General features: G+C 61.7%; 47 protein-coding genes and 1 other annotated feature. Of the genes, 24 read left to right on the top strand and 23 right to left on the bottom strand.

Features of this window, described 5'->3' with window-relative positions; translation table 11 throughout:
- Positions 1 to 67 precede the first annotated feature (67 nt).
- The 3 genes from ABJO61_RS16860 to ABJO61_RS16850 all read left to right on the top strand — a co-directional run bounded on the left by ABJO61_RS16860 (position 68) and on the right by ABJO61_RS16850 (position 2,936).
- The gene (locus tag ABJO61_RS16860; protein WP_348324582.1) at positions 68 to 1,123 is read left to right on the top strand and encodes a GGDEF domain-containing protein; all 1,056 of its coding nucleotides are present in this window, start codon (positions 68 to 70) and stop codon (positions 1,121 to 1,123) included.
- A gap of 187 nt (positions 1,124 to 1,310) precedes the next feature.
- Entirely contained in the window at positions 1,311 to 2,102 is a 792-nt protein-coding gene (locus tag ABJO61_RS16855; RefSeq protein WP_348324490.1) for an enoyl-CoA hydratase-related protein, read from the top strand.
- A 42-nt stretch (positions 2,103 to 2,144) separates the two neighbouring features.
- The gene (locus ABJO61_RS16850) at positions 2,145 to 2,936 is read left to right on the top strand and encodes an enoyl-CoA hydratase/isomerase (RefSeq protein WP_348324488.1); all 792 of its coding nucleotides are present in this window, start codon (positions 2,145 to 2,147) and stop codon (positions 2,934 to 2,936) included.
- Between the two features lie 490 nt (positions 2,937 to 3,426).
- Here ABJO61_RS16850 and ABJO61_RS16845 read toward each other — a convergent pair whose 3' ends face one another.
- The 8 genes from ABJO61_RS16845 to ABJO61_RS16810 are packed head-to-tail and all read right to left on the bottom strand — an operon-like array spanning position 3,427 to position 10,741.
- Positions 3,427 to 3,786, bottom strand: coding sequence for an iron-sulfur cluster assembly accessory protein (locus ABJO61_RS16845; RefSeq protein WP_348324486.1), 360 nt, complete (start codon positions 3,784 to 3,786; stop codon positions 3,427 to 3,429).
- A gap of 11 nt (positions 3,787 to 3,797) precedes the next feature.
- A complete protein-coding gene (locus tag ABJO61_RS16840) occupies positions 3,798 to 4,193 on the bottom strand; it encodes an SUF system Fe-S cluster assembly protein (protein WP_348324484.1) in 396 nt (131 codons plus the stop codon).
- A gap of 10 nt (positions 4,194 to 4,203) precedes the next feature.
- Positions 4,204 to 5,448 carry a cysteine desulfurase gene (locus ABJO61_RS16835; protein ID WP_348324482.1) on the bottom strand — a complete coding sequence of 415 codons (1,245 nt, stop codon included), beginning with the start codon at positions 5,446 to 5,448 and terminating at the stop codon, positions 4,204 to 4,206.
- A complete protein-coding gene (gene sufD / locus ABJO61_RS16830; RefSeq protein ID WP_348324480.1) occupies positions 5,445 to 6,767 on the bottom strand; it encodes a Fe-S cluster assembly protein SufD in 1,323 nt (440 codons plus the stop codon). The genes ABJO61_RS16835 and sufD overlap by 4 nt, the downstream gene beginning before the upstream one ends.
- Positions 6,764 to 7,513: a Fe-S cluster assembly ATPase SufC gene (gene sufC / locus ABJO61_RS16825; RefSeq protein WP_348324478.1), complete on the bottom strand. Its 750-nt coding sequence runs from the start codon at positions 7,511 to 7,513 to the stop codon at positions 6,764 to 6,766. The genes sufD and sufC overlap by 4 nt, the downstream gene beginning before the upstream one ends.
- 23 nt (positions 7,514 to 7,536) lie before the next feature.
- On the bottom strand, positions 7,537 to 8,985 hold the full coding sequence (gene sufB, locus ABJO61_RS16820) for a Fe-S cluster assembly protein SufB (RefSeq protein WP_348324476.1): 1,449 nt from the start codon (positions 8,983 to 8,985) through the stop codon (positions 7,537 to 7,539).
- A 1-nt stretch (position 8,986) separates the two neighbouring features.
- Entirely contained in the window at positions 8,987 to 10,180 is a 1,194-nt protein-coding gene (locus tag ABJO61_RS16815; RefSeq protein ID WP_348324474.1) for a cysteine desulfurase family protein, read from the bottom strand.
- 33 nt (positions 10,181 to 10,213) lie between these two features.
- Entirely contained in the window at positions 10,214 to 10,741 is a 528-nt protein-coding gene (locus ABJO61_RS16810) for an Rrf2 family transcriptional regulator (RefSeq protein ID WP_348330860.1), read from the bottom strand.
- Between the two features lie 265 nt (positions 10,742 to 11,006).
- Here ABJO61_RS16810 and ABJO61_RS16805 point away from each other — a divergent pair, with 265 nt between their 5' ends.
- On the top strand, positions 11,007 to 11,663 hold the full coding sequence (locus ABJO61_RS16805; RefSeq protein WP_348324470.1) for an alpha/beta hydrolase: 657 nt from the start codon (positions 11,007 to 11,009) through the stop codon (positions 11,661 to 11,663).
- 11 nt (positions 11,664 to 11,674) lie between these two features.
- On the opposite strand, the gene ABJO61_RS16800 is transcribed toward ABJO61_RS16805, so the two are convergent.
- Positions 11,675 to 12,784, bottom strand: a complete 1,110-nt coding sequence (locus ABJO61_RS16800) for an anhydro-N-acetylmuramic acid kinase (RefSeq protein WP_348324468.1) — start codon at positions 12,782 to 12,784, stop codon at positions 11,675 to 11,677.
- 82 nt (positions 12,785 to 12,866) lie between these two features.
- On the opposite strand from ABJO61_RS16800, the gene tyrS reads away from it, so the two are divergent.
- Positions 12,867 to 14,123 (top strand): tyrosine--tRNA ligase, encoded by a 1,257-nt coding sequence (gene tyrS, locus ABJO61_RS16795; protein WP_348324466.1) that lies wholly within the window; start codon positions 12,867 to 12,869, stop codon positions 14,121 to 14,123.
- Between the two features lie 248 nt (positions 14,124 to 14,371).
- Here tyrS and ABJO61_RS16790 read toward each other — a convergent pair whose 3' ends face one another.
- Positions 14,372 to 17,935 carry an AsmA-like C-terminal domain-containing protein gene (locus tag ABJO61_RS16790; RefSeq protein ID WP_348324464.1) on the bottom strand — a complete coding sequence of 1,188 codons (3,564 nt, stop codon included), beginning with the start codon at positions 17,933 to 17,935 and terminating at the stop codon, positions 14,372 to 14,374.
- 229 nt (positions 17,936 to 18,164) lie between these two features.
- On the opposite strand from ABJO61_RS16790, the gene bcp reads away from it, so the two are divergent.
- The 4 genes from bcp to ABJO61_RS16770 all read left to right on the top strand — a co-directional run bounded on the left by bcp (position 18,165) and on the right by ABJO61_RS16770 (position 21,642).
- On the top strand, positions 18,165 to 18,746 hold the full coding sequence (gene bcp, locus ABJO61_RS16785; protein ID WP_348324462.1) for a thioredoxin-dependent thiol peroxidase: 582 nt from the start codon (positions 18,165 to 18,167) through the stop codon (positions 18,744 to 18,746).
- A 6-nt stretch (positions 18,747 to 18,752) separates the two neighbouring features.
- Positions 18,753 to 19,553, top strand: a complete 801-nt coding sequence (locus ABJO61_RS16780) for a ferritin-like domain-containing protein (RefSeq protein WP_348324461.1) — start codon at positions 18,753 to 18,755, stop codon at positions 19,551 to 19,553.
- A 150-nt stretch (positions 19,554 to 19,703) separates the two neighbouring features.
- Entirely contained in the window at positions 19,704 to 21,074 is a 1,371-nt protein-coding gene (locus ABJO61_RS16775; RefSeq protein ID WP_348324459.1) for a peptidoglycan DD-metalloendopeptidase family protein, read from the top strand.
- Between the two features lie 73 nt (positions 21,075 to 21,147).
- Complete coding sequence (locus ABJO61_RS16770; protein WP_348324457.1) at positions 21,148 to 21,642, top strand: polymer-forming cytoskeletal protein; 495 nt, start codon at positions 21,148 to 21,150, stop codon at positions 21,640 to 21,642.
- A gap of 428 nt (positions 21,643 to 22,070) precedes the next feature.
- On the opposite strand, the gene prfB is transcribed toward ABJO61_RS16770, so the two are convergent.
- Positions 22,071 to 23,199, bottom strand: a protein-coding gene (gene prfB, locus ABJO61_RS16765) for a peptide chain release factor 2 (RefSeq protein ID WP_348324455.1) whose coding sequence is annotated in 2 segments (ribosomal slippage) — positions 22,071 to 23,129 and positions 23,131 to 23,199 — 1,128 coding nt in all. Because the reading frame shifts where the segments join, the coding sequence is not laid out codon by codon here.
- Between the two features lie 261 nt (positions 23,200 to 23,460).
- Here prfB and ABJO61_RS16760 point away from each other — a divergent pair.
- Complete coding sequence (locus tag ABJO61_RS16760; protein ID WP_348324453.1) at positions 23,461 to 24,252, top strand: glycine zipper domain-containing protein; 792 nt, start codon at positions 23,461 to 23,463, stop codon at positions 24,250 to 24,252.
- Positions 24,253 to 24,305: 53 nt separating this feature from the next.
- Positions 24,306 to 25,949 carry a hypothetical protein gene (locus ABJO61_RS16755; RefSeq protein ID WP_348324451.1) on the top strand — a complete coding sequence of 548 codons (1,644 nt, stop codon included), beginning with the start codon at positions 24,306 to 24,308 and terminating at the stop codon, positions 25,947 to 25,949.
- Between the two features lie 214 nt (positions 25,950 to 26,163).
- On the opposite strand, the gene ABJO61_RS16750 is transcribed toward ABJO61_RS16755, so the two are convergent.
- The 3 genes from ABJO61_RS16750 to ABJO61_RS16740 form a co-directional block, all read right to left on the bottom strand.
- Entirely contained in the window at positions 26,164 to 27,285 is a 1,122-nt protein-coding gene (locus tag ABJO61_RS16750) for an NAD(P)/FAD-dependent oxidoreductase (protein ID WP_348324580.1), read from the bottom strand.
- Between the two features lie 50 nt (positions 27,286 to 27,335).
- Positions 27,336 to 30,122 (bottom strand): penicillin-binding protein 1A, encoded by a 2,787-nt coding sequence (locus ABJO61_RS16745; RefSeq protein ID WP_348324449.1) that lies wholly within the window; start codon positions 30,120 to 30,122, stop codon positions 27,336 to 27,338.
- Positions 30,123 to 30,367: 245 nt separating this feature from the next.
- Positions 30,368 to 31,768, bottom strand: a complete 1,401-nt coding sequence (locus tag ABJO61_RS16740; RefSeq protein WP_348332163.1) for an N-acetylmuramoyl-L-alanine amidase — start codon at positions 31,766 to 31,768, stop codon at positions 30,368 to 30,370.
- An 895-nt stretch (positions 31,769 to 32,663) separates the two neighbouring features.
- Between ABJO61_RS16740 and ABJO61_RS16735 the strand changes: the two genes are divergently transcribed.
- Entirely contained in the window at positions 32,664 to 35,258 is a 2,595-nt protein-coding gene (locus ABJO61_RS16735) for an Rne/Rng family ribonuclease (RefSeq protein WP_348324445.1), read from the top strand.
- A gap of 104 nt (positions 35,259 to 35,362) precedes the next feature.
- On the opposite strand, the gene ABJO61_RS16730 is transcribed toward ABJO61_RS16735, so the two are convergent.
- The gene (locus ABJO61_RS16730; protein ID WP_348324444.1) at positions 35,363 to 36,817 is read right to left on the bottom strand and encodes a gamma-glutamyltransferase; all 1,455 of its coding nucleotides are present in this window, start codon (positions 36,815 to 36,817) and stop codon (positions 35,363 to 35,365) included.
- 333 nt (positions 36,818 to 37,150) lie between these two features.
- Between ABJO61_RS16730 and ABJO61_RS16725 the strand changes: the two genes are divergently transcribed.
- The 4 genes from ABJO61_RS16725 to ABJO61_RS16710 all read left to right on the top strand — a co-directional run bounded on the left by ABJO61_RS16725 (position 37,151) and on the right by ABJO61_RS16710 (position 41,429).
- A complete protein-coding gene (locus tag ABJO61_RS16725) occupies positions 37,151 to 38,521 on the top strand; it encodes a M48 family metalloprotease (protein ID WP_348324442.1) in 1,371 nt (456 codons plus the stop codon).
- A gap of 56 nt (positions 38,522 to 38,577) precedes the next feature.
- A complete protein-coding gene (locus ABJO61_RS16720; protein ID WP_348324440.1) occupies positions 38,578 to 39,324 on the top strand; it encodes a DsbA family protein in 747 nt (248 codons plus the stop codon).
- A 108-nt stretch (positions 39,325 to 39,432) separates the two neighbouring features.
- Positions 39,433 to 40,419, top strand: a complete 987-nt coding sequence (locus tag ABJO61_RS16715; RefSeq protein ID WP_348324438.1) for a fatty acid desaturase — start codon at positions 39,433 to 39,435, stop codon at positions 40,417 to 40,419.
- 17 nt (positions 40,420 to 40,436) lie between these two features.
- Positions 40,437 to 41,429: a zinc-dependent alcohol dehydrogenase family protein gene (locus ABJO61_RS16710; protein WP_348324436.1), complete on the top strand. Its 993-nt coding sequence runs from the start codon at positions 40,437 to 40,439 to the stop codon at positions 41,427 to 41,429.
- Positions 41,430 to 41,434: 5 nt separating this feature from the next.
- Here the strand turns inward: ABJO61_RS16710 and ABJO61_RS16705 are convergent, their stop codons facing one another.
- Entirely contained in the window at positions 41,435 to 42,730 is a 1,296-nt protein-coding gene (locus ABJO61_RS16705; protein ID WP_348324434.1) for a DUF2254 domain-containing protein, read from the bottom strand.
- Positions 42,727 to 43,206: a YetF domain-containing protein gene (locus tag ABJO61_RS16700; RefSeq protein WP_348324578.1), complete on the bottom strand. Its 480-nt coding sequence runs from the start codon at positions 43,204 to 43,206 to the stop codon at positions 42,727 to 42,729. Before ABJO61_RS16700 ends, ABJO61_RS16705 begins: the two co-directional genes overlap by 4 nt.
- A gap of 178 nt (positions 43,207 to 43,384) precedes the next feature.
- Positions 43,385 to 43,440: a sequence feature (sul1 is cis-regulatory element that is thought to sense ions involved in sulfur or methionine metabolism; They are found in Alphaproteobacteria), on the top strand.
- An 84-nt stretch (positions 43,441 to 43,524) separates the two neighbouring features.
- Here ABJO61_RS16700 and ABJO61_RS16695 point away from each other — a divergent pair.
- The gene (locus ABJO61_RS16695; protein ID WP_348324433.1) at positions 43,525 to 45,009 is read left to right on the top strand and encodes a SulP family inorganic anion transporter; all 1,485 of its coding nucleotides are present in this window, start codon (positions 43,525 to 43,527) and stop codon (positions 45,007 to 45,009) included.
- A 13-nt stretch (positions 45,010 to 45,022) separates the two neighbouring features.
- Positions 45,023 to 45,877 (top strand): universal stress protein, encoded by an 855-nt coding sequence (locus ABJO61_RS16690; RefSeq protein WP_348324431.1) that lies wholly within the window; start codon positions 45,023 to 45,025, stop codon positions 45,875 to 45,877.
- A gap of 2 nt (positions 45,878 to 45,879) precedes the next feature.
- Here ABJO61_RS16690 and ABJO61_RS16685 read toward each other — a convergent pair whose 3' ends face one another.
- Positions 45,880 to 46,671 (bottom strand): thiazole synthase, encoded by a 792-nt coding sequence (locus ABJO61_RS16685; RefSeq protein WP_348324576.1) that lies wholly within the window; start codon positions 46,669 to 46,671, stop codon positions 45,880 to 45,882.
- Between the two features lie 122 nt (positions 46,672 to 46,793).
- On the bottom strand, positions 46,794 to 46,994 hold the full coding sequence (gene thiS / locus ABJO61_RS16680) for a sulfur carrier protein ThiS (RefSeq protein ID WP_348324429.1): 201 nt from the start codon (positions 46,992 to 46,994) through the stop codon (positions 46,794 to 46,796).
- Between the two features lie 289 nt (positions 46,995 to 47,283).
- Here thiS and aroQ point away from each other — a divergent pair, with 289 nt between their 5' ends.
- The 4 genes from aroQ to aat all read left to right on the top strand — a co-directional run bounded on the left by aroQ (position 47,284) and on the right by aat (position 50,650).
- Positions 47,284 to 47,742, top strand: coding sequence for a type II 3-dehydroquinate dehydratase (aroQ, locus tag ABJO61_RS16675; protein ID WP_348324427.1), 459 nt, complete (start codon positions 47,284 to 47,286; stop codon positions 47,740 to 47,742).
- Between the two features lie 97 nt (positions 47,743 to 47,839).
- Entirely contained in the window at positions 47,840 to 48,286 is a 447-nt protein-coding gene (gene accB, locus ABJO61_RS16670; protein ID WP_348324425.1) for an acetyl-CoA carboxylase biotin carboxyl carrier protein, read from the top strand.
- Between the two features lie 17 nt (positions 48,287 to 48,303).
- Positions 48,304 to 49,650 carry an acetyl-CoA carboxylase biotin carboxylase subunit gene (accC, locus tag ABJO61_RS16665; RefSeq protein WP_348324423.1) on the top strand — a complete coding sequence of 449 codons (1,347 nt, stop codon included), beginning with the start codon at positions 48,304 to 48,306 and terminating at the stop codon, positions 49,648 to 49,650.
- A 349-nt stretch (positions 49,651 to 49,999) separates the two neighbouring features.
- Entirely contained in the window at positions 50,000 to 50,650 is a 651-nt protein-coding gene (gene aat / locus ABJO61_RS16660; protein ID WP_348324421.1) for a leucyl/phenylalanyl-tRNA--protein transferase, read from the top strand.
- Here aat and ABJO61_RS16655 read toward each other — a convergent pair.
- The 4 genes from ABJO61_RS16655 to ABJO61_RS16640 form a co-directional block, all read right to left on the bottom strand.
- Positions 50,587 to 51,021: a DUF2155 domain-containing protein gene (locus ABJO61_RS16655; protein ID WP_348324419.1), complete on the bottom strand. Its 435-nt coding sequence runs from the start codon at positions 51,019 to 51,021 to the stop codon at positions 50,587 to 50,589. The genes aat and ABJO61_RS16655 overlap by 64 nt on opposite strands.
- A gap of 19 nt (positions 51,022 to 51,040) precedes the next feature.
- The gene (gene mlaD / locus ABJO61_RS16650; RefSeq protein WP_348324417.1) at positions 51,041 to 51,499 is read right to left on the bottom strand and encodes an outer membrane lipid asymmetry maintenance protein MlaD; all 459 of its coding nucleotides are present in this window, start codon (positions 51,497 to 51,499) and stop codon (positions 51,041 to 51,043) included.
- A gap of 42 nt (positions 51,500 to 51,541) precedes the next feature.
- Positions 51,542 to 51,940 (bottom strand): NADH:ubiquinone oxidoreductase subunit NDUFA12, encoded by a 399-nt coding sequence (locus ABJO61_RS16645; RefSeq protein WP_348324415.1) that lies wholly within the window; start codon positions 51,938 to 51,940, stop codon positions 51,542 to 51,544.
- Between the two features lie 145 nt (positions 51,941 to 52,085).
- Positions 52,086 to 52,610: a response regulator gene (locus tag ABJO61_RS16640; RefSeq protein WP_348324412.1), complete on the bottom strand. Its 525-nt coding sequence runs from the start codon at positions 52,608 to 52,610 to the stop codon at positions 52,086 to 52,088.
- Positions 52,611 to 53,028: 418 nt separating this feature from the next.
- Between ABJO61_RS16640 and ABJO61_RS16635 the strand changes: the two genes are divergently transcribed.
- Positions 53,029 to 56,787 (top strand): vitamin B12-dependent ribonucleotide reductase, encoded by a 3,759-nt coding sequence (locus ABJO61_RS16635; RefSeq protein ID WP_348324410.1) that lies wholly within the window; start codon positions 53,029 to 53,031, stop codon positions 56,785 to 56,787.
- Between the two features lie 86 nt (positions 56,788 to 56,873).
- A complete protein-coding gene (locus tag ABJO61_RS16630) occupies positions 56,874 to 57,506 on the top strand; it encodes a hypothetical protein (protein ID WP_348324408.1) in 633 nt (210 codons plus the stop codon).
- The last annotated feature ends 165 nt before the right edge of the window (positions 57,507 to 57,671 follow it).

Below are 57,671 nucleotides of genomic sequence, written 5' to 3'. Positions count from 1 at the left end.
CGCCTAGGTTGATCCGCAGGAATGGCAGACGGCTCCGCAAGGGGCCCTGGCGGGGATCGTACTTGTGATGCAGGCCGAAGATATCGAATTCGCAACCGAGTGGAGCGAGCGAGCGCTCCAGCTCATGGCCGACAACGGGGTTCCCCCGGCGCCCGACAACTACTCGATCTGGTTTCGCTATGCCTCCGGCCGGTTGCCCGAACTCAATCAGGAAATTGACGGACGCATTGCAAGCGCGCTGCCGATAGACATCGACACCACGATGTCGCTTCAAAAGAAGTATTTCGCCGAAGACAAGCTCACCGACGTGACGCTCAACACCGGCACAAGACTGAATACCGAGGTCGACCAGATCCTCAAGATCATCGAAGAGTCGGTCGGCAACTCAACGGCCCTGGGAACCACCGTTCGCGAAGCCAGCGAAGGACTGACCAGCCAATCGTCTGCCAGTGACGTGCGCTATGCCGTCGAGGCGATCGTGAATGCCTCACGCAGCATGGAACAGCGTAGCACCGAGCTCGAAGAACACCTGCAAGCAACAAAGAAAGAGCTCAACGAGCTGCAGGAAAATCTCGAGAAGGCACACAGCGAAGCGCGCACGGACGGACTTACCGGGCTGAACAATCGCAAGGCCTTCGACGAGGCCCTTACTCGGGAACTCGAAAACGCGGCGCAAACGGGTGAACCACTCTGTCTCGCCATTGGCGACATCGACCACTTCAAGAAATTCAACGACACATTTGGTCATCGCACCGGCGACCAGGTGCTTCGTCTCGTCGCGAGCTGCCTCAAGTCGGGCGCACTCAACGGTCATATTGCCGCTCGCTATGGCGGCGAGGAATTTGCGGTCATCATGCCCGCAACGGAAGTAGCCTCGGCAGAGACTATCGCCAATGGCGTTCGTGAAACCGTGCAGGCACGCGAACTGGTAAAGCGTTCGACCGGAGAGTCGCTGGGCCGCGTGACCATGTCTTTGGGCATTGCCCAATTCCAGCCCGGCGACACAGCGGCCTCGATTGTCGAGCGGGCGGACGCGTGCCTCTATGAGGCAAAACGCAATGGACGCAACCGCGTCATTGTCGAAAGCCGGCCGGGGGAAATGCTCCAGGCGAAAGCCGGCTGAACGCGACGGGCGCTTGCACCGGACCCTTCCACCAAGTTTGACGCAACGTAACGCTAGGCTACCTTTGGTTTCCCGACCGGTGGCCTTTCGCATGTCCTCGCGCGCGTCTATTTTCAGGTGAATTCGGCGGCAACAAGCAAACCGATATCCTATGCTGCCGCCCAACCAGAAAACACCGGACAGGCTCATGGAAACGCTCACCCTCACCGTCGAAGACGGCATCGCTCTGCTCACGCTCAACAGGCCCGACGTTCTCAACAGCATCAACACGCAGCTGATCGCCGACATGCGGGCCTGCGTGGCGGAAGTTGCAAGTAATCCTGAAGCGCGCGTCCTCCTCATTACCGGGAGCGGCCGCGGCTTCTGCGCAGGCGCGGACCTCGCCGCGCAAGGACAACGCGAGGAAGGCATGACCGTGGGTCAGGGCGTGGCTCACGGCATGACCGTCGGCTTCAATCCGATGATGCGGGAGCTCTATGCGTTGGAGAAGCCCATCGTCGCGGCTGTGAACGGTGTCACGGCGGGCGGTGGTGTCGGCCTCGCCCTCGCCGCCGACATCGTAATAGCGGCGAAGAGCGCGACATTCGTGCAAGTCTTCGGGCCGCGTCTGGGGCTCATTCCCGATCTTGGCTGTACGTGGCACCTGCCGCGCCTTGTAGGACGCGCCAGAGCACTCGGCCTTGCTCTCCTTGGCGACAAGCTGCCAGCGGAAACGGCTGCCGAATGGGGCCTGATCTGGAAATGTGTGGAAGACGACGCATTGATGAACGAAGCACGCGCCGTCGCGATAAGAATGGCTAAAGGACCGACGAATGCCTTCGGTGAAATCCGCAAGGCAATCGACGCTGCCGGCCGCAACGATTTCCCGGGGCAACTCGACTACGAGCGCGACGTGCAAGGCATGCTCGGTGACCATCCGAATTTCACAGCAGGCGTAAAGGCGTTCCTCACCAAGAAGGATCCCGAATTCACCGCCTGACAAAAGCATTCAAACCGAAATGTGCAAACAGGGAGAAAGAAAATGGAATTCGAAAGAGCAAGGCTCGATATCGACGGCGCCGTAGGTACGCTGACGCTCAACCATCCCGAGGTGATGAATGCGGTATCACCTGAAATGCTCGGCGGCCTGATGCGGGCGATGGACGCCGTGGAAGATCCTCAAAATGGTGTGCGCTGCCTCGTCATGACGGGCGAAGGCCGCGGTTTCTGCACCGGCGCGAACCTTCAGGGGCGTGGTGATAATTCCGGCGCGAGGCCGGATGCGGGTTCTGCGCTCGAAACGATGTATCATCCGTTCTTGCGGCGTCTGCGCAACCTGCAGATGCCGTTCGTCACGGCCGTGAACGGCCCCGCGGCCGGTGTCGGGATGAGTTTTGCGCTGATGGGCGACCTCGTGCTATGCGCGCGCTCCTCCTACTTCCTTCAGGCCTTCCGTCGCATTGGCCTCGTGCCGGATGGCGGTTCCACCTGGATCCTGCCGCGCCTCGTCGGCAAGGCTCGTGCGATGGAGCTGTCGCTTCTCGGCGAGAAGCTGCCGGCAGAAACGGCACTAGAATGGGGTCTTGTTAATCGCGTCTACGACGATGAAAAGCTGATCGGCGAAGCGAAGAAACTTGCAGCCGATCTCGCTTCCGGCCCGACCAAAACACTCGGCATGATCCGCCAGCTCTACTGGGAGAGCACGGACAACACCTATGAAGAGCAACTCAACCTTGAGCGCCAGCTTCAGCGGACCGCAGGCTATGGCGAGGATTTCAAAGAGGGTGTACGCGCCTTTCTTGAGAAGCGCCCCGCAGATTTCAAAGGAAAGTGAGTTTTTCCAAGCCTGAAATCAGCCCACGAAGCAACTTGCGAGTAACGCAAGAAACATCAGGGCGATAAACATGAGAATGTAAGGCATAACCGCGCGTCTCAGGTTTCAGGGCGCGCGGTTTTCTTTTGCGCGGGCTTCTTCTTCTTCACAGGCTTCGCCGCCTTCGACGCGAGCGCCGCATCCAGCGCCTTATGCGCCCAATGCCCTGCAGGGATCGTCCTAGAGACACTCCGGCAACTCGTAGTAGGACATGGCAAAGGTCTTACCCGAAGGCGGCTCATAGAGAAAGGATCGCCTCTCCTCGGCTTCGAAGTCAGGCCGGTTACATCCATCCGCCTTGAAGTAGAGCGTTTCACCAGCGATCAAGCAAAACATGAGGTCGTCGAGCAGACACCCGCACCGCCAAACATGTTGCGGAATCGGACAATCCCAAGCGGTTCGAGCTGTTCGGCAACGAATGCTTGTATTCGTTGCTGATAGCCATTTGTGCCTAGAGGGAAGCCGGTGTGATGGTCACGCTTTCGCCACAGCCGCAAGCATCCGTCTGGTTCGGGTTGTTGAAACGAAAGCCTGACGAGAATTTCTCTGTGGTGTAATCCATCTCGGTGCCCAGCAGGAACAGGATTGCCTTCGGGTCGATAAGAATTTTTACCCCGCGGTCCTCGACCACTTCATCGAGGGGGCGCTGGTCCTCGGCATACTCCATCGTATATTCCATTCCAGCGCAGCCGCCATTTTTTACACCGATGCGCACACCGATATATTTGCCGTCGGAGGACGCCATAATCTCCTTCATCCGCTCGGCGGCAGATTCAGTCAGGGTAATTGCCTTCGGCATGGGTCTCGCCATTTCCCGCACCTTCAATACATGTTGAGCGCAACGCGCGCTTCGTCCGACATACGGCTCGGATCCCAAGGCGGGTCGAAAGTCATGTTGACGCGAACGTCACCAACACCTTCAACCGTGCGAACCGCATCTTCGACCATTATCGGCATGGTGCCTGCGACTGGACACCCGGGAGCCGTCAGCGTCATATCTATCAGGACATCGCGGTCATCCGAGATATCCACCTTGTAGATGAGGCCGAGTTCATAAATATCAACCGGAATTTCCGGGTCGTAGACAGTCTTCATCGCCGCAATGATGTCGTCCGTGAGCTGCTCCAGCTCTTCGGCCGGAATAGCGGATACCTGCTCCGCCGCTTCCGCGGCGTGCGGCTTCTCGTCCGTCCCGACAGTGTCCGCGTTTTCAGACATACCGCGATCCTTATCCAAAGAACTTCTTGCTATCGATCAACGCCTCGGCGAGCCGGTCCACTTCCTCCAGCGTATTATACATGCCGAATGAAGCCCTGGTCGTTGCGCCGACGCCAAACCGGTCCATGACGGGTTGGGCACAATGATGCCCTGCCCTTACGGCTACACCCGCCCTGTCGATCACGGTCGCGATGTCATGGGGATGTGCATTCTCCATGACAAAAGAAACAATGCTGCCCTTTGCCTTGGTGGTGCCGATGATACGGAGAGAGTTGATCTCCGAGAGGCGGCGCGTTGCGTAGTCCCTGAGCCTCATCTCATGGGCGGCAATCTTCTCACGACCTATCGTTTCGATATAGGAAAGCGCGGCACCAAGACCAATAGCCTGAACAATTGCGGGCGTTCCTGCCTCGAACCTGTGGGGAGGTGCTGCATAGGTCACATTTTCAAGCGACACTTCGCGGATCATCTCACCGCCGCCACGATAGGGGCGCATGGATTTCAAATGTTCGGCTTTACCGTAAAGAAGTCCGATACCCGTCGGGCCGTAGAGCTTGTGGCCGGAGCACACAAGAAAGTCGCAATCGAGGTCGCGCACGTCTGTCGGCATGTGGACGACGCCCTGACAGCCGTCGACGAGCACCGGCACACCCCGTTCATGCGCGAGGCGGATCATCTCCTTGATCGGCGTTATGGAGCCGAGCGCATTTGACATCTGCGTCAGCGCGACCATTTTCGTACGCGGCGTAAAAAGCTCTTCATAAGCCGTGACGTCGAGGTCGCCTTCGTCCGTAACAGGGACATATTTCAAGACGGCACCATGACGCTCGCGCAGATAATGCCAGGGCACAATGTTCGAGTGGTGTTCAAGGACGGAGAGAATTATTTCGTCGCCCGCCTCGACGCGAGGTTCCGCGAAAGACGAGGCGACCAGATTGATCGCGTCGGTCGCACCAGAGGTAAAGACAATTTCGTCTGTCGAAGCGGCATTGAGGAAGGCCCTGGCTGTCTCGCGAGACTGCTCGAACTTTTCGGTCGCTGTGTTCGAGAGATAGTGCATGCCACGGTGGACGTTCGAATACTCCTTCGCATAAGCATCGCTAATTGCATCGATGACTGCTTGCGGCTTCTGAGCCGACGCCGCATTGTCGAGATAGACCAGCGGTTTTCCATAGACCATGCTCGAAAGGATCGGGAAGTCAGCCCTGATCTTATCGACATCATATCCTGTTCGGGTAATAGCCGGGACGTTCATAATCCTGCCTCCGAAAACCAGTCCGAAACGAGCAGCTTCAGCGCATCGCGTGCGCCTTCATGCGAAGCAAGTTCCAGCGTCTCATCCAGAAAGGCGAGAACAAGCAGACGGCGCGCTTCCGCTTCGGGAATACCGCGTGAGCGCAGATAGAAGATCGCGTCTTTCGAAAGCTCTCCAACCGTGGAGCCGTGCGCGCACTGCACGTCGTCGGCGTAGATTTCAAGTTCCGGCTTTGCGTTCATCGCTGCATCGCGCGAGAGGAGCAGCGCATGCGTCATCTGGCGGCCATCGGTCTTCTGCGCCTGCGGACGCACAACGACCTTGCCTTGAAAAACACCTTCGGAGGCACCGTCGAGTACGCCCTTGAAAAGCGTGTGGCTGGTGCAGCCGGGAACAGCGTGATCGATCACACAGAAATGATCCAAATGCTGCTTGCCGTTCAATGCATAGGCACCGTCGACATTTGCCTCTGCCCCCTCGCCTGAGAACAGAACAAAGTTTTGACAGCGCGAAACACCACAGCCGAGCGTGAGTGTGAAGCTGGAAAGTTTCGATGATGCGGCAAGCCTCGCCCTCATCGTCGAAAGATGGATGGCTTCCGAAGACTCGTCCTGCAGCTTCACATGATCGAGCTTCGCGCCCTCACCAAGCGCAACATCCGTCACGATATCTGCGAAAGACGCGACTTCCCCAATATGGGTTTCGAGGATTGTGGCTTCAGCCTCATCCTCGAGCAGAATCAAATTGCGCGTATGGGACGCACCTGCATCCGCGCCGAGAAAAAGCAGATGAAGAGGCTTGTCGAGCTTCACGCCCTTTCGGATACGCAGGCAGGCACCGTCGCTCATCAGCGCGGTATTAAGATCTACGATGTTCTCCGCCTGGCGTGCCTCGTCGAAGCGTCGCTCGACAATATCCTTTGCCCATTGTTCGTGCAGCACCTCCGCCAGCGCACACAGTTCCGCCCCCTTCGGGAAATGCGCGAGCCGCGACAAACCTGGCTGATAAACTCCGTTCACGAAAACCAGAACATATTTGCCGATTGCAGAAAATGCCGTGGCCGACTGCGATTCCGGCAGCACCAACGCACCGTCATGTGCGGGCGCCGGGACGAGGTTCGCCCTATCCAGCACCTGCCGAAGATCCGTGTATTTCCACTCTTCCAGACGGCGATGGGGAAGACCGGTTTGCGTGAAGGCGTCTATCGCCGCCTCGCGGCGACGCGCCAACCAACCGTCAGCGCCAGGCAGCACGTCCTGAGCGCCCCGGTATGTCTCGATAAATTTCTGTGCTGCCTTTTCACTCATGATCTTGCTCACGCGGCATCCGCGCCATAGCCGGCATAACCTGATTTTTCGAGTTCATGCGCCAGCTCCTTTCCGCCCGTTTTCACGATCCGACCGCTCGAAAGAACGTGCACGACATCCGGGACGATGTAGTCGAGAAGACGCTGATAATGGGTGATGACGACCATCGCACGTTCGGGCGACCGCAGCGCGTTGACGCCTTCGGCAACAGTCTTGAGCGCGTCGATATCGAGGCCCGAGTCCGTTTCGTCCAGGACCGCCAGCGCCGGTTCGAGCAACGACATCTGAAGCACTTCGGCGCGCTTCTTCTCGCCACCGGAATAACCGACATTGAGTGCCCGCTTCAGCATGTCATCGGTGACGTTCAGCGGCTTCGCTTTCTCCCGCACAAGCTTCAGAAAACGCACGGCATCGAGCTCTTCTTCGCCGCGAGCCTTGCGCTGCGCATTGAGCGCGGTCTTCAGGAAGTTCATGGTCGTGACGCCCGGTATTTCGAGCGGATACTGAAAGGCGAGGAAAACGCCTGCGGCGGCCCGTTCGTCCACGCTCATATCCAGCAAATCCTTGCCCTTGAAGCGGACCGAGCCCTCGGTCACTTCATACCCGTCGCGGCCTGCAAGAACATAGGAAAGCGTCGACTTGCCGGAACCGTTAGGCCCCATGATGGCATGTACTTCACCCGCGCCGATGTCGAGATTGATCCCCTTCAGGATCTCCTTTCCATCCACTGTGACATGCAGGTTTTTGATCTCAAGCATACTCATTTCTTTCGTTCTGAACGTCAGCCGACGCTGCCTTCGAGACTGATGCCGACGAGCTTTTGCGCCTCGACGGCAAATTCCATAGGAAGTTGCTGAAGCACGTCGCGGCAAAAACCGTTGACGATGAGAGCAACCGCCTCTTCTTCGCCTATCCCTCTTTGCATGCAGTAGAAAAGCTGATCCTCGCTGATCTTCGAGGTGGTCGCCTCATGCTCCAGAACGGCGGTAGGATTCTTCGTCTCTATATAAGGAACCGTATGCGCGGAGCAGCGGTCGCCGATAAGCAGACTGTCGCACTGCGTGAAATTGCGCACGTTTTCGGCCTTGCGGTGGACGCTCACGAGACCTCGATAGGTGTTCGACGACTGCCCCGCCGAAATACCCTTGGAAATGATGCGGCTGGTGGTGTTGCGGCCGAGATGAATCATCTTCGTTCCGCTGTCCACCTGCTGATGGCCGTTCGAGATCGCAATCGAATAGAACTCCCCGCGCGAATTGTCGCCGCGAAGGATGCAGCTTGGATATTTCCATGTAATGGCCGAGCCGGTCTCGACCTGCGTCCAGGAAATCTTCGAGTTCTTGCCGCGACAATCGCCGCGCTTCGTCACGAAGTTGTAGACGCCGCCCTTCCCGTCTTCATCGCCTGGAAACCAGTTCTGCACGGTCGAATATTTGATCTCGGCGTCTTCGAGCGCGACAAGCTCGACGACCGCGGCGTGAAGCTGGTTCTCGTCGCGCTGCGGTGCGGTGCAGCCTTCGAGGTAGCTTACATAGGAGCCCTTGTCCGCGATGATGAGCGTCCGTTCGAACTGGCCGGTCTGCGCCTCATTGATGCGGAAATAGGTCGAGAGCTCCATCGGACAGCGGACGCCTTCCGGGATGTAGACGAAGGAACCTTCCGAGAAGACGGCGGAGTTCAGCGTTGCATAGAAGTTGTCCGAGGTTGGCACGACCGAACCCAGATATTTCTTCACCAGTTCCGGATGGTTCTTCACCGCTTCGGACATCGGACAAAAGATGACGCCCGCTTCGGCGAGCTTTTCCTTGAAGGTCGTAACGACGGATACGCTGTCGAACACCGCATCGACCGCCACGCCGGCCAGCATCTTCTGTTCGGTGAGCGGAATGCCCAGCTTCTCGTAGGTTTCGAGTAGCTTCGGATCGACTTCATCAAGACTTTCAAGCTTCGCCGACTGCTTGGGTGCCGAATAGTAATAGGCATCCTGAAAATCGATAGGAGGATAAGTAACCTTGGCCCAGGTGGGCTCCGTCAATGTCAGCCAGCGGCGAAAGGCATCAAGCCGCCATTCAAGCAACCATGCGGGCTCGTTTTTCTTCGCGGAAATAAAACGCACCGTATCTTCCGTCAGCCCCAGCGGGGCCTTTTCGGATTCGATATCCGTGAAGAAGCCGTACTTGTACTTCTCGGCTTCGCGAACGGTTTCGACGGTTTCCTTTACCGCAACCATGTTAACTCTCCACTGCCGCGAGAGGGGCATCGGCCCGGCCGCTCACGGTTCCACTTGCATTCAATTTCGTCGTTCTGGCGCGAATACGTTCATAGGCGCGAGACCAGCTATCCACGAAACGATCAATATCCGCCGCTTCGCTCGTCCAGCCGAGACTCACACGGATTGCACCGCGCGACAGTTCATCCGGTACGCCCATCGCATCGAGAACACGCGGGCGACCAATCTTGCCCGAAGAGCAGGCAGCCCCCGCGCTCACGGCCAGCCCGTCGAGATCGAGCGCCATCAACAGTGTCTCGGCATCGAGACCGGGTGCAGAAAAATAGCTGGTGTTGGGCAACCTGGATGCCTTTGCACCGAAGAAAGCCGCATCTGGCGCGATTTTCGCGATACGAACCTCAAGCCCGTCGCGCAGCACCGCGAGTTCTCCCAAACCATTACTCGCGGCACGCGCGGCAGCACCAAACCCGGCTACGCCGCTCACATTTTCACTTCCCGCCCGGCGTCGGCTCTCCTGTCCGCCCCCGACGCTGCGCGCTTCAAAAGGCAATCCGGTGCGAACAACGAGAGCACCGACCCCCATAGGACCGCCCAGCTTGTGCCCGCCAAGAACCATCATATCTGCTCCAAGGCTTGCGAAATCCACCGGTACCTTGCCCGCCCCCTGCACGGCATCGCAGAGCAGGAACGCACCTGCCTTATGAGTGATCGAGGCCGCCTCCGCGACGGGCTGAATGACGCCCGTCTCGTTGTTTGCATACATCAGAGCAACAAGGGCGGGGGTATCCGCGGCCTCAAGCATCGTTTTCAACGCCGCGAGATCGGTGCGGCCTTCGCCATCGACCGGTATCAGCGACACGGCAAGTCCGCTCGCCTCCGCTGCCGAGAGAACGGCATCGTGCTCCACCGCGGAAACAAGGAGCCGCCTCACGCCGAGAGCCGCCTTCGCGGCGTGGACGGCCATCGCTGCCGCTTCCGTACCACCGCTGCTGAAAACCACCTCGGCGGGTTTTGCACTCACCAGCTCGCCGACCTCGCGCCTCGCCGTTTCGACAAGCGCGCGGGAAGCCCTGCCCTCGGTATGCACCGAGGAGGGATTGCCAAGGACATCCAACGCCTCGACCGCAGCCGTCCGCGCTTCGGGGCGCAGCGGTGTGGTGGCGTTATGGTCCATATAGGCGCGTCTGTTCGTCATCGCCTCAGCAGTCTCAATGATTGTCGAAAGCCGTCAGTCGGCGGCGTTTGCGGAGATCGTCGCTTCGGGCTGCGGGCGACTGTCAAAGCCGGTACGACCGGCAATGCGTCCTTCGATCACGTCTCCGAGCGAAACCGACCCCAGATAGAGCTGAATCTGATGGCTCAAGCCTTCCCAAAGATCATGCGTGATGCAGCGCCCAGAGGAAGGCAGACACCCTTTTGGCGACCCAAGCTCACAGCGCGTGGCCTTGATGGGCTCGTCCACGGCCAGAATGACATCAGAAATGCGTATCTCATCAGCCTCACGCGACAGCAGATAACCGCCACCCGGCCCGCGCACGCTCTTCACCAGATCGCCGCGCCGGAGCTTCGCGAAAAGCTGTTCCAGGTAAGAAAGCGAAATTTCCTGGCGGTCCGCAATCTCGGCAAGCGCCACGGGGTTGCCGCATGAATGACGCGCCAGATCGGCCATCGCCATTACGGCATAGCGCCCTTTGGTGGTGAGCTTCACGATCTGCTCCTTCATGACAGGGGCAAGGGCGGTCAAAAGCTTGCACAACCGGCCATCGCCTGTGTTAAGAACGTGCGCCCTAGGATACCGGTCGCTTCCCGCCTTTTCGCCAGAGCGGGCAGCAGGAATGGAACCGATTTCCAAAGGCTCGGCGCAAGGCCATATGATCTCCGAGCGCCACAGTCAACTATTTAACACCTCATGGCAGATTTTCCAGAGGAATCGGTGCCTTTTTGCGGATAATTTCTCCCATATATCTACTGGGAAATAGGCCGCACCCCCTGACACAGCGTAGCTTGAGACAGACCCAAACATGCCCGAAGTGATTTTTAATGGTCCGGCAGGCCGTATCGAAGGCCGCTATCACCATAGCAAGAAGGCCAATTCCCCCGTTGCACTCGTCCTGCATCCTCATCCGCAGTTCGGTGGCACGATGAACAACCCGGTCACCTATGCGCTGTTTCAGGCCTTCGTGAACCGCGGCTTCTCGGTGCTGCGCTTCAATTTCCGCGGCGTCGGACGCTCTCAGGGCAGCTTCGATTCCGGTATCGGCGAGTTGTCGGATGCGGCGGCGGCGCTGGACTGGCTGCAATCCCAGAATTCGGATGCCTCACAATGCTGGATTGGCGGCTTTTCGTTTGGCGCCTGGATTGCCATGCAGGTGCTGATGCGCCGGCCGGAGATCGAAGGCTTCATCTCGGTCGCCCCGCCCGCCAACATGTATGACTTTTCTTTCCTCGCGCCCTGCCCCTCTTCCGGCATCATCGTCAATGGCGGGATCGATCAGGTCGCCCCGCAGGCCGATGTGCTGAAGCTCGTGGAAAGGCTCAAGACTCAGAAAGGCATCACCATCGAGCATGCGACGGTGGACGGCGCCAACCACTTCTTCGAGAACAAGCTGGAACCGCTTCTCGCAACCGTCGGCACCTATCTCGACAAGCGCCTCGCAGACGGCCCGGAGAAGGGCTGACCACCTTTTCGCTAGTTTTCTTTTTCGGCCCGGTGGAGCTTTCCGCCGGGCATGGGTTCGGGTACGCCCGTCGTCGCGGGCAGGCTGAGCGGAAGGCCGCGAAGCGCGCGGACCGCCAGATAGGCGAAGGCCTCCGCTTCGACATCATCGCCCTTCCAGCCGAGGTCTTCTGCAGGAAGAACACCACCCTGCAGACGCTTGCTGAGCATCGCCATCAGCACTGGATTGTGACGTCCCCCACCGCAGACAATGAACCGCGACGGCACGCCTGGAACATGCGCGAGGCCGCGCGCAATGGCTTCTACCGTGAAAGCCGTGAGCGTTGCCGCTCCATCCGCCGGCGAAAGGTGCGCCACCGCCTCCGGCGAGAAGGAGAAACGGTCAAGCGATTTTGGGGGGGGCGCATCGAAGAAGGCATGGTTCATCAGCCGTTCGAGAACATCCATATCAGCCTCACCCGCGAGCGCGAGGGCGCCGTCGCGGTCGAGCGGTTCGCCGGTATGCGCCATCGCCCAATCGTCGATCAGGGCGTTGCCGGGGCCCGTGTCGAAGGCAATCAGTGAGCCGTCCGTGCCGACATAGGTGATGTTGCCGACACCGCCGATATTGATGATCGCAATCGGCTCCTGCACTCCGGCGCTCCGCGCAAGCGCCTGATGATAGAGCGGCACAAGCGGCGCGCCCTGCCCGCCCGCTGCGACATCGGCGCTGCGGAAATCATTTACGACATCAATGCCGGTCAGCCGCGCGAGTACGTCGCCAAGGCCGATTTGTACGGTGCGGCGGCGCTCCGGCTGGTGCAGCACGGTCTGGCCGTGAAAACCGACAACGGAGATATCCGCAGGCTTCAGCCCCGCCTGCGCCAGCAGCGTACGCACCGCAATGGCATTGGCGAGAGTCAGATGCCGTTCGGCTTCTGCCACCTCTTCTGGCATGGGCTGATCCGCCCCCCATGTCTTCGCCGCCTCCAGCGCCATGCTGAGCAGGAGCCGTTCTTCCGGCTTGTAGGGTACGGAGAGCGAAGCACCCGCTCGCACAACACCCTCGCCGTCGGTTTCGACGACTGCCGCGTCGATACCGTCCAGAGAGGTGCCGCTCATCAGCCCCAGGGCTCGAATCATGGGTCTTTATCCGTTTTTCCCTCAGCCAAAGCGTGATACACCAGCCGCGCTTTCAAGCCTACCGAAACCCCGAGCATTGAAGATGTCCAGCTACAAATCCGATTTCCTGCGTGAACTGGAAGCACGCGGCTTCATCCACCAGCTTTCCGATGCGGACAGCATTGATGAGGGCGCTGCAGAAAGGATGCTGACCGGGTATATCGGCTTCGACGCGACGGCGCCGAGCCTCCATGCAGGCAGTCTCGTCCAGATCATGTTGCTTCGCTGGCTTCAGAAAGCCGGGCACAAGCCCATTACGCTGATGGGCGGCGGCACAACGCGCATCGGTGATCCGAGCTTTCGCGACGATGCGCGGCCTCTGCTCACGGACGAGAAGATCGACGAGAACCTGGCGGGCATCAAAAAGGTTTTCGCACGGTTCCTGAATTTCGGCGAGGGCAAGACCGACGCTGTCATGGTGAACAATCGAGATTGGCTCGACGATCTTCAGTACATCGACTTCCTGCGCGACTACGGGCGCCATTTTTCAGTAAACCGGATGCTTTCCTTCGAGAGCGTGAAGATCCGGCTTGAGCGCGAGCAGAACCTCTCGTTCCTCGAATTCAATTACATGATCCTCCAAGCCTATGATTTCGTGGAACTGAACCGCAAATATGGCTGCAACCTCCAAATGGGCGGCTCTGATCAGTGGGGAAATATCGTCAACGGAATTGAGCTTGGCCGCCGCGTGGACGGCTCTACTCTGTTCGGCCTGACAAGCCCGCTCCTGACGACTTCCTCGGGCGCCAAGATGGGCAAGACGGCCTCCGGCGCCGTCTGGCTCAATGCCGAGATGCTTTCGCCCTACGACTACTGGCAATACTGGCGGAACACCGAAGATGCGGATGTCGGACGCTTCATGCGCCTCTTCACCGAACTGCCGCTTGACGAGATTGCACGCCTCGAAACACTCAAAGGCTCTGAGATCAACGAAGCAAAGAAGATACTCGCGACCGAAGCGACAGCCATGCTGCATGGCCGCGAGGAAGCCGAGAAGGCGGCCAATGCTGCCCGCACCGCTTTCGAGGAAGGCGCTTTCAGCGCTGACCTGCCGACCGTCGAAATCGAAGCGGACGCACTTGATGCCGGTATCGGTCTTCTTACTGCTCTCGTTCAGGCTGGGCTCTGCTCTTCGACGAGCGATGCGCGCCGCCAGATCAAGGGCGGGGCTGTGCGGGTCAACGACGCGCAGACCGGCGACGAGAAAACCGTTCTCTCCGGGGAGAACCTCACGAGCGATGGCGTCGTTAAACTTTCGCTGGGCAAGAAGAAGCATGTGCTTCTGAAACCCGCGAGCTAAAAAGAAGTCAGCCCTCTCCGCTTCCGGAGAGGGCTCTTCCTGAACGCTCCCTTATTCTTCTCATTCTTCTTCTTGTTGTTTGGCGTTCCGCGGCTATTGCCTGCCGCTTGTTCCATATTTCATTCGGCGGCAGTCGTCGCGCTGAGGATGGAAGATATGCTTGCCCTCCATCCAGAGCCGCGCCCAACGCCAATGGGAAAATCATATCTGCGGAGTTGAACTCCGCAATCTAAATTTGACAGAGAAGTCTAATTTTGCGGTGCAACAGAGGCCGGCTCGGCTTCGCTCCGAGGCGAAGCGGGGATTTCCGCTTCTTCTTCCGATGCCGCCGGCGTATCCGGTAACGAAGGCACAACCTTCGCGGGCGCCGACTTACCGGTTGGCGAAACCGGATTCTGCGGCTCGGGCGGCATGTTTTCTCCGAACTCGAAAATGCGGCGCAGGAAGCCGGGCGCAATTGCCGATAGCGGGTTCACCACCACAGTGGGGTCGTCAGTTTGTCCCCGCACGCTATAAGTAATGGCAAAGATCCCCTCGCCTTCGCGACCGACGATTATCGGGCCTATCACGGGGACGTTTCCAAGGAAGGAATTGATCGTGTATGCGGGAACGAGCGTTCCCTCCATGTCGATCTGGTCGCTAGCGCGGTCAATCTGGCCTTCCATCGTGAGGCCAATGGCCGGGCCGGACATCCGGGCATCATTCAGGCGAACACGGCTTTCCGTCATCGAGAATGGCACCTCAAGGCGCGTGAAGAGGATGCCGTCGCCGCGCAGCGTATCGCCAATGCCGGTCAGGGAGCCGACGGTCAGAATATTCGCAAGAACCGGTGCATCCACGATCCGGAAATCCTCGATCGTCAACGTGCCGCTCAGCGGCGAACCCGGCTTGCTGTCATCATAAACACCTTTCACATCAAGAATTCCGCCGTGGATGCTTCGCGTGAAATCGAGGCCCCGAAAGATCGCGCCGGCGTTACCCGACGTCATTTCCAGGTGACGCGCGCTCTCCCCGTCCCGCCCGACCTTGAAGCTGACCGGCTTTCCCTCTTCGCCGGTCGCCGTCACATCCATCGACCAGAGCGTATTTTCGACCTCAACCATATCCAGGCGGACATTGTTGAAGCTGGTGCCGTGGTTGCCCACCGCCGTGCCGATATCGGCGCGGAAGGCCGTGCGCCGCAGCGGGTCGGCGAGGGGCACATCTTCCAGCAAGATTGCCTCGCTCGTTTCACTCGCGCTTCCGGCCTCTTCCCGCATTCCCTCACCGCCGGAAAAGAGATTGCCGAGAGCGTGCCGCGCGTCGAAGCGCTGCCCGCGTATGCTCATTTCAAGCGCAGCGTTTTCGGCCGGACCGGCCTTGAAGCTGAAATCGTTGTCGGGACCAAGCTTTACCGTTGGAAAATCGGCAGCGATCAGGCGCCCACCGGTGCCAATGGTGAAATTGCCGCTGGCACTTATCCCCTCCCCGCTCAGCACGAAGTCGGACAGCCGATAACCGCCATCTTCCTGGATGAGCACATCGAAATTCGCCATCGCCGGCACCCCCGGTTCCTTGCGCCAGGATGCATCGTCGAGTTTCGCGACAGCATTCTTCAAATCCGCCTTCACCGAAGCCCGGTCGACGTTACTGCCATCGCCCATGATCGTCGCGTCGACCAGGGCAGGCCCGGAAACGAACTGGCTGAGTTTCAGCCCCATGGCGGAAAGGGCCTCGTCATCCACTTCACCGCGCAAACGGTAGACGGAACCGGGTGTAACTTCGGGACTGAAACTTTCTTTCCATTCGAGGTTCACGCTCGCCGCACCGTTGAGAACGATGGGCCCCGTCGCGGTGAGCCCGCTCCGGTTCACCGTCATGTCGAGCGTACCGGCCGTCAGCGAGAGATTCTCGCGGATGTTCGGTATCGAAGCGTTTTCGATATGCGCCTTACCCGAGAAGTCCACCTGCTCCATCTGCACGTGCTTCACGAGAGGCAGGGAAATCTCGCCCTCGAGAGACCCGCTTCCCCCTACTTGCGCGGGATCGATCCCGAAATCGCGGATGAAGTGCAGAGGTTCATGGTCGAGTACACCGAGCACATCCGCAGTGGCGCCGGACGCCTTGAAAAGGATATGCCCGGGCGCCCCCTTCCGGCTTAGCTCGTCATTGTAGAAATGGCCGTCGCCGATCGTGACGTCGCCCTTGCTCTCCTGGCGGATGACGGCGGATGGCACCCATGCATCAAAGCGATCACCCAGGACGCGACCGCGAGCCTGAACCTCCACCATCGGCGGCAAATCACCGAGATAATGCATGGTCTGGCCGGAGGCGGTGAACTCGAACCGGATATTTTCGTCGGACAAAGGGATATGGTCGGCGGCATCGGCAATCATGCCGCCCGCAAGGTCGATGTCGAAAGAGCCGCTATCGACCGTACCGCCCAAAAGATTTTTACCAACCCATTCGCGCGCTCCTTTTGCGAGGGGGAGCGGCCATATCGCCTTCAATGACTCGAAAGGCATGGGATCAATGCCGCCCTTGATCTTCACGAGGGGCGAACGATCAGCATTGGCGATCTGGCCCGCCAGGCGGATACCGCCACCGCCCGTACCGACAAAGAGTTCCTCGATATCCGCGCTCAAGGCATCGAAATCGATATCCGCCTTCAGCGTCGCCTTTTCGAGATCGACAGGTCCGACAAAGAAACCGGGAACCTCGGTATGAAACTTGTCCGCGACGAGAGCGACCCGCGCCGAGGAAATGTCAAACCCCTTGCGAACCCGGTAATCCACGGTACCGCCCAGCGATGCCTCGTGCGGGCCCGCCTTCACCACCAGCTTTTCGAGCTTCAACCGCTGCAACAATCCGTCGATGGTGACATCGCCCTCGGCGGCCTCAAGCGGGATGGTCGTATTCCAGGGCGCGGGAAGGTCGATCTCCCCGGCCCCAGCGCGGACTGCAAGGTGGCCAGAACGAAGCGCACCGTCCCGACCGATACGCAACTCGCCATCGGCAAAGAGCGGCGCATTGAAAATTCCATAGTCCGACAGCGAGGGTGCGGTGCGCGCCAGGGCGGCAGGCACGAGATCGGCGATGCTCGCCTCGATATTCGCTTCGTCGGCTCCAGCGGACAGTTCACCGTTCATTTCGAGTGTCGCCATCGTATCCCCGATGGCGACTTTCGCATGAAGAACGCCGGCAAGGCCGCCGCCGCCCTTGTAGATGATCAGGTTCGCGTCGGGCGCATCGAATGTAAGACCGTTTACTTCATCGACGAAGCGAAGCTCGGCATTACGTATGCCGAAGCGCGACAGGTAGCCGAGCGGCGAGGACGTGTCGCCTTCCGAGATAAGGGCTTCGAGCATTGGGCCGACAACGGATGGTGTATCGGGATCGGGGGCGTCGCCGTCGGATCCGGCCAACGCCAAAGTTATCCCCGTGCCAGGACGACGGAGAACGGTGGCGCGTACGCCGAACAGTTCCACACCTTTGGGTGCCAGGGTGCCACGGAGGAGCGCGGGCATGCTTACATCGAAGGCAACCTCCGGTACGCCGGCAACCCGGTTTCCGTCGGCACCAGTGAGACGCACATCGCGAAGCCGGAGCGAGAGTTCCCTGTCTTCAGCCGACCAGATGAGAACCGTATCCCCAATGTCGAGCCTTCCGCCCTGGAGCTCGGGGGCGGTTGCGTCCTCAATCATCTGGTTGAGAAGGGAAAGGGAGACGGGACCGGATGAAAGCTGCCATGCGAGAACGGCAAAAAGCGTGGCCGTCACGGCGACGGCGACACCCACCACTTCCAATAAAATCTTGCTACTACGACGGATCAAGAAAGGCTGCTGCTCCTCTCGCTTGCCACGCTATGAAAACCGCATAATTGAGGCGAAAGCGAGTCAGGAGGTTTTATCCCCTCCCCCCGGCGAAGTCTGCATTTTTGCCAGCAGGCACCCCGCATTTCGCAAGCGAGGCTTAACGCGCTGGCCAGACGAAAGGCGAACGACCATATTGAGCCGCCGCGGAGACGCGCGAGCAGATAAACGGCAACAAGGAGGCACGGAAATGGCGAAGGCAGCGACCCCCAAAAACCCAAAGACAGCAACGAAGGCCAAGCCCGCTGCCCGGAAGCCTGCCGCGAAAAAACCGGCAGCCAAGCCAAAAGCCAAGCCCGCCGATGCCGGCCTCCCGCAGGCGGACAGCAAGGCACCCGCCTTTTCCCTTCCCGCCGACGACGGCTCCACCGTTTCGCTGAAATCTCTCGCGGGGAAGAAGGCTGTTCTCTATTTCTACCCTAAGGACGATACCCCCGGTTGCACGACAGAAGGCATCGCATTCAGCGCGCTGAAGAAAAAGTTCGATGCGGCCAATACGGTCGTGCTCGGCATCTCGAAGGACACGATCGAGAAGCACTGCAAGTTTCGCGACAAGCACAACCTCACCGTCAGGCTGCTTTCGGACGAGGACGGCAAGATGCTCGAAGCCTATGGCGTCTGGGCCGAGAAGAGCCTCTATGGCCGCAAGTTCATGGGTATCAACCGCACCACTTTCCTGATCGACGAGAAAGGCGTGATCCGGCAGGTCTGGCCGAAGGTCAAGGTGAACGGTCATGCCGAAGAAGTGCTGACGGCGGCAAAGGGTATATAAGCTGCGATGAGGGAAACGGGATCTCTTGCGCAAGCCGCGCGCGACGTCCTGCTTTGCGGCGATGCGCGCGGAAAAGCGGCACTGGCGCGCGAGGTTGCCGCGAAATGGCGGGCGGGCAGCCTCGAAGCCGACGGCGCCGCGGCAATGCCGGAACGGCCGAACCGGCCTGAAAAGCCGGAACTTCTTCTTCCCCGCGACATGCCGCGCCGCAGCTTCAAGGGCGAACGGGGCCGCATTGCCCTTCTCCATTCAATTGCACATATCGAACTCAACGCGATCGACCTCGCCTTTGACATGGCGGGCCGGTTCCAGCAACCGGACCTGCCGCGCTCGTTCTTCGACGACTGGATCGGCGTCGGCGACGACGAGGCACGTCACTTCACGATGCTCGATGAGCGGCTCGCCGCCTTTGGCGCATGCTATGGCGACCTGCCTGCCCATGACGGGCTGTGGCAGGCAGCCGAGGAGACGGCTCATGATCTGCTCGCACGCCTGGCGGTCGTGCCGATGGTGCTTGAAGCGCGGGGCCTCGATGTTACCCCCGCCATGATCGAACGGCTCACCCGGGCCGGGGACAAGGCAAGCGCGGACGTGCTCGATACGATCTACACGGAAGAACAACGCCATGTCGCTGCAGGGGCGCACTGGTTCCACCATGTCTGCACGGCCCGCGACATCGAGCCCCGGCAAACCTTTCATGCGCTTGTGAAGCAGCACTTCCGCGGCGCGCTGAAACCGCCCTTCAATGCGCAGGCACGCAGCTCAGCGGGACTCGAGCCCGACTTCTACGAGCCCTTGGCAGGATGAAGCCGATTTCGTTGGCAGAGCCTTTTTCTGCAATATGGTGAATTCAAATTAACCATTAACATCAAAACTCTACGGGCGTATGTTGTCAGCCTGTGCCAAATTGGGGTGGAATAGGCACATAACAATGGGGATCAAGGGGCATTGAGGGGCATGCACCAGCGGCAGGGTTGGGCCGATAAACTTCGCAATTTCTTGCGCCATATGTACGTGGAGCGGCAGATCTATATCCGCAGCCATGGCCATGTGCAGTTCATTTCGTTGTCGCCGCTCACGCAGACCGCGTTTGCGGCGATTGCATTCGCGTTCCTGAGCTGGATCGCCTTCGCATCGGTGAACGTGGTCTTCAAGGAACAGATCATCGCGTCCAAGGACCGGCGCTACGTCAAGATGCAGGGCGCCTATGAGGAGCGTCTGGCGCAGCTTCAGGGCGCCTATGACGAGTTGAACGGACAGCTGGTCATCACCGAAGAGCGCTTCCTGGCGACGACACATCAGCTTGAGGAAAAGCACAAGCAGCTCGCCACGCTGATGAGCCAGCGCCAGACCGCGAGCTCCCAGCTCGACACGATGCGCCGCCGCTACGCCGCCACCGTGTCCGGCGCGACCACGGCGGGAGACGAAGGCAATACGGTTCTGATGCGGGTGGACGGCGCCACGGAGGGCCCTGACATCGCCCATATCACAGCCCGTCCAGAGCGCACCGCCGACCTCGAGCCGTTTGTCATAGACAGCGGCGAAGGCATTGATTTTGCTGGCCTTGCAGGGAGCGCAGGGGCCGACAACTCGATCGTTTCCACAATCGATACACGGCTTGCCCAGCTTGACACAGCGCAGCAGAGCCTCATCAACAATGTGGAAGAGGTGACTGACAGGCGGGTGCGCGAGCTGAAATCCATCATCAGCATGACCAAGGTGGTGAACCCCGAGGAGATGCTGGAGCGGACGGCGGAGAATGGCGGCGACGCCCAGGGCGGCCCCTTCATCGACCTTGCCGATATCGACGCGCTGGCTGGCGGCGGCGACGAAAGCGCCTTCGCAAAACAGCTTTTCAGGATAAGCCAAAACCTCAAGAAAATGGCCGATCTTGAGGATTCCATTGCGAGAATGCCGTTGGCCTCACCGCTGGTGAGCTACCGCAAGACAAGCAGCTACGGCTCCCGCCGCGATCCCTTCAACGGGCGCATGGCATTCCATTCCGGCGAGGACATGGCGGCCTATTACGGAGCGACAATCTATGCGCCTGCGACAGGCGTCGTGACCTATGCGGGCTGGAAGGGCGGCTATGGCCGGATCGTCGAAATCGACCATGGCAATGGCTTCCGCACCCGTTACGGCCATCTTGGCAAGATCTCGGTCAAGGCTGGCCAGGAAATTGCATTCCGTGAAGTCCTAGGCAAAGTCGGGTCCTCTGGCCGCAGCAGCGGGCCCCATCTTCACTACGAGGTCTGGTTCGACGGTATCGTTCGCAACCCCTCCAAGTTCATCGAGGCAGGGCATTATGTTTTCGCGAAGCAAGGATAAAGACACCGACACCAAGGCGGCCGCACCCGCCCCCGCGGCCCCCGCAAGCGGGTCAGCCGGCAGGCGGCCCAATGTGCGCACCGCGCCGTCGATCATCTCGAACGACCTGGTGGTGCATGGCAATCTGACGGCCACCGGCGACATCCAGGTCGATGGCACGGTGGAAGGAGATATCCGCAGCCAGTCGCTGACAATTGGCGAAAAAGCGTCGATTTCCGGCGAAGTGGTTGCCGACGACATCGTGATCCGCGGCCGCGTGGTCGGCACGATCCGGGGACGGCGCGTTCAGCTCGCCTCGACCTGCCATGTCGAAGGCGACATTCTGCATGAGGCGCTGGCCGTGGAAACGGGCGCGTTCTTCGAAGGTGCCTGCCGCCATTCGGACGACCCGATCAGCCAGCAGTCGAGCTCGACCGCCCGCACATCGCCCACACCGCGGCCCGCAGCGCCCGCCTCCACGGCGAGCAGCAACGGCCTCGGCTCCACGCCCCGCCCCGCCGCCGGCAATGACAGCCCGGTGGTCGTGAACGATGGCGGCGTGGTGGTGAAGCGGCCCGCCGCGCAGTAAAGCCGACGAAATTCGAGGGGAAAACGAGGCCGGGGACGCATGTCTCCGGCCTCTTTCGTTGCCCGCGCGGAAAGTGGCAGAAACCTTGGGGTTTTCACGATCCGCCCGCCGACTGTCATCGAAACGTCATCAAACCGTCATATTGGGCGGACTTATCCCCGCGCCGGGGATATCCCGGCCGGCGCGCGCGACACGCCCTGCCCGTGGAAGAGACGTGTCCCGCGACGGGAGAGGTACGCTTCAGCGTATATCGAGGCGGGACCGGAAATGTGCCGGAACGGCACAGGCGATTAAGCACAAACGGGAGGCCGAAAAGGAGATGCGTCCAGAGCGCGAACGGGTGCGGAGCGATTTCGGCGGCCGGGGGAAATAAAAAAGTAATCCCCGCGTCCCCAAGCCCTGCGTCAAACCCTGCCCCAAGCCCTGACCTAGTCGATATCCTCGACGGCTTCCGTGCCGCCCTTCACGCGCGCGGCGAGCGACGCGGCCATGAACCTGTCGAGGTCGCCGCCAAGGACGCCTTCCGTGTCGGAGGTCTCGACGCCGGTGCGCAGGTCCTTCACCATCTGATAGGGCTGAAGGACATAGGAGCGGATCTGGTGGCCCCAGCCGATCTCCGTCTTGCTGGCGGCTTCGGCATTGGCCACCTCCTCGCGCTTCTGCAGCTCGGCTTCATAGAGACGCGCGCGCAACATGTCCCAGGCGGTGGCGCGGTTCTTGTGCTGCGAACGCTCGTTCTGACAGGAGACGACAATGCCGGTCGGGATGTGGGTGATGCGGACCGCGCTGTCCGTCGTGTTGACGTGCTGGCCGCCCGCACCGGAGGCCCGATAGGTATCGATGCGGCAATCGCTCTCGTTCACATCAATGTCGATCTTGTCGTCGACCACCGGATAGACCCAGACGGAGGAGAAGCTGGTGTGGCGGCGCGCGGCGCTGTCATAGGGCGAGATACGCACGAGCCGGTGAACGCCGGACTCCGTCTTCAGCCAGCCAAAGGCATTGTGGCCCTTGACGAGAATGGTGGCCGACTTGATGCCCGCCTCTTCGCCGTCATGGCGCTCCATCAGCTCGACCTTGAAGCCGCGGCGCTCCGCCCAGCGCGTATACATGCGCAACAGCATCTGCGCCCAGTCCTGGCTTTCCGTGCCGCCCGCGCCCGCATGGACTTCGACATAGGTGTCGTTGGCATCGGCCTCGCCGGAGAGCAGCGTCTCGATCTCGGCCTCGCCCGCCTCATCACGCGCGGCCTTGAGCGCGACCTCGGCTTCGGCGACGATGGCGTCGTCGCCCTCGGCCTCGCCCATTTCGATCAGTTCGAGATTGTCGTTGAGGGCGGCTTCGAGCTTGCGATAGCGGTTGATCGATTCTTCCAGCCGCGTGCGCTCGCGCATCAGGCCCTGGGCCTCTTCGGGATCGTTCCAGAAGTCGGGGTCTTCGGCTTTCGCCGTCAGCTCATCGAAACGTCTAAGGGCAGCATCCCAGTCAAAGATGCCTCCTCAGCAGCGCGAGCGACTGCTTGATTTCGTCGGCGAGGGTCTGCGTCTCGGCGCGCATGGCGTGAACTCTTCCCGGTATTTCGTGTCTCGGGCCGGATTCGGCCCGTTCGCTGGCGCGGAAAATAGGGGGGATGGGGGGAGGTGTAAAGGTGGACGCTATCAAACCTCGCTGTCGTCCTCTCCAATTCACTCACGATATGCTCGTCTGCGAAGCGCACTTCGAGCGAAAAACACCGACAAGCGGACCCGAGGCACATTCATTATTGTTTTTGATACTCATACCGCTAGCATTGATTTTCCAATTGCCGGGGGGCCACCAATGAAATTCCGAAGCTTACGAGCGCTTATTCTTTTTTTGTCACTTTTTTCTCTGACTGCCTGCGAAACTACGGGGTCCAATCAGTCACTGGGTACAGCGCTTGGCGGGCTCGCTGGCGGCGTTCTGGGAAACATCGCTTCCGATGACAACAAGGCCCTGTGGACGGTTGTCGGGGCGGCCGCCGGTGCCTTTGTCGGAAACCAGATCGGTCGATATCTCGACGACCAAGATCGCGAGAAAATGGCCCAATCAACTCAGCACGCGCTGAACAACGGAAAATCGCAAAGCTGGTCCAGTCCCGACAATGGCACCGCCGGTCGAGCAACAGTCGTCTCATCACAGACCCGCACAGAACAAGTGGCTGTACCGGTCCTGAAAGAAAAGGTGAAGAATGTCCCTCCCCTTTCGTTTGAGGAGGGCGGTGTTTTTCGCGCGAAAAAGAGCGCGAACGTCCGCGGAGGCCCCGGAACCGACTATGTACTCGTAGGGTCCGTTGAAGCCGGCGAATCCGTCAGCGTAATCGGCAAGGTAAAGCACGAGCCCTGGTTTATGATTGGCAAATCCGGTGTGGGTAGCGGATTTATATATGCACCTCTCGTCACCAAGGATACGGAAGCACCTTCGCAAGCAGCCGCAGCACAAATTGCCAAAGCCGACATCGTCACGCACGAGGCGACCGTCGAAACCCTGTGCCGGACCGTTGAACAGTCGGTGACAGCAAAGGATGGCACACAACACATCGAAACCGTGACAGCGTGCAAGGGACCGAACGGCTGGCAACCAGCAGCATAGGTATAACAATGAGCAGGCGGCATTGGCTTACGGGTATCCTCTGGGGCTCCCTCGTGAGTTCCCTTATCTCCTCCCCGGGTTTCGCGCGACCGCTCGGCGCGGACGGAGAAACGACTTTCTCTGTTCCGGACAGCTTTTCCTGCAGCGATAAAGTGGCAGTCACCGTCGATACGCCGGACAAGACGCTTTTCGACGGCGATCGCACCAGACTTCAAACGCAGATCGGTCTGATCAGGGCGGCGCTTGGATTCGAATGTCCTTCCGTGAATACGATCGAAATCAGCGGAAGAGTGCGCGACAACGAAGTCTTTCGCGGGAAAGCGGCGGCAGCCGACGGCTGGATTCTTCAAGCCACGAAGACGCGGGACGAGGCAGCACTGGAGTACGCGCAACAAGCAATCAAGGACATAGAAGCCGAAGGCTCCAGCTATAAAGACGCTGATCGCGTCTTTAAGACCGGACAGGCTTACGCTCACTATGCCGACAAGGAACGGTCCGACCTTGCCGATTCTATCATGCGGGCAACGAACCAGCGCGTGGAGCAGCTGCTTCGATCTTCATTCGCAGAATATGAAACTGCACTCACCAAACGCCCATTCACAATAGCCAACATCGAAGTGGCAAACGCTGAACTTGACCTCTTCAAATCCAGCGCCGGGACGTTTTCCGGCTACGAACCATATATCGGCGCTGCTTCATCCTATCTCGCGAAAGCCGATAAGACCCGGTGCGACGAGACGCTCGACAAGGCGGGTATTTCGGAAAGCAGCGCGGAAGATTTCGTTCTCGTCGGAAACGAAGCAATACCTCTGGCGAGTTTTGTCTGCCGCGCCGCCGATCGAGGAAACCAGATAATCTCGTTCGACCGAACCTGGTCTTTCGTCACCTATGAGATGAACTTCAAGACGAATGGGGGGGCTTATCAGACCGCAAGACTCCGTAACGCGGACGTTCTTCCCGGTACCGAAGCACTCGTGGGCTACGAACTCGGAGACTCCACGTCGCTAAACCCAATTTCGATCGAACAATGGGCTGCCTATGCAAACAACCTGCTTTCCTCCAAGTCTGTGGGAAAATGGTCGCAACAATCCTCCATAGACGTTTCAACGGCGGCGACACCCTCTATGCCAACGGAAACGCAGGAGCTACAGGCCAGGACCAGTATCGATTTCGATCAGTTCACCGCGCCAGATCTCATGAAAGCATTCCATGAGCGGGACACGGTTGGATATGTGGAGTCGCCGCTAAACCCGCTTGCCTATATCTCGGGTGCGAACGAAGCACTGAATGATGAGTCGACGCTTTTTCTCGTCGAGAATCCAAAGAAATTCATAAGAGAGCTGTCTCCCAATCTCAATGCGGACATCGGTCGTATCATTAGCACAAATAACCGCATCATCGGCCAGGCAACGAACGCCGGCGGTAACATGATGTGGAACATGTTGAAGGCGATGGGAGATACGCGACGGGCAGGCGGCTCTGTTTCCGACGAAATCGCAGCAATAAACAGATCTGTTTACGGCGACCAGCCGACGGAGAGTCGTAGCGGCGACATCTACGGCACATCATTAAATGGAGCCAAGCAGTGGGGCCGGAAGGACGGCCGTTCGCTCGCTCTTCTTTTCGACGAAAATCCAGAAGATTTTCGAAAGATATATCAAGGCATGCAGCACTTTGTGTATGAGGAAGTGCGGTAGGCGCGAGAATTTCAGGCGTTCGCCGGGGTGACACCTGTGAGGGTGATTGGCGTCAGAGAAATTACTGCCCAGCGGAGGAGTCTTTGGAGGACGGCGCGTTCCGCGCCTACTGGATTGCCGGATCGAGGCGCTATGCGCCGGTCCGGCAATGACATTTTGGAAGAAAGACGTGGATGGCCCGCATGAAGCGGGCCATGACGTTTCTGGCGGAAGACTAGATAGCCTGCCCCGCCGCGTGGCCAGAGGCCCAGGCCCATTGGAAGTTGAAGCCGCCGAGGTGGCCGGTGACGTCGACGACCTCGCCGATGAAATAGAGGCCGGGCACATCGCGGGCTTCCATTGTTTTCGATGAGAGCTGTTTCGTGTCGACGCCGCCTGCTGTGACTTCCGCCGTGCGGAAGCCTTCCGTGCCCGAAGGTTTGACGCGCCAGCCATTGACCTGCTCGGCGAGCGCACGAAGGCGCTTGTCGGAGAGGTCCGCGAGGCGGCCCTCGACTTCCGTCATTTCGCAAAGGCGCTCGGCAAGGCTTTTCGGCAGCAGGCGCGAAAGCGCCGTCACCACATCCTGTTTCGGCTGGTTCACGCGCGCCTCGCGAAGCAAGGCGAAGACGTCATGGCCCGGCGCGAGGTTCACGACGATCTCGTCACCCTCTTTCCAGTATGACGAGATTTGCAGGATGGCGGGCCCGGAGAGGCCGCGATGGGTGAAGAGCAGCGCCTCGGCAAAGCGCGTCTTGCCGCAGGCGGTTACCGCATCGACGGAGACGCCGGAGAGGCCGTCGAGCTGTTCGCGCAGCTCCGGCCCGAAGGTGAAGGGTACGAGCGCGGCGCGCGTCGGCAGGACGGGAAGCCCGAACTGGCGCGCGAGATCGTAGCCGAAACCCGTCGCGCCCATTTTGGGGATCGACTTGCCGCCCGTCGCGACGACAAGGGAGGCGGCTTCAAAACGGCCCTTCGAGGTTTCCAGCGTGAAACCGCTCTCGCTTTTCGAGACGGATTTCACTTCCGTTTCGAGCGCGAGGGTGACGCCGCCCTTCTCACATTCGGCCAGCAGCATGTCGATGATCTGTTGAGACGAGCCATCGCAGAACAACTGTCCGAGCGTCTTCTCGTGCCATTGGATGCCATGACGCTCCACCAGCGCGATGAAGGCCGAGGGCTGGAAGCCCGCCAGCGCGGAGAGGCAGAAGCGCGGATTATCCGAGAGGAAGTTTTTCCCGCTCGTGTGGATGTTGGTGAAGTTGCAGCGGCCGCCGCCGGAGATGCGGATTTTCTCGCCCGGCTTTTTGGCATGGTCGATGACGAGGACACGGCGCCCTCGCCTGCCCGCCGTCAGCGCGCAGAAAAGACCAGCGCCGCCCGCGCCAATGATGATGGCATCGTATGTCAGTAGAGACCGCCGGTGCCGGAGCCGATTTCACCGCCGGAGGAATAGCCGCCGCTGGAACGGTCCGGCTCTTCGCCGCCAGCGCCAGGAATCCTGTCCGTCGGGACGCCGCCATCGGGAACGGAACCGCGATCCGCACCATCCGTACCCGGACGGATGAAGGGATTGTCCTGCGGCTGTGTCTCTCCATTATCGCTGGCGGCACCGGGTGCCAGCGGATCTCCATCCGGCGCGCCGGAAAGGTCCATACCGTCATGATCTTCCGGCCTGAGCGGCGCACCGCCATCAAGCACGGCGCCTTCCACCGGGACGGCATCGTCCGTGCCAGGGCTGTAGATATCCGCGGGGTCCGGCACATTGCCGAATAGGCCGACGGAGGGCGCGGTGACTTCAACGCGCGGCTCGGTGCCTTCCTTGAAGGCTTCGAGGATGATGCCGGCCCCTTCGCCATTGGCGAGCCGGCCCGTCTTGTGATTGACCTTCACCAGCGTGATGCCCGGCGGCACGCGGAAGGGAATGGCGGGCTTGCCGCCGACCGCATCCTTCATGATCGCGGCGAAGACGGGCGCGGCAGCGCGGCCGCCCGTTTCGGCGCGGCCAAGCGGCAGAGGATCGTCGAAGCCGACAAAGACGCCCGCAGCGAGATTGGGCGAGAAGCCGACGAACCAGGCATCGCGATTGTCATTGGTGGTGCCGGTCTTGCCCGCAAGCGGCACGCCGACAGCCTTTGCCGCGGAGCCCGTGCCGCGCTGCACGACGCCTTCTAGCATGGAGACCATCTGATAGGCGGTCTGCGGATTTTCGACCTGTTCGCGATTATCCGGCAGTTCGGGCGGCATGACCTCGCCGCCCTTCGCGCGTTCCTTCGCCTCTTCCCAGCTTTCATTGCAGGCCGGGCAGTCGCGGTCGTCCTTCTTGTAGATGGTGCGGCCGAAACGATCCTGCACGCGGTCGATCAGCGTCGGCGTCACGCGTTTGCCGCCATTGTCCAGAATGCTGTAGGCGCCGACGATGCGCATGAGCGTGGTCTCGCCCGCGCCAAGCGCCATCGACAAGACGGGCGGCATGTCGTCGGTGATGCCGAAGCGGCGCGCATAATTCGAGACGGTCTGCGGGCCGACATATTGCGCGAGGCGCACGGTCATCAGGTTGCGCGAATGCTCGATGCCGAAGCGCAGCGTCGAGGGGCCGTTGAAATTCTTTTCGTAGTTTTCCGGCTTCCAGAGACCAAGGTCGCCGCCCTGATCGAGCACGAAGGGTGCATCGAGAACGAGGCTCGAGGGCGTGAAGCCCTTGTCGAGTGCGGCGGCATAGACGAAGGGCTTGAAGGCGGAACCGGGCTGGCGGAGCGCCTGAACCGCACGATTGAACTCGCTGAGGCCGAAGCTGAAGCCGCCCTGCATGGCGAGGACGCGGCCCGTATGCGGGTCCATCGCAAGGGCGGAACCGTTCACTTCCGGCACCTGCATCAGCGCATAGTGGACGGGGTCTTTCTTCTTGTCCTCAAAAACGGGCGCGACCCAGACGACATCGCCGACGGCGACGACATCGGAGGGCGATTTCACCTCCGGGCCGAGATAGATGCGGTTCACGGTTTCGCGCGCCCATGTCATCGCGGAGAGCGGAATGCGCGCCTTCTCGATCTCCGTCGAGAAGCTGGCATCTTCTAGCCGCTGCGGGCGAAGGCCGACGGTGACGCCATCCGCCTCCACCTCAAGCACGGTGGCGAGCGTCCAGGGTTCGAGATCGGCGGGCACTGTCATGGCGGCAAGCGCCTGCTGCCAGTTCTCGCCGGGCTGGAGCTGCTTCACGGGCCCGCGCCAGCCGTGGCGGCGGTCATAGGCGATGAGGCCGGCGCGGAGTTCGCGCGAGACCGTCTCCTGAAGTTTCGTGTCGATGGTGGTACGCACCGACAGGCCGCCCTCATAGAGCTTTTCCTCGCCATACATCCCGATGAGTTCGCGGCGAACCTGCTCGACGAAATAGGAGGCATCGCGGATCTGCACACCGCGACGGCGCAGCGAGACCTCGAGATCGGCGGCACGGGCTTCCGCGGCTTCATAATTCGTGATGAAGCGCTCTTCCTCCATGCGCGAAATCACCCAGTTGCGCCGCGCGAGCGCACGTTCGCGATGGCGATAGGGATGGTAGTTGTTCGGGCCCTTGGGAAGCGTCGCGAGATAGGCGGCCTCGGCGACGGTGAGTTCGTCGAGCGGCTTGCCGAAATAGTTGAGCGCGGCGGCAGCGACACCATAGGAGCCGATGCCGAGATAAATCTCGTTGAGATAGAGTTCGAGAATCCGGTCCTTCGAGAAAGCCTGTTCGAGGCGGATCGCGATCAGCGCCTCTTTCAGCTTGCGGTCGAGGGTGACGTCGGAGGAGAGCAGGAAGTTCTTCGCGACCTGCTGGGTGATGGTGGAGGCGCCGACAAGGCGGCGGTCCTGCATGATATTCACGACATTGTCGAGAACGGCGCGGACGATGCCCATCGCATCGACGCCGCCGTGGCTGTAGAAATTCTTGTCTTCCGCGGCGAGGAAAGCGTCGACCAGCCGGGGCGGAATGGCGCTGATCGGCACGTAGAGACGGCGCTCGCGCGCGAACTCGCCGATGAGCTCGCCGTCGCCCGCATGGACGCGGGTCATGACCGGGGGCTCGTAATTGGCAAGTTTGGTGTAGTCCGGCAGATCCTCATTGAGGCGCCAGATCATGTAGCCGCCCGCCATCAGACCGCCAAAGAGCAGCACCAGAAAGACGGCCGCAATTATCGAAAGAATTCTCAGCATCGGGCGTCCTGCCCCCACACGATCAATAGTCTTGCCAATAGTCTTGCCAACATCCCTGCCCCGCACTGCTTGCTAGGCAGTAATTATGGCATGCACAAGGCTGCGAAACGACTTCGCTCACCCGGCATATTTACCGGGATACATATAAAGCGCGCTTTTACCAAGAAAGCGTTGCGGCGGAATTACGAAATGGAGAGGCAGGGGCGCAATTCAGGCCTTCGGCTTCCAGTTGGGGCCTTCGGCTTTTAGTTGGGGCCTTCGGCCAGGCGATCGCCGAAATAGCGGTCGATGGAGCGCGACAGCGTCTTCGCCATTGTGGCGCGCCATGCAGGCGAGGTGAGCTGCTTCTCGTCTTCGGGATTCGTCAGGAAGCCAAGCTCGATCAGCACCGAGGGCACATCCGGCGCCTTCAGCACCACGAAGCCCGCAAAACGGTGGGCCGGATCGAGGGTGCGCGTCTTCTGGCTTGCGTAATCGACGACCGTCCTGGCGAAACGCGAGGAATAGTTCTTGGTTTCGCGCTGGGCGAGGTCGATCAGGATGCCGGTCACTTCCGGGCTTTCGCCTTCGAGATCGAGACCGGCGATCACGTCCGACTGGTTTTCCTTGCGGGCGAGCGCGGCGGCTTCCTTGTCCGACGATGTTTCGGAGAGCGTGTAGATCGACATGCCGCGGACAGAGGACTTCTGGAGCGCGTCGGCATGAACCGAGATGAAGAGGTCCGCCTTGTGACGCCGCGCAATCGCCACGCGCTCGCGCAGCGGAATGAAGATGTCGCTTTCGCGGGTCAGGTGGACTTCGTAGCGGCCCGAGGCGCGCAGTTCATCGCCGAGCTGCTTGGCAAAAGCGAGGACCACTTCTTTTTCCTGAACGCCGGAGCGGCCATGCGTACCGGGATCGACGCCACCATGCCCGGCATCGATGACCACCACGCGGCGGCGGTCGAGACGCTCGGCGGGCGGGCTGACCGGCACCGCGGCGATATTCGCGAGGGCGGGAGCGGCGGGCTCGGCACTCGCGGGCAGGCCGGCCTTGGCATTGAAGCTCGCAAGGTCGGTCGGGGCGAGGTCGAGCACGATGCGGCGCCCGAAGCCCGCCTGCGGATCGAGCACGAAGTCGCGCGAAATATCGACCGGCTGGGCCGCATCGAGAACGACGCGATAGGTATCCGCCTCGAAGCGGCCATAGCGGTAGCCGGAGACGAAGCCCTTGTGTTTGTCGGCCGGCTCTTCGAGCAGGCGGAAAGGAATGCCCTTCACGTCGATGACGACGCGATAGGGGTCCGAGAGAGTGAAGACGGTGTAGTCGGCGGGGACATCGCCGGAAATTTCCATGACGAAGCGGGTCTGGGCGCCGTGGTCGCCGATGCGGATGGAGGTGACGGCAGGCCCGCCCTGCTCCACTGCATCGCCGGCAGGCGCGAGCGGCACAGCCGTATCGCTGCCCAGGGCGCCGGTCGAAAGCGCGTCGCTTTCCTGCTGGACCGGATTATCCTGCTGAATGGAGGCTTCGCGGAGCTCTTTTGCGAGAAAATCGGCGAGTTCGTCGGCGGAAGCGGGAGCGGCCATACCGGCGATGAGGCACAAGGCGGCAATCAGGCCGAAACCCGCCATCCTTACGCGCCCTGTCCGCCGGTGAAATTTCATATCCGCCGCCTCGTCCCTCGCGACCCGCCCGATCTGCCACCAAAAACCGCGGTTTCCGAACGGCCCGGCCCGGGCCCGGGAGAACGCCACTAAAGCGGAGCCCCTGCCCCGCCGACGCCCGCCATATACTGTTCGGAGGCGGTAATGGAGGTGCCAAACGAAGCACCCAAATCAGTAATGCACTGAGATTACTTCAAAAATCGTTACCTCGCCAAAAATTTACGAAGTTTCAATGGGTAGAATGGTTAATAACAGGACAAACAGGCCCATGCCGTATCGCTTGCCAAATCAGAGCCGTAAACGGTAAAACCTGTCACTGCCGGATGAACACCCCCTCAAACGGGTATCCGGTCCGCCGCGACGGACTTCCATGTCCCGGGCGGCTCCAGGAATTCGGGCAACCGTAGCGCGCCGGCGTGACACCCCTACAAGGGCGATACCGGAAGCGGACCGCGCGGGCCCGGCGTTTTCCAGCAAAGGCGCTGTCCTGACAAGGGCGCCGCCCGGTAATCGCCAAAGCGCGCATTCGGAAAAGTTACTCGCTCGTCCCGCCCGGCCATATTGCCCGGCAGAGGGGAGCCCGCCGGCACCCGGCGCCTTGATGGGTGCACCACAAAGGTAGAGATGCACGACGCAGTCAGACAGCACACCGGCCGGCCGATCTCGCGGGAATTTTCCGCGAAGGGTTTCGGAACGGCTGTGCGTCCGGTCGCGCGGCGCTTCCTCGCCCATTCATCACTTTCATTTCAGACCCAGTCCCCATCCGCCGCGGCGCGCCTTAACGGTGCCGGCACGACGACAAGGACTCAAACAAGCGGCGCACCCGCGCGAACGCCCGCACGCATGACCATGCGGCGGCCCTCGTGCGTCGGATTGCGCCACGGAGACGTTCCATATGGGAAAGAAGATGCTTATCGATGCGGCCCACCCCGAGGAAACCCGGGTGGTGGTCGTAAACGGCAATCGCGTTGAAGAGTTCGATTTCGAGTCAGAAAACAGGAAACAGCTTCGAGGAAATATCTATCTAGCCAAGGTGACGCGCGTGGAGCCCTCGCTCCAGGCAGCCTTCGTCGAATATGGCGGTAACAGGCACGGTTTCCTCGCTTTCAGCGAAATCCATCCCGACTACTACCAGATCCCGGTGGCCGACCGCGAAGCCCTGCTGCAACAGCAGGCCGATGAAGCGCGCCGCGAGGACGAGGAAGACGACGAGGAAGACAACGCGCCCGAGGCGGAAGCCAGGGAAGAAAAGGCCGGGTCCGACGACGAACACGACGAGGACGACGACAACGCCACTCCCGACGCCTCTTCGGACGCGGGCGAAACGGAATCGGTCCGCTCCGATGAAACGATCGAGAGCGTCGGCGCCGAAGACGCGATGGAAGAAGCCGCGCCGCGCAAGCAGCGCAACAACTATCGCTCCTACAAGATTCAGGAAGTCATCAAGCGCCGGCAGATCCTGCTGGTGCAGGTCGTGAAGGAAGAGCGCGGCAACAAGGGGGCGGCGCTCACCACCTATCTCTCGCTCGCCGGACGCTACTGTGTACTGATGCCGAACACGGCACGGGGCGGCGGCATCTCGCGCAAGATCACGGTGGCCGCCGACCGCAAGAAGCTGAAGAACATCGCCGAGTCGCTCGATGTGCCGGAAGGCATGGGCCTCATCGTCCGCACGGCAGGCGCGAAGCGCACCAAGGCGGAGATCAAGCGCGACTACGAATATCTGTTGCGCATGTGGGAAAGCGTGCGCGAGCTGACGCTCAAGTCGACGGCGCCGAGCCTCGTCTATGAGGAAGGCAGCCTGATCAAGCGCTCGATCCGCGACCTCTACGACAAGGATATCGACGCCATCCAGATCGAGGGCGACGAAGGCTACAAGGAAGCGAAGAACTTCATGCGCATGCTCATGCCGAGCCATGCGAAGAATGTTCAGCCCTACAAGGAAACGCAGCCGCTCTTCCAGAAGCAGCAGGTCGAGCAGCAGCTCGACGCGATGCTGAACCCGACCGTCACACTGAAGTCGGGCGGCTATATCGTCATCAATCCGACGGAAGCGCTCGTTTCCATCGACGTGAACTCGGGCCGCTCCACCAAGGAGCGCAATATCGAGCAGACGGCGCTGAAGACGAATCTCGAAGCGGCGGAAGAGATCACGCGGCAAATGCGCCTGCGCGACCTCGCGGGCCTCATCGTGATCGATTTCATCGACATGGACGAGAACCGCAACAACCGTGCGGTCGAACGCAAGCTCAAGGATTGCCTGAAGACGGACCGGGCGCGCATCCAGGTCGGCCGGATCAGCCATTTCGGCCTTCTCGAAATGTCGCGCCAGCGCATGCGGTCCGGCGTGCTTGAAGGTTCGACGGTCATCTGCCCGCATTGCTCGGGCACGGGGCTCGTACGCTCCGTCGAGTCGATGGCGCTGCATGTGCTGCGCAGCGTCGAGGCGGAAGCGATCAAGGGCCGTGCCACCGCCTTCACCGTGAAGGTGCCTGCCGAAGTCGCGATCTATATTCTGAACCAGAAGCGCGCGAATCTTCTCGATGTGGAAGAGCGCTACGGCGCTTCCGTCTTCATCGAGGCGGATGCGACGCTGGCCGGTTCGGAGCACAAGATCGAGACCGCGGAAGCGCGCGCGCTGACGCGCACGAGGCCGGCGCAGGGCGCGATCAACATCGAGAGCGGCTACACCGAGGAAGATGAGCCCGCCGTCACCGAAACGGCGCCCGACGAGGACGAGGCGGACGAGACGAATGCCGATGCCGAAGCGGGCGACGGCAAGGACGACGGACAGCGCCGCCGCAAGCGCCGCCGCCGCAAGCGCCGTCCCGCAGGCGAAGGCGATACGCCGCGCGAGGCCAATGGCGATAGCGATGGCAATGCCGGCGAGAACGGGGAAGAAGCTTCCGCCACAGCGGAGGGAGCCGACACCGAGGACGATGCGGAGGGAGATGCCGCGCGCGCCGATGGCGAGCAGGAACTCGGCGAGGACGGACAGCCGCGCAAGCGCCGCCGCCGTGGCCGCCGTGGCGGACGCCGCAACAAGCGCCGTCAGGAAGGCACTGCCGAGGGCGATGAGGGCGAGGAAAACACCGCGAGCGACAGCTACGCGGATGGGGCGGAGAACAGCGACGGCGAAGACCTGTCGCTGGAAGACGAGGCCGACCCGCTTGCGAGCGGCGAGGCGCCCGCTCTTCTCTCCTATTCGCGCGGCGCACTCGAAGCCGAAGACCCGTCCGACGACGACGAGGAGACCTGGGAAGCAGAGGCCGCCACGGAAGGCGCCTATGACGAACCTGAAGAACTTCTCGAAGCGGAAGCCGAGGCGAAGGAAGAACTAGCCCGGGAAGAAGCCGAGGAAGAAGCGGAAGAGGACGAACCCGTCGCCGAAATGGCCGGTGCGGACGCCGACGGACCGATGCCCGGCGAGGCCGAGGAAGAAGAACCCTCGAATGAGCCCTCGCGGCGCGGCTGGTGGCAGCGGCGCTAGAAGCCCTCGTAACGAATGCAAAGCAAAAGGCCCGGAGTTTTCTCCGGGCCTTTTTTGTCGCGCGCGTTCCGCGCGTTCATTGTCCCGATCCCGGGAGCAGACTGTCAGCCGCCCGCAATGCCGGTGACGGCCATGCCGTTGCCGCGCGGATTGATGGCGAAGCCGCAGGCGCCCGAGGCGATGCCATCCGGGCAGACGATGGCATTCGCCGGGGAACGCATATCGGCGGGACCATTTTCAAGCGCGGTTTCCGCCGCCTCGATCGACTGCGCATTGCGCGCCACATAATGAATGGCGGCAGCCCCCTTGGGCCCGCCCGCTCCGGCGCCGCTGACGCGGACATATTCGCCGGTCGCGCCGGTCACGATGACGGGCGAGAGGAAGGCGGAGGCAAGACCCGCGACCGGGCTCGCCGGGCTTGCCGCGAGCACGACGCCCGTTCCTTCCGCGACATGCGCCGAACCGAAGGCGCCATTCATGGTGACGGCGCAGGCAACCGCCCCGCCCTCACCGTCGATGGCGGCGAAAGCGGTGGAGCCGAAGTCACGATCGGTATCACCTTTCGCGCCGAGCTGAACCGCCGTGCGGCGCGCGGTCTCGGCGAGATCGCCGGGGCCTGCCGTGCCCGCATTCGACCAGAGCGCGGCGCCGAAAGCGCCCGCTCCAAGCGAGGCCGCGGGAAGCCAGACACGCGACGTGCCGGAATCGGCGGATTGCGCGGCAACGACATCCGGGCGGTAGTTGCGGAGGTCGCCCATGGAGAGAGCGCCGCCCGCGCCCGACGAGGCCTCGACAAGGCGCTGTGCGGTCGCGCCGGAATAGAAGCCGCGGACGCCCTTGCTGCGCACCTGGGCAAGCGTCGCCGCAAGCTGGAGGCGCGTAACGACATCGAGTTCGGCCGCAATGGCGCCCCTGTCATTGGAGAAGGTTTTCTGCAGGGCGGGCGAGGCGCCGATGATCGCGGCGTTGCCTGCGAGCTGGCCCGCCGTGGCGCGCGAAACCGGCAGGCCGGTCGCGGCAAGACGCTCGGCGGGCGCGACGAGCGAACCCCAAGGGAGTTTGCCATAGCGCGCATGGATGAGCGCGAAGCCGCGCACATTGCCCGGAACGGCGATGCTGCCGCCGCCGGCCGGATTGCGGGTAAGGAAGGAGACCGTCTCGACCGTCTTCTTGCCCGCCTCATGGACGAGGCAGACGCCGCCGCCGCCAAGACCGGCGGCTGCGGGATAAGTGACGGAGAGGCCGAAATAGACGGCGGTAGCCGCATCGGCGGCATTGCCGCCCTCTTCCAGCACCTGGCGCGCGAGGAGCGCTGCCGAGGGCTCGTCGGCAATGGCGGCACCGGCGAACCAGGGATCGCGCGAATCCGCCTCGACCCTGCCCGCCGATGTGAGGCGCGCGCGGCGATCCGCCGCGGTTTCGACGCCGTGGCTCACGGCCGTGATGCCCACGGGATCGCGGGGCCCCTCATCCACGCAGGCCGAAAGACCGAGAATCACAGTGAATGCGGCGAGCGCCATTCCCGTGCGGCGTGTGTGTACCTCATAATTTAACCACATTCCGGCGCTTCTCCTGATGTTCGACATATCGATCTTCCGGCGCCGGATTCAGCGGTCAGCGCCGTTTCTTGTATGGTGTATCCCGCTTGGCAGGCGGACACTGCCCGGCGAGATTGACGGGGTCAGGGCCCGCCCCTACCGTTTAGTCGCGACATGCCCATAACGTCAACGCGGCGCTGAAATCCGCGGAGAATCCCCCGCCAGAACCGGGGACGCGCGAGAGTGACGCGAAATGGGCCGCCGGGGAAGGAAAAGCAGGCGGCGGGCCTGCAACTGGGACTTGAAAGGGCCGGAAGGCCCTCATGTAAACGGGTTTAACGAGAGTATGCAGTCATGAGATTCGGGCTCAACGCCGCCCTCGAACAGGGGGCACGCGCGCTTGGCATTCTGGCGATGGGTGCCGCGCTTGCCTTCCAGGCCGCTCACCCGGCGGCGGCGCAGGGCCGCATTGCGGTGGTCAGCGACGCCGAGACCGAGGCGATGCTGCGGGAATATTCCGACCCGATCTTCCGCGCGGCCGGCATCGACCCAGGCGCGGTGAAAATCCATCTCGTGAACGATCCGAACCTCAACGCCTTCGTGGCGGGCGGGCAGCAGATGTTCGTGCATACCGGCCTCATCACCATCGTCGATACGCCTTCCGAACTCATTGGCGTGATCGCGCATGAAACGGGCCACATGTCTGGCGGGCATCTGGTGAAACGGCGCGAGGAATTCGAAAGCATGAGCATGCCGGTGATCGCCTCGATGATCCTCGGCGTGGGCGCGATTGCCGCCGGTCAGGGCGATGCGGGCATGGCGCTGATCATGGGCAGCCAGCACATCGCGACGCGCTCGCTCCTCGCCTTCACGCGCGAGCAGGAAGCCAGCGCCGACCAGGCGGGCGCGACTTTCCTGCAGCGCTCCGGCCAGTCCGGCAAGGGCATGCTCGATCTCTTTTCGACGATGCGCGACCAGGAACTGCTGACAGCGAACCGGCAAGACCCCTATGCGCGCTCGCATCCCATGTCCGGCGCGCGCCTCGCGGCGCTGGAAACACGGGTGACGGCTTCGCCCTATTTCGACAAGCAAGAATCGCCCGCGCGCATCCATCAGTTCAAGATGGTGCAGGCGAAGCTGCACGGCTTCCTCGACGATCCCGCCGTCACGTTCAACCGCTATCCCGCTTCCGACAAGAGCGACTATGCGCTTTATGCGCGCTCCGTCGCCTATCACCGCACGGGGCAGCTCGACAAGGCGCTGGCCGAACTCGAACCACTGCTGGAGCATGAAGCGAACAATCCCTACATCTGGGAAGTGAAGGGGCAGATCTATTTCGAAAGCGGCAAGGTGGAAGATGCCATCGCGGCCTATCGCCGATCCGTGGAACTGAAGCCTTCCGACGAACAGCTTCACCTCGGGCTCGGGCGGGCGCTGCTCGCGCGCGAAGGTACGGAAGCGACCCCCGAAGCGATCCGTCATCTGCAAATCGCAACCAAGAGCGGCGAGCAGGCCTTCGGCTATTACCAGCTTTCGATTGCCTATGGGCAGCTCGACAATATCGGCATGGCGGAACTTTCCGCCGCGCAATATTACGATGCGCTCGGCTCGGTGGGCGAAGCGAAGGCACATGCCACGCGGGCCGCCAAGCTTCTCACGCAGGGCAGCCCCGAATGGCTGCGCGCGCAGGATATTGCCGTGCAGCCCATGCCGAAGCGCGGATGAGCGCCCTCGCCCTTTTCCGCCTCAAGACGAATTCCTTTCTCAACATGAAGAGACACATGACCCGTTTGTTCCGCCTGCCCGCCTTTCTGCTCGCCGCCCTGTCATTCGCTTTCGCCGCGCCTGCATACGCGCAAGGCACGTTCGGCGCCGCGGAGAAGGCGGAGATCGAGACGATCATTCACGACTATCTGGTGGAGCACCCGGAAGTGCTGGTGAAGGCCTTAGACGCGCTTGAAAAGAAGCAGGCGGCGGCGGAGCTTGCGGAGACGAAGGCCGCCGTCGAACAGAACCGCAAGGCGATCTACGACAATCCGATGGATTATGTGACGGGGAACCCGGATGGCGACGTCACCATCGTCGAGTTTTTCGACTATCAGTGCGGGTACTGCAAGCGCAGCTTCGAACCGCTGATGGACTTCGTGAAGGCGGACGGCAATATCCGCCTCATCCTGAAGGAATTTCCGATCCTCGGGCCGGTTTCGCTCAGCGCCTCGCAGGCGGCCATCGCCGCGAAGAAGCAGGGGCGCTACATGGAAATGCATGCGGCGCTCTACGAGCACAAGGGCGGGCTGGACGAGGACGGAATTTACGAGATTGCAGAAGACGTCGGCCTTGATCTGGCAAAGCTCAAGAAAGACATGGCCGATCCGGCGATCCAGGATCATGTGAGCCGCACCTACCGCCTTGCCGAGCTGCTCGGCGTGGACGGCACGCCCGCCTTTATCGTCGGCGGCACGATGTATCCGGGCGCGGCGGACAAGGAACGGCTCGAAAAGATCGTGAAAGACGCGCGCGGAAGCTGACACGCGGCTCCGGCCGTGCCAAAACACGAAGCCCGTTCCTGCGCAGCGCCGACACGGCGCATGCTCCCTGTACCCGAACATAAAGGCGCCCTCCGGCGCACAAAAACCATGCATACGAAGATCGACAAATTCGCCGCTCATTGCGCGCGCTATCGCAAGCCGAGCTATTTCCGCGCCGGACGGCAGATCGTCACTACGGTCGTTCCTTTTGTCGCGCTTTCGGCGGCCATGTATTTCAGCCTTCAGGTCGGCTACTGGCTGACGCTGCTGCTGGCCATTCCGCTGGCGGGCTGCGCGCTGCGCTTTTTCGTCATCCAGCATGATTGCGGGCATGGCTCCTTCTTCGCCTCGAAGCGAGCCAACGACATTACGGGACGTGTCATCAGTCTGCTGACGATTACGCCTTATGCCTATTGGCGGCGGCTGCATGCGCTGCACCACACCTCGTCGGCCAATCTCGACCGGCGCGGCTTCGGCGACATCACCACGCTGACGACCGACGAATACCGGGCGCTGACGCCGCTGCGCCGCCTCGCCTATCGCATCTACCGGCACCCGGCCTTCCTGCTCATGATCGGCGGGCCGGTTCACTTCCTGCTGCTGCAACGCCTACCGCTCACGCTGCGGCGCCCGGCATGGGAAATGTGGAGCAGCGTCATGGCGCATAATCTCGGGATTGCCGTCTTTTACGGCACGCTGCTGTTCCTGCTCGGCTGGCTCAACTTCGTGGTGATGGTGATACCGGTGCTGGTCGCGGCGGCGGCGATGGGCGTCTGGCTTTTCTATGTGCAGCACCAGTTCGAGAATACGAGCTGGGACACCGGCGAGACATGGGACCGCAAGCGCGGCGCGCTGACGGGCAGCTCCTATTATGTGCTGCCCTCCGTGCTTGGCTGGTTCACCGGGAATATCGGCCTGCACCACATCCACCACCTGTGCAGCCACATCCCGAACTACCGTTTGCAGGAATGCCTGGACGCGATGCCGGAACTGAAGACAATCAACCGGCTGACCATCGTGGAAAGCCTCAAGACGGCGTCGCTGGCGCTGTGGGACCCGGAAGCCCGCAAGCTGGTGAGCTTTCAGGGGATCTAGATCATCCGGGGGGAGCGATGAAGAAGATCGTACTCAACGAATATGGCGTGCCGGAAGATGTGGCGCGCTGCGTGGACGCGCCGGATGTGGGCGCGCCCTCCCCCGGCGAGGTCGTTTTCGACGTTATCGCCTTTCCGCTCAACCCCGCCGATATCGGCTTTTGCCGCGGCAATTACAGGATCAGGCCGCCGCTGCCCGCGACGCCGGGTGCGGAATGCGTGGGCCGTGTCACCGCCGTGGGCGATGGCGTTGCCCATGTGAAGCCGGGCGATCTCGTGATCAATCTCGCGCGCGAGAACTGGGCCTCGCAACGCCGCGTGGCGGCGGAAGACGCTGTGCCCGTGCCTGCGGGGCTTGACCTCAAGCAGGCGGCGATGCTGCGCATCAACCCGCCGACCGCGCTCCTGATGCTCACCGATCTCGTGGACCTCAAGCCCGGCGACTGGGTGATCCAGAACGCGGCGAACTCCGCCGTGGGCCGCCTCGTCATCACGCTGGCGAAGGCCAAGGGCATCCGCACAGTGAACGTGACGCGGCGGGACGATGTGTTCCCCGAACTGATGGCGCTCGGCGCCGATATCTGCCTCACCGACGGGCCGGACCTTGCCGAACGGGTGCGCGCGGCGACGGGCGGCGCGACGATCCCGCTCGGGCTCGACGCCGTTTCGGGCGGGGCAACGGCGCGGATCGCCGCCTGTGTGAAGGATGAAGGCACCATCTGTACCTATGGAAGCATGACGGGCGAAGCGCCGTCCGTCTCGGTTGCCGATGTCGTCTTCCGGGGCATGACTTTCACGGGCTTCATGCTGGGGCGCTTCATGGCGCGGCGCACGGCGGAAGAAGTCCGCGCGATCTATGCGGACCTCGGCCAGCAGATGCTGAAGGGCACTATCCATGCGCCGGTCGACAGCGTTTATGCGATAGAGGATATCCGCGAGGCGCTCATCCGTGTGCAGACGGGCGGGCGGCACGGCAAGGTGCTGGTGAGCCCGGGTGGGGAAGTAGCCTAACGTCCCTACCCCTCTATCTCCCTGACGACGTCGCGCAGGCGCGTCTTCTCTTCTTCCAGCAACAGCGCGTCTTCGCTGCGCTTCAGTGCCATGCGCGCGTGGCGCAGCGCGCTTCGGCGGAACGCGCTTTGGCGGAAATCCGGGCCGCCGATTTCGGCCAGCGCCTGAAGCGCCTTCAGGAGACGAAGCTGCACCTCGAACAAGCCTGCGCCGTCGCGGGCGATGGGAGCGAAGGCATCGTCGAACATGTCGTCCAGAGACAGGGGCGGCACATAGACGTTCGGACAGGCGGGCTCATCGCCTTCCCGCTCTCCCTTCTCCGCCCATGAGGCAAGCAGGCGAATCTGACGGCCGATAATGTCGATGGCGGTGCCGGGATCGTTGACGCCCGGCGACAGCGCGCGCGAGGCAATCTCCGTCAGCACGACGAGGCCGAAACGCGGATCACCCTCGAAGTTGCGCTGATCGCCGACGACGCAGGCATCGCGGAAGACGGCAAGCGCATCCGAACCCGGCTCGGCGTCCTTCAGGCCATCGACCCAGAGCAAGGGCCGGTGCGAGTGAACATAGGCGCCGGGCAGCGCGGCGAGATAGACCTTCACCTCGCCATCTGTTTCGGCGTTTCGCGCGGCTGCGGCGAGCGCCGACATGTCGATATGCTGCACATAGCCGGGCACATCATGGCAGACGGGAATGGCGGAGGCGGGAATGGCCTGCCCGCTTCGCAACGGACGGCCGCCCATGAAGGGTGTGTTCGCACGCTCGTCGAAGGCGGCGCGCGCCGAAACCTCCACGAGTTGCGAAGTCTCGTCCACCATGCCGAGGTGCGCGAGGTGATTGATCCAGCGCAGAAGCGCAATCACCATGATGAGGATGACGAGGAGCGTCACCCCGAAAAGCATGGCGCGGCCCGAGGCGCCATAAAGCTCCGTGTTGAGCGCGATGATGCCGACAAGGCTGAAGAGGAAGGCGCCGACGAAGACGGCCAGCACGTTCTGCGTGGTCGGGTCTTCGCGCAGCAGCTTCGCGGCGCGCGGCGTGACGTCGCTCGTTGCCGCGCCATAGGCCGTGACCATGACGGTGAGCGAGAAGGTCGTGACCGCCAGCATGCTGGAGGCGAGAATGTTGAGGATCGGGCCGACGGCCTCGGAGCCGAACCTGACGGAGACATTGGCGGGGATGACCCATTGCGCACCGGTCGAAAAAAGCGCGGTGACGACGCCGAGCAATGCGAAAAGCGACGCGCGAAACCAGATTTGCCGGACAATCCGCAGCAGCAGCCAGCGCCATTTGGAAATCATCGGCGCGCGTCCCCGCTTTCAATCACACTGAGCGATCCGTCGGTTTCCAGCACGACGGCAGAAACGCCTGAAAGTGCGGCCACCCCGCTTTCGCGCAAGGCAGCATCGATCTCTTCGCGCGTCATACGTTCCTTGCGCATGGCCCCCTCCAGATAAACGCCGTCGCGCACGAGCAGCGCCGGTTCGCTCTTGATCAGATCGCGGACGCTCCGGGAGCGCACGGACGCCCATGTAAGCACGAATTGAAGACAAATGAGCAGGGCAAGCGCGAGGACGCCTTCCGCCAGGGGCACGGACCTGCTGAGGAGAACGGTCGCGAGGGTGGAGCCCAATGCGACGGTGACCACCAGATCGAAGGCATTCATCTTGCTGAGGGTGCGCTTGCCGGAGACGCGCAGAAAAACGATCAGCATGGCGTAGGCCGCCGTGCCGACGACGAGAACACGCGCCAGGCCGCCCCATGAATCGAACAACATCTGGCCGGTCATACGATTTTCTTTCTGCTTTTTGACGGGTTTGCTCGGCCGGATCGCCCGCCTTTTCGCGCTTTATTCAACGTCTGCATCAACGTTCCCTTTAACGTTTTTCTGCGGGTTCCGTTCCTCAATTACATGTTGCGCCGCAACATGCATCGCGCTATCAACGCGCATCCAGACAGGACCCGGTGAAAATCCGGGTGGCTCTTCCGGCCGCCGATCCGCCGGACAACCCGACACCTCTGTTCCCGGCCCCGCGCCGAACCCTTGCCGGTTCGCGCTGTCGCCTTTTCTGTGTCTCCAGTTTTCCGGATTTCAATGTTCTCAGTCAGCGCCTATCGCCAGCAATGGTTCGGCAATATTCGCGGCGATGTTCTCGCCGGTCTCGTCGTCGCCCTTGCGCTCATTCCCGAAGCCATCGCCTTTTCGATCATCGCGGGCGTCGACCCGAAGGTCGGGCTCTATGCCTCCTTCTCCATCGCCGTGATCACCGCGATCACGGGCGGGCGGCCCGGCATGATCTCCGCCGCGACGGCGGCGACCGCCGTTCTGATGGTGACGCTGGTGCGAGACCACGGGCTCGAATATCTGCTCGCTGCGACGGTGCTCGCCGGGCTCATGCAGATCGCGGCCGGTTTCCTCAAGCTCGGTTACGTGATGCGTTTCGTCTCGCGCTCCGTGATGACGGGCTTCGTGAACGCACTGGCGATCCTCATCTTCATGGCGCAATTGCCGGAGCTTATCGGCGTGCCCGCGCTTACCTATGTGATGGTCGCGGCGGGGCTCGCCATCATCTATCTGTTTCCGCTGCTGACAAAGGCGATCCCCTCGCCGCTCATCTGCATCATCGTGCTGACGAGCATCGCGATCTATTTCGGCTTCGATATACGCGTCGTGGGCGACATGGGCGAGTTGCCCTCGACGCTGCCGGTGTTCCTCATTCCGCAAATCCCCTTCACGCTCGAAACGCTCATGATCATCCTGCCCTACTCGGCGGCAGTGGCGGCAGTGGGCCTGCTTGAATCGCTGATGACTGCTTCCATCGTCGACGATCTCACCGACACACCGAGCGACAAGAACCAGGAATGTATCGGCCAGGGCATCGCCAATACGGCGACGGGCTTCATCGGCGGCATGGCCGGTTGCGCGATGATCGGCCAGTCGATGATCAATGTGAAATCGGGCGGGCGCGGCCGGCTCTCCACCTTCTGCGCGGGCATCTTCCTGTTGTTCATGATCGTGGTGCTGGGCGACTGGGTGAAGCAGATCCCGATGGCGGCCCTCGTCGCCATCATGATCATGGTGTCCATCGGCACGTTCAGCTGGTCGTCGATCCGCAACCTGCGCCACCATCCCCGGAGCTCTTCCGCCGTGATGGTCGCAACTGTCGCCACCGTGGTCTTCACACATAACCTCGCCATCGGCGTTCTTGTCGGCGTGCTGCTTTCCGGCCTCTTCTTCGCATGGAAGATCGCGCAAATCTTCCGCGTCACCTCCACGCTTTCGGATGACGGGCGCGAGCGCGTCTATATCGTTGAGGGGCAGATATTCTTCGCCTCGTCTGATGATTTTCTCGCCGCTTTCGACTTCAAGGAGGCGCTGGAGCGCGTGGTCATCGATGTCAGCCGCGCGCATATCTGGGATATTTCGAGCGTCGCCGCGCTCGACATGGCGGTGCTGAAATTCCGCCGCGACGGCGCCACGGTCGAGATCGTGGGGCTCAACGAAGCGAGCGAGACCATCGTCGACAGGCTCGCCATTCACGACAAACCCGGCGCACTCGAAAAGCTGATGGGACATTGAGGGAGGAATGGAGATGACGAAGAAAATCGTCGCGCTTGTGGACGGTTCGGCCTATTCGCACAGCGTCTGCGAAAACGCGGCCTGGATCGCGACACGCATGGGCGCAAGCGTCGAACTCCTGCATGTGCTGGGGCGGCGCGAAGGCACGGAAGCCGCCGACCTCAGCGGCAGCATCGCGCTCGGTGCGCGCACGGCGCTTCTCGAAGAACTGACCAGGCTCGACGAGCAGCGCGCGAAGCTGCAACAGCAGCGCGGCCGCGCCATTCTCGACGACGCAAAAGCCGTGCTCGCCGAAGCGGGCGTGAGCGACGTCAGGACGCGGCTGCGCATCGGCGACGTTCTGGTGGAAGCGGCGGAAGCGGAAGCCGAGGCCGATATACTGGTGATCGGCAAGCGCGGCGAGGCGGCGGATTTTGCAAAGCTGCATCTCGGCTCGAATATCGAGCGCATCGTGCGCGCAAGTCACAAGCCCGTCTTCATCGCGGCGCGCAGTTTTCGCGAACCCAAGCGGCTCCTCATCGCCTTCGACGGCGGCGCGAGCAGCCTGAAAGCCGTTGCCCATATCGCAGAGAACCCGCTTTACGAGGGCCTCGAATGCCACCTGCTGATGGCGGGCGACAGCTCGTCCGCGCTCCGCGGCAAGCTCGACGAGGCTTGCGCGAAGCTCACGGCCGCAGGGCGCGAGGCCAAGACCTTCGTCGCAACCGGCGGACCAGAAAGCGCCATTGCGCAGCATGTGGAGGCGCTCAATATCGATCTGGTCGCGATGGGGGCATACGGCCACTCGCATATCCGCAACCTCATCATCGGCTCGACGACGACCGAGATGATCCGCTCCTGCAAGGTGCCGTTGGTGCTGTTCCGCTGAGCCTAGATCAGCCCGCCCATGGGCGATGACGGGTCCGCATATTTCTTCTTCGGCATGCGGCCCGCGAGATAGGCGAGACGACCGGCCTCTACCGCGAGCTTCATGGCGCGGGCCATTTTGATCGGATCTTTCGCTTCCGCGATCGCCGTATTCATCAGCACGCCATCGACGCCAAGTTCCATCGCGACGGCGGCGTCCGACGCCGTGCCGACGCCCGCGTCGACCAGCACCGGCACTTTCGACTGCTCGACGATCAGGCGAATGTTGATCGGATTCTGGATGCCAAGGCCGGAGCCGATGGGCGCGGCGAGCGGCATGATCGCGCAGCAGCCCATATCTTCCAGTTTCTTCGCCATGATCGGATCATCGGTGCAATAGACCATGACCTCGAAGCCGTCCTTCAGCAGGGCTTCGGCGGCACGCAGCGTTTCGATCATGTCGGGATAAAGCGTCTTCTGGTCGCCCAGCACTTCAAGCTTCACGAGGTTCCAGCCACCTGCCTCACGCGCGAGGCGGAGCGTGCGCACGGCATCTTCCGCCGTATAGCAGCCTGCCGTGTTCGGCAGATAGATCACTTTCTTCGGATCGATGTAGTCGACGAGCATGGGCTCGTCCGGGTTGGTGACGTTCACGCGGCGCACGGCGACGGTCACGATCTCCGCGCCAGCGGCCTCGACGGCCGCCGCGTTCTGCGCGAGGTCTTTATATTTGCCCGTGCCGACGATGAGGCGCGACTTGAGCTTGCGGCCCGCGACAATGAATTCGTCGTCGCCATCCGTGGCCGGTGTCTCGATACGCGCTGCCGCTTCCGTCACTTCATTTACTCCGTTTTCTGGTCGTCTTTCCGGTCGCTTTTCGGGGCGGCGAACCGCAGCACCCGGATTTCGATATGGCGCTTCGCCTGGGAAAGCGCCTGTCAGCCGCCGCCGACAAAATTCACGATCTCGATGCGGTCGCCCTCGCGCAAGCCGACCTCTCCATAGGCCGAGCGGGGCACGATTTCGAGATTGCGTTCGACCGCGATCTTCCGGGGCTGGAGGCCGAAGCTCTCGACGAGGCCGAGCACCGTCATGGGGCTTTCCACCTCGCGCAATTCGCCGTTCACCGTGAGCTTCATATCGTCCTTAACGCCTCTTCATTGGCGGGATAATGGGTGAGGGAAGCCCCAAGTTCAAGGCAACTTGCCGGAGCGCCCGCCTCCTCTGCGGTCCCTCCCCTGCGGCACCCTCAAACCATTGGGCTTACAAGGCTTTTCCTGACGGGGGGAGTTGCGTATAAAGAAGTCCACGATTCGGGGGCGGATGGGGGCCAAGGGGACCATATTTTCGCCCTTTTGCCGCCCGATACCCTCCCCTCCACGAGTTCAAACGCGCCCGAGACGCCCCGAGACGGAAGTCCTCGATCCGATGGCCAAATCCAGTTCCAGCACGGCTAAGCCGGTGTTCGTTCTCAACGGGCCGAACCTGAACCTGCTTGGCCAGCGCGAGCCGGAAATCTATGGCTCGACCACGCTTGCCGACATCGAACGCCAGGTGCGTGCCAGGGCGGAGGCGCTCGGCCTCACCGCCGACTGCCGCCAGTCGAACCATGAGGGCGAGCTGGTCGACTGGATTCACGAGGCGCGCGAAGGCGCGGCGGGCGTGATCCTCAATGCGGGCGCCTATTCGCACACATCCATCGCCATCCACGATGCGCTGGCGGCACTCGACAACATCCCGGTGATCGAGGTTCATATCTCGAATGTCTACAAACGCGAGAGCTTCCGTCACCATTCGACCATTTCATCCGTCGCCACGGGCGTCATCTGCGGTCTCGGCACGATCGGCTACGATCTCGCGCTCGAAGCCGTGAAAAGCAAACTGTAAGAGGTCAGACGCCTTGGCAACGAAGCCCCCGAACGATCCCAAAGTCAGCCCCAAAGACGGCAAGTCCGCGAGTAAACAGGAAAGCAAGAAGAGCGAGATGAGCAAAGCAGGTGTGGACCAGGAACTGATCCGGCAACTCGCCGCCCTCCTCACGGAGACGGACCTCAGCGAAATCGAAATCGAAACGGACGGGCTCAAGCTGCGCGTCGCGCGGCAGGTGGCGCAGGCGGTGACGCATGTGGCAGCCCCGGCCCCGGCGGCGGCCCCCGCGGCAGCGGCAGCGCCCACGGCAGCCGATGCGGCCGCGCATCCCGGCGCTGTCGCCTCGCCGATGGTCGGCACGGCCTATCTTTCGCCCGAGCCCGGCGCACCGGCCTTCGTGCAGACAGGCAAGCAGGTCAGCGAAGGCGAGACCATCCTCATCATCGAAGCGATGAAGACCATGAATCACATCCCCGCGCCGCGTTCGGGCAAGCTCACCGCTGTTCTCGTCGATGACGGCCAGCCGGTCGAGTTCGGCGAACCGCTCTTCGTGATCGAATAAGGGACGGGCCGCCGCGCATGTTCGAAAAGGTCCTCATTGCAAATCGCGGCGAAATTGCGCTGCGCATCCACCGCGCCTGCCGCGAAATGGGCATCAAGACGGTTGCGGTCCATTCGACGGCGGATGCAAACGCGATGCATGTCCGCCTCGCCAATGAAAGCGTCTGTATCGGCCCGGCGCCCGCGAGCGAAAGCTATCTGAATATTCCGGCGATCATTTCGGCCTGTGAAATCACCGGCGCGGACGCGGTTCACCCCGGCTATGGCTTCCTGTCGGAGAATGCCAAATTCGCCGACATTCTCGCGGCGCATGGCATCACCTTTATCGGGCCGAGCGGCGATCATATCCGCCTGATGGGCGACAAGATTCAGGCAAAGGTCACGGCGAAGAAGCTCGGCATTCCTTGTGTGCCCGGTTCGGATGGCGCAATCACCACCGACGCAGAAGCCTACAAGGTCGCTGAGGAGACGGGCTATCCCGTGCTCGTGAAGGCGGCGGCGGGCGGCGGCGGTCGCGGCATGAAGGTCGCGCGCTCAAAGGGCGAGCTTTCTTCCGCGCTTTCGACGGCACGTTCGGAAGCGAAGGCCGCCTTTGGCGACGACTCGCTCTACATGGAAAAATATCTCGGCCAGCCGCGCCATATCGAGGTGCAGGTGATTGCCGACAGCCACGGCAATGTGGCGCATCTGGGCGAGCGGGACTGTTCGCTGCAGCGCCGCCACCAGAAGGTGCTGGAGGAATGCCCCTCGCCCGCGCTCAATGCGCAGCAGCGCGAGGAAATCGGCGGCATCGTTTCACGCGCGATCAAGGGCCTCGGCTATCTTGGCGTCGGCACGGTCGAGTTCCTCTATGAGGAGGGACAGTTCTTCTTCATCGAAATGAACACACGCCTTCAGGTGGAACATCCGATCACGGAAGCCGTGACGGGCATCGACCTCGTGCGCGAGCAGATCCGCATCGCCGCCGGCATGGAGATGAGCTTCCGGCAGGAAGATGTTCAGTTCAACGGTCACGCCATCGAGTGCCGCATCAACGCGGAAGACCCCAAGACCTTTGCGCCGTCGCCCGGCACCATCAAGGACTTCCATACGCCGGGCGGGCTTGGCGTGCGCGTCGACAGCGCGGTCTATTCGGGCTATCGCATCCCGCCCTATTACGACAGCCTGATCGGCAAGCTGGTGGTGAGCGGACGCAACCGCAACGAATGCATGATGCGTCTTCGCCGGACACTGCATGAATTCGTCATCGACGGGATCAAGACCACGATCCCGCTCTTCCAGGAACTCGTGAACGAGCCGGACTTCATCAATGGCGAGTATCACATTCACTGGCTGGAAGATTTTCTGAAAAAACAGCAGGGCTGACCGGACCGGAGAGAAGTTCGGGAACGGTAGCGGCGTTCGCGGGTTCTTCTTGCGCTGGACCCGCGCGCACCCTGGCTCACGGGGACTGGGCGCTGTCGCGCTTGGCCTGCTGGCGGCGCCGCTCGCCACCCTCATACCAAACATCCAGCTTGGCCTCGCAGCTTGGCCTCGGCGGGGACAGCGATTGCGTATCGCGCGTCCGGCAAGTCACACGAGAATGCAAAAAACTCCCCGAGGCGGCAAAAGATCGGCGTTAGAATGAACCGGGCGAACCTGGCGCTACCGTTTCATCGCGATCTTCGCTAGGTTCGCCGGGTCTGCTCCACGGGCAGGGATTTGCGGAAACGAGATGAGCGAGATTGACGCCGAAGTATTGCTTCGCGCCTATGCCTATGGCGTGTTCCCGATGGCGGAGTCGCGCGACGATCCAGAGCTTTACTGGATCGACCCGGAAGCGCGGGGCATCCTGCCGCTGGAGAGCTTCCACGTACCGAAACGGCTTCGCCGTACCATCCGGCAAGCTCCCTTCGATGTCCGCATCGACACGGCCTTCCGCGAGACCATGCTCGGCTGCGCGGAGGCTGCGCCCAGTCGCGACGGCACATGGATCAACGACAGGATCGTCGATCTCTATTGCGAGCTGCATGAGAACGGCCACGCGCATTCCGTCGAATGCTGGCAGGGCAGTCTGCTTGTCGGCGGACTATATGGCGTGTCGCTGGGCGGGGCCTTTTTCGGGGAGAGCATGTTCAGCCGGGCGACGGATGCGAGCAAGGTAGCGCTCGTCTATCTCGTGGCACGGCTCATTCGCGGCGGCTTCAGCCTGCTCGACACGCAATTCGTGACCTCGCATCTCAGCCAGTTCGGCGCGATCGAAATTCCTCGGGATGAATATCGGGTGCGGCTGTTCGACGCCACGGACGAGGATGCGGACTTCTATTCGCTGCCGCTGGACGCATCGCCTGGCGAGGTTTTGCAGTCCGTCACCCAGATATCGTAGACGGGATGTTCGAGGGCGTTGAGGCCCGGGCTCTCGGCGAACATCCAGCCGGAGAAGATCGGCGCGGGCTGCAACCCGGTTCCCGCATTCGGGTCCGCCGCCGTCGCACCCTTGCGTTCAATCTGACGGATTTCGACATAGGCGGCGGTGCGCGGGGTTTCTTCCGGCGGACTCTTGTCGCAGGCGCGTACCAGCACCTGCAACGTGCCGAAGGTTGCCGGCTCGTTCACCTGCGCCTCGAAGGCGCTCACGCGCGCGGTAATCTTGTCGAGGCCGTTGAAGACGGCGACGGGAAATTTCTCGGCCAGCGCCGGTCCCGCGCCGAGCGCGAGGAAGGCGAGGCCTGCTGCCGAAGGAATGAGGAAACGCATCGGCACTCTCCGGGAAGGATTACTTGCTGTCGCCGCTATCCGAGGCGGAGAAGACGGCTTGCCCGATGAGGCTCATGAGATCGACGGAGCCTTGCGTGAACATGATCTCGCCGCCCTCGGTGAGGAGTTCCTCGCTGCCGCCGGGCGTAACCGAAATATAGGAGCCGCCGAGAAGGCCTTCGCTCGTGATCTTGGCGCTGCTGTCGTCGGGCAGCTTCACGTTGGGTGCGATGTCGAGGGTGACAACCGCCTGATAGGTTTCGGGGTCGAGCGACTGCTTCACCACCGTGCCGATCTTGATGCCGGAGAGGCGGACATCGGCGCCGGTCGCAAGCCCGTCGACGGAGCTGAAAGCCGCATCCACGTGGTAGCCCGCAGCACTGCGCATGCCTGAACTGGTGTAGCCGTAAAAGAGGAAGACGGCGGCCACCGCGACGACCACGGTGCCGATCAGCGTTTCGACGAGATTGCTTTGCATAGACGTCCCCGATAACCCGGAATCAAATGATGCGGCGGCTGCCTATTCGGGGCGCCATGCCTGATAGTCGCCCGTGGCCTGCGGCCGGCGGGCATCCTTGTGGAGGCTGCCCGCCGGGCGATAGGCGTGCTGCGTGCCGGTGAGGTTCGGCATGTGGGGCTTTTCCCATTCGCGCGCCACATAGCTTTGCTCCCCGGGCGGCGTATCCACGGTGTGATGGAGCCAGCCGTGCCATTCCGGCGGTACGCGGGAGGCCTCGGCAAGACCGTTATAGATCACCCAGCGGCGCTGATAACCGCCGATCTCGCGGCCATCCTTCGCCTCGTAGTAGCGATTGCCCTGCCCGTCTTCGCCGACGAGCCTGCCCTTGCGCCAGGTGTAGAAGCGGGTGCCCATGGTCTGCCCCTGCCACCAGACGAAGATTTCCGAAAACAAGCCCATGGAACGATCCCGTTGAGTAAGCGAGCGGCGCATCCCTGCATGCCGCGGGAGAGCTGCCATTATAATCACGATTCCGGCCCGAAGGGGGCGGGAAAGCGGGCCGAATATGGCACCGGGAGAGGGGCTGGTCCAGCCTTCCGGCCGCTTATTCGAGAGCCCATGTGGTCTGGCTTGCCGTGCGTGTGCGGCGAAGGCCCTCGCGCTCATGGATGAGCATGGGCTGGCGATAGATGCCGCCTGCCCGCTCGAACTGGCGGTCGTCATTCAGCACCCACTGGATGCGGCTGAGAAGGCTTGCCGGCGTCACCGGCTTCACAAGGAGATGGGTCGCACCGATCTCGAAGGCTTCGGTGAGAAGGCCGCGCGAGGCGTGCCCGGTGAGGAGAATGATGGGGGTGAAGCAAACGGGCTCGTTGCCCACGGCGCGTATCCGGGTAATGAAATCGCGGCCGTTCATCGGCTCCATTTCCCAGTCCGTGATAATCAGATCGACGTCGTGGATTTGCAGCTCTGCAAGACCGGCCGTGCCGTCGCGCGCCTGGAGAATATTGGTGATGCCAAAGGTATGGAGCATGGTCCGCAACAGCAGCCTCATGCTGCCATTGTCCTCGACCATCAGGATTTTCAGCGACTTGAGCTCCTTGCCGAATGCTGTACTCACCTCGCCCACACTGCGTCTCCACCTATTCTGGGTATCGAGCCTTTCGACAGTGATATCAGATCGAGGGTTTCCGCTCTGTTAACCGGCGAAATTTTGTTAACCGCTCGATTCGGATGAAATCGCCACCGCATCCTGTGGCTCGGATGCCTGCGGCATCTACATCTTGCGTCTTTGGCTTGACGCCTGCCGCCCATCCTCCCTAGGATTTGGTTTCCCTCAGGGGATGAGGCAGCAGCAACAGGCGGGCACCACAAAGAGCTAACGGCTCAGCGACGAAAGCCAAATGGAATCAACCACTTGAAAGGTTGCTCCAGAATGGCTCGGCGCAATGGTGAAGTACGCTCCGATGTGTGCCGGGCGAGCCCGGCATGCGTGCTCCTTCCTCTCCCCCGAGGCAGCAAATGCATAGCGAGAATCCGGGGGCCAGATGCGTATCCAGCGTTGCTTCACAGTCGAGGGCCAGTCGCCTTACGAAGGCATTGAGTTCAGGACGACGACGAGCGAGATCCGCAATCCGGACGGCTCGGTCGTCTTCAATCTCCAGGACATCGCCGTGCCGGCCGACTCGAGCCAGGTCGCTTGCGACGTGCTGGCCCAGAAATATTTCCGCAAGGCGGGCATCGCGGCCCTGCTGAAGGCGGTACCGGAAGATGGCGTACCGGAATTCCTGTGGCGGCACGAGCCGGACCATGACGCGATGGCGGCACTGCGCGAGGAAGACCGCTTCGGCCCCGAGCGCGATGCGCGGCAGGTCTTCGACCGGCTGGCGGGCACATGGGCCTATTGGGGCTGGAAGGGCGGCTATTTCGACAGCGAGGCCGACGCGCGCGCCTTCTTCGACGAGCAGCGCTTCATGCTGGCGGCCCAGATCGCGGCGCCCAACTCCCCGCAATGGTTCAACACCGGCCTCCACTGGGCCTATGGCATCGACGGCCCGGCGCAGGGCCACTGGCGGACCGACCCGGCAACCGGCGAGACGGCTCACACCCGGACAGCCTATGAATTTCCGCAGCCCCATGCCTGCTTCATCCAGAGCGTGAACGACGATCTCGTGAACGAGAACGGCATCATGGATCTGTGGGTGCGCGAGGCGCGGCTCTTCAAATATGGCTCGGGCACGGGCTCCAATTTCTCCAGCCTGCGCGGCGAGAACGAGTCCCTCTCCGGCGGCGGCAAGTCCTCCGGCCTGATGAGCTTCCTCAAGATCGGCGACCGGGCGGCGGGCGCGATCAAATCGGGCGGCACCACGCGGCGCGCGGCGAAGATGGTCATTGTCGATATCGATCACCCGGATATCGAGGATTTCATCAGCTGGAAGGTCACGGAAGAGCAGAAGGTGGCGGCGCTCGTCACCGGCTCGAAGATCAACCAGAGGCACCTCAACGCCATCATGCGCGCCTGCGTGAACTGCGAAGGCGATGGCGGCGACTGTTTCGACCCCAAGAAGAATCCCGCTCTCAAGCGGGAGGTGATCGCCGCGCGCAAAAGCCATGTGCCGGAGAACTATGTCCAGCGCGTGATCCAGTTCGCGAAGCAGGGCTATACGGAAATCGATTTCCGCGTTTACGACACGGATTGGGATTCGGAAGCCTATCTGACCGTTTCCGGCCAGAACTCGAACAACACTGTGCGCGTCACCGACGAGTTTCTCCGCGCCGTCGAACAGGACGAAGAGTGGTCGCTGAAGAGCCGCCTGACCGGCGGTACGACGAAGACGCTCCCGGCGCGCGAACTCTGGGACCAGGTCGGCCACGCCGCATGGGCGAGCGCGGACCCCGGCATCCAGTATCACACGACGATCAACGACTGGCACACCTGCCCTGCCTCCGGCCCGATCCGCGCGAGCAATCCGTGTTCGGAATATATGTTCCTCGACGATACGGCCTGCAACCTCGCCTCGCTCAACCTGCTTCAATTCCGCGATGCGGACGGGCGCTTCGATGTTGAAGCCTTCGAGCATGCCGTGAAACTCTGGACCATCGTGCTCGAAATCTCGGTGCTGATGGCGCAATTCCCGAGCCGCGAGATCGCGGAACGGAGCTACAAGTTCCGCACGCTCGGCCTTGGCTTTGCCAATATTGGCGGCCTGCTCATGTCCTGCGGCCTTGGCTATGACTCGCGCGAGGCGCGTTCGCTCACGGGTGCGATCAGCGCCATCATGACCGGCGTTTGCTATGCGACCTCGGCGCAGATGGCCAAGGAGCTTGGCGCCTTCGCAGGCTTTGAGGAAAACCGCGATCACATGCTCCGCGTCATGCGCAACCATGCGCGCGCGGCGCACGGGCTCAATGGCGGCTATGAACAAGTGAGCGTCTATCCCGTGCCGCTCGACGCAGCCTCCTGCCCGCAGCCCGACCTTGTCGATCATGCGTGCGCCTCATGGGATCTCGCGGTTTCGATGGGCGAACGCTATGGCTACCGCAATGCGCAGACCACCGTTATCGCGCCGACAGGCACGATCGGCCTCGTCATGGATTGCGACACCACGGGCATCGAGCCGGACTTCGCGCTGGTGAAGTTCAAGAAGCTCGCGGGCGGCGGTTATTTCAAGATCATCAACCGCGCGGTGCCGCAGGCGCTCCGCACACTCGGCTACGGCGACAAGGCGATCGAGGCCATCGTCGATTACGCCGTCGGCCTCGGCACGCTTGCCAATGCGCCGGGCGTCAATCATGAGCGGCTGATGGAGCGCGGCTTCACGCCGGACAAGATCAATGCCATCGAAAAGGCGCTGGCAACGGCCTTCGACATCCGCTTCGCCTTCAACAAGTGGCAGCTCGGCGAGGACTTCTGCACCGAAGCACTCGGCCTCGATGCCGACGCGATGGACGATCTCGATTTCGACATGCTGGCGGCCCTCGGTTTCACGAAACAGGAAATCGACGCGGCGAACCTCCATGTCTGCGGCGCGATGACACTTGAAGGCGCGCCGGGCCTGAAAGACGAGCACCTGCCCGTCTTCGACTGCGCCAACCCCTGCGGCCGTATCGGCAAGCGCTACCTCTCCGTCGACAGCCATATCCGCATGATGGCGGCGGCGCAGCCCTTCATCTCGGGTGCCATCTCCAAGACGATCAACATGCCGAACAGCGCAAGCGTCGAGGATTGCAAGGAGAGCTACCTGCTGTCCTGGAAACTCGCGCTCAAGGCGAATGCACTCTACCGCGACGGCTCCAAGCTTTCACAACCGTTGAACTCCCAGCTTCTCGACGACGATATCGAGGATGACGAGGAGGAAAGCGCCGTCGAGACACTCGTCGCGCAGCCTGCACAGGAGCGCGCCCGCGTCATCGCGCAACGCGCCGCGATGGAGCTTGCCGAGCGCGTGGTCGCCTCGGAAAAGACGCGCGACCGCCTGCCGGATCGCCGCAAGGGCTATACGCAGAAGGCGCTGGTCGGCGGCCACAAGGTCTATCTGCGCACCGGCGAATATGACGACGGGCAGATCGGTGAGATCTTCATCGACATGCACAAGGAAGGGGCGGCCTTCCGCTCGCTGATGAATAATTTCGCCATCGCCGTGTCGCTCGGCCTGCAATATGGCGTCCCGCTGGAAGAATATGTGGAGGCCTTCACCTTTACGCGCTTCGAGCCCGCGGGTCTCGTGCAGGGCAATGACCGGATCAAGAACGCGACCTCGATCCTCGACTATGTGTTCCGCGAACTGGCCGTCTCCTATCTCGGACGTTCGGACCTCGGCCATGTCGATCCGAAGGAAATGGCCTTCGACGCGATGGGTGATGGCGCCGACGAAGGCAAGGCGCCCGCACTTCCCGCAGCGTCTGTCGTCAGCCCCGGCTATACGCGCATGGCGCAGATGGGGAACCTCTATCTCGTGCGCAATTCGAATATGGGTGGCGCCGCAGCGGAAGCGCGCGCGGAGACGGCCGAAGCGGTCGCGACGCCCGCCGTTCGCGACCAGACGGTGAAGGCCGAAGTCATGGCGGCCGGCGCTCTGATGCGTTCGGGATCGGGCGAGGTCTCCGGCGCAATGGCTGTCAGCTCCGTTTCGCGGACCTCGTCAGGCAACGGATCTTCGGGCGGTGCGGGCATGTCGCGTGTCGTCGAAGCGCGCATGAAGGGCTATGAGGGCGAAGCCTGCAGTGAATGCGGCAACTTCACCATGGTGCGCAACGGCACCTGCCTGAAATGCGACACCTGCGGCGGGACCAGCGGCTGTAGTTGAACGCCATACGCTCGCTAGATTTCCTTGCGGCTTAATTTTCCCCGGCGGATACTGGTTCGATCGTTGAACCAGTATCCGGGGGGAAAATGTTGCGAACCGCGAGTGTTGTTACGCTATTAGCACTGAACATGCTTCTGGGCGGATGCGTTGATCCGAACCTGCGCAGCGTTTCCTATAAGCAATCTGTAGCGACCCAATCCGACATGACCGGCATCGTACAACTATTCACGGGCGTGGTTGAAGGCGCAAACGGCAGTACGATGGTCTATATCGGACCTGGTCTTTTCATGCCGATGGAGACAGGTCCCTACCCCAACCTTCATTTCAATGAAGCCGACCAGCGGGTCTTCACTGAATCCTTGAGTGCGGAGCTGACACGCCTTGGTCTTCTCAAAATGAAGACCGTAGTTCCCGCCGGCGAAATGACAGATGTCGTCATCGTTCTGGCCTTCGTCCAGACCTCGCACAACCCTCACCTTCAGCAGTATTACCTCGACGTCGCCATGCAAATTGCCTCTTCCGGCAAAAGCACAGTCAAACAATACAAAGTGCACTCCTCGGAAGGTGATGGTTATTGGGAGAAAATGAATACTGATGCAGCGGAAGGAAAGCAGAAGGCGGCGGATAAACTCATCGCGCTGATTGTGCCGGATATCGAAATTTTCATTGCAGAAATGAAGGCTGCCAGACAGAGGGAGGCAGAGGGTGCCGGGGCGTGATCCAAAATAAACTTGTCCCCCTCGCTTCCTCCGTACCCATATTAGTTCGATCTCGCTCCACCGAAGGGCGCGTCCGGACTGGCCGAATGCGTGGAGAGGGAACCGATCCTGCGGCGTGGGGAACAGTCCTGCGTCCCGGGCGATTTCAGGAGGTTGGCGGGTAAT

Source organism: Parvibaculum sp. (genome assembly GCF_039973015.1).
Taxonomy (GTDB): domain Bacteria; phylum Pseudomonadota; class Alphaproteobacteria; order Parvibaculales; family Parvibaculaceae; genus Parvibaculum.
Note: the sequence above shows the minus strand (reverse complement) of the source record. Positions and strands in the feature narration are given on the sequence as shown.

Bases quoted from the DNA above. Each gene is read 5' to 3' on its own strand.
- ABJO61_RS16860 (WP_348324582.1), top strand. From the start codon at position 68: ATGCAGGCCGAAGATATCGAATTCGCAACCGAGTGGAGCGAGCGAGCG.
- ABJO61_RS16855 (WP_348324490.1), top strand. From the start codon at position 1,311: ATGGAAACGCTCACCCTCACCGTCGAAGACGGCATCGCTCTGCTCACG.
- ABJO61_RS16850 (WP_348324488.1), top strand. From the start codon at position 2,145: ATGGAATTCGAAAGAGCAAGGCTCGATATCGACGGCGCCGTAGGTACG.
- ABJO61_RS16845 (WP_348324486.1), bottom strand. From the start codon at position 3,786: ATGGCGAGACCCATGCCGAAGGCAATTACCCTGACTGAATCTGCCGCC.
- ABJO61_RS16840 (WP_348324484.1), bottom strand. From the start codon at position 4,193: ATGTCTGAAAACGCGGACACTGTCGGGACGGACGAGAAGCCGCACGCC.
- ABJO61_RS16835 (WP_348324482.1), bottom strand. From the start codon at position 5,448: ATGAACGTCCCGGCTATTACCCGAACAGGATATGATGTCGATAAGATC.
- sufC (WP_348324478.1), bottom strand. From the start codon at position 7,513: ATGCTTGAGATCAAAAACCTGCATGTCACAGTGGATGGAAAGGAGATC.
- sufB (WP_348324476.1), bottom strand. From the start codon at position 8,985: ATGGTTGCGGTAAAGGAAACCGTCGAAACCGTTCGCGAAGCCGAGAAG.
- ABJO61_RS16815 (WP_348324474.1), bottom strand. From the start codon at position 10,180: ATGACGAACAGACGCGCCTATATGGACCATAACGCCACCACACCGCTG.
- ABJO61_RS16805 (WP_348324470.1), top strand. From the start codon at position 11,007: ATGCCCGAAGTGATTTTTAATGGTCCGGCAGGCCGTATCGAAGGCCGC.
- ABJO61_RS16800 (WP_348324468.1), bottom strand. From the start codon at position 12,784: ATGATTCGAGCCCTGGGGCTGATGAGCGGCACCTCTCTGGACGGTATC.
- tyrS (WP_348324466.1), top strand. From the start codon at position 12,867: ATGTCCAGCTACAAATCCGATTTCCTGCGTGAACTGGAAGCACGCGGC.
- bcp (WP_348324462.1), top strand. From the start codon at position 18,165: ATGGCGAAGGCAGCGACCCCCAAAAACCCAAAGACAGCAACGAAGGCC.
- ABJO61_RS16780 (WP_348324461.1), top strand. From the start codon at position 18,753: ATGAGGGAAACGGGATCTCTTGCGCAAGCCGCGCGCGACGTCCTGCTT.
- ABJO61_RS16775 (WP_348324459.1), top strand. From the start codon at position 19,704: ATGCACCAGCGGCAGGGTTGGGCCGATAAACTTCGCAATTTCTTGCGC.
- ABJO61_RS16760 (WP_348324453.1), top strand. From the start codon at position 23,461: ATGAAATTCCGAAGCTTACGAGCGCTTATTCTTTTTTTGTCACTTTTT.
- ABJO61_RS16745 (WP_348324449.1), bottom strand. From the start codon at position 30,122: ATGCTGAGAATTCTTTCGATAATTGCGGCCGTCTTTCTGGTGCTGCTC.
- ABJO61_RS16740 (WP_348332163.1), bottom strand. From the start codon at position 31,768: ATGAAATTTCACCGGCGGACAGGGCGCGTAAGGATGGCGGGTTTCGGC.
- ABJO61_RS16735 (WP_348324445.1), top strand. From the start codon at position 32,664: ATGGGAAAGAAGATGCTTATCGATGCGGCCCACCCCGAGGAAACCCGG.
- ABJO61_RS16730 (WP_348324444.1), bottom strand. From the start codon at position 36,817: ATGTGGTTAAATTATGAGGTACACACACGCCGCACGGGAATGGCGCTC.
- ABJO61_RS16725 (WP_348324442.1), top strand. From the start codon at position 37,151: ATGAGATTCGGGCTCAACGCCGCCCTCGAACAGGGGGCACGCGCGCTT.
- ABJO61_RS16720 (WP_348324440.1), top strand. From the start codon at position 38,578: ATGACCCGTTTGTTCCGCCTGCCCGCCTTTCTGCTCGCCGCCCTGTCA.
- ABJO61_RS16715 (WP_348324438.1), top strand. From the start codon at position 39,433: ATGCATACGAAGATCGACAAATTCGCCGCTCATTGCGCGCGCTATCGC.
- ABJO61_RS16710 (WP_348324436.1), top strand. From the start codon at position 40,437: ATGAAGAAGATCGTACTCAACGAATATGGCGTGCCGGAAGATGTGGCG.
- ABJO61_RS16705 (WP_348324434.1), bottom strand. From the start codon at position 42,730: ATGATTTCCAAATGGCGCTGGCTGCTGCTGCGGATTGTCCGGCAAATC.
- ABJO61_RS16700 (WP_348324578.1), bottom strand. From the start codon at position 43,206: ATGTTGTTCGATTCATGGGGCGGCCTGGCGCGTGTTCTCGTCGTCGGC.
- ABJO61_RS16695 (WP_348324433.1), top strand. From the start codon at position 43,525: ATGTTCTCAGTCAGCGCCTATCGCCAGCAATGGTTCGGCAATATTCGC.
- ABJO61_RS16690 (WP_348324431.1), top strand. From the start codon at position 45,023: ATGACGAAGAAAATCGTCGCGCTTGTGGACGGTTCGGCCTATTCGCAC.
- thiS (WP_348324429.1), bottom strand. From the start codon at position 46,994: ATGAAGCTCACGGTGAACGGCGAATTGCGCGAGGTGGAAAGCCCCATG.
- aroQ (WP_348324427.1), top strand. From the start codon at position 47,284: ATGGCCAAATCCAGTTCCAGCACGGCTAAGCCGGTGTTCGTTCTCAAC.
- accB (WP_348324425.1), top strand. From the start codon at position 47,840: ATGAGCAAAGCAGGTGTGGACCAGGAACTGATCCGGCAACTCGCCGCC.
- accC (WP_348324423.1), top strand. From the start codon at position 48,304: ATGTTCGAAAAGGTCCTCATTGCAAATCGCGGCGAAATTGCGCTGCGC.
- aat (WP_348324421.1), top strand. From the start codon at position 50,000: ATGAGCGAGATTGACGCCGAAGTATTGCTTCGCGCCTATGCCTATGGC.
- ABJO61_RS16655 (WP_348324419.1), bottom strand. From the start codon at position 51,021: ATGCGTTTCCTCATTCCTTCGGCAGCAGGCCTCGCCTTCCTCGCGCTC.
- mlaD (WP_348324417.1), bottom strand. From the start codon at position 51,499: ATGCAAAGCAATCTCGTCGAAACGCTGATCGGCACCGTGGTCGTCGCG.
- ABJO61_RS16645 (WP_348324415.1), bottom strand. From the start codon at position 51,940: ATGGGCTTGTTTTCGGAAATCTTCGTCTGGTGGCAGGGGCAGACCATG.
- ABJO61_RS16635 (WP_348324410.1), top strand. From the start codon at position 53,029: ATGCGTATCCAGCGTTGCTTCACAGTCGAGGGCCAGTCGCCTTACGAA.
- ABJO61_RS16630 (WP_348324408.1), top strand. From the start codon at position 56,874: ATGTTGCGAACCGCGAGTGTTGTTACGCTATTAGCACTGAACATGCTT.